54 protein-coding genes, 1 tRNA gene and 1 other RNA gene (1 of these 56 only partly in view) are annotated in these 57,671 nt (G+C 34.9%); 26 read left to right on the forward strand and 30 right to left on the reverse strand.

Translation table 11 applies throughout. The annotated features are described in order from the left end of the window. Positions 1 to 225 precede the first annotated feature (225 nt). The 6 genes from JHC30_01320 to JHC30_01345 are packed head-to-tail and all read right to left on the reverse strand — an operon-like array spanning position 226 to position 6,642. Complete coding sequence (locus JHC30_01320) at positions 226 to 1,407, reverse strand: amidohydrolase (protein ID MCI4462794.1); 1,182 nt, start codon at positions 1,405 to 1,407, stop codon at positions 226 to 228. Then, positions 1,385 to 2,809, reverse strand: coding sequence for a sigma-54-dependent Fis family transcriptional regulator (locus JHC30_01325; GenBank protein ID MCI4462795.1), 1,425 nt, complete (start codon positions 2,807 to 2,809; stop codon positions 1,385 to 1,387). Before JHC30_01325 ends, JHC30_01320 begins: the two co-directional genes overlap by 23 nt. Beyond that, complete coding sequence (locus tag JHC30_01330) at positions 2,806 to 4,188, reverse strand: ATP-binding protein (protein ID MCI4462796.1); 1,383 nt, start codon at positions 4,186 to 4,188, stop codon at positions 2,806 to 2,808. The genes JHC30_01325 and JHC30_01330 overlap by 4 nt, the downstream gene beginning before the upstream one ends. Further along, complete coding sequence (gene pfkA / locus JHC30_01335; GenBank protein ID MCI4462797.1) at positions 4,188 to 5,150, reverse strand: 6-phosphofructokinase; 963 nt, start codon at positions 5,148 to 5,150, stop codon at positions 4,188 to 4,190. The genes JHC30_01330 and pfkA overlap by 1 nt, the downstream gene beginning before the upstream one ends. Continuing rightward, positions 5,147 to 6,163: a 6-phosphofructokinase gene (locus JHC30_01340; GenBank protein ID MCI4462798.1), complete on the reverse strand. Its 1,017-nt coding sequence runs from the start codon at positions 6,161 to 6,163 to the stop codon at positions 5,147 to 5,149. Before JHC30_01340 ends, pfkA begins: the two co-directional genes overlap by 4 nt. Next, the gene (locus JHC30_01345) at positions 6,160 to 6,642 is read right to left on the reverse strand and encodes a CinA family protein (GenBank protein ID MCI4462799.1); all 483 of its coding nucleotides are present in this window, start codon (positions 6,640 to 6,642) and stop codon (positions 6,160 to 6,162) included. The genes JHC30_01340 and JHC30_01345 overlap by 4 nt, the downstream gene beginning before the upstream one ends. A 76-nt stretch (positions 6,643 to 6,718) precedes the next feature. On the opposite strand from JHC30_01345, the gene JHC30_01350 reads away from it, so the two are divergent. Further along, entirely contained in the window at positions 6,719 to 8,425 is a 1,707-nt protein-coding gene (locus JHC30_01350) for a proline--tRNA ligase (protein ID MCI4462800.1), read from the forward strand. 45 nt (positions 8,426 to 8,470) lie between these two features. Here the strand turns inward: JHC30_01350 and acpP are convergent, their stop codons facing one another. The 15 genes from acpP to JHC30_01425 are packed head-to-tail and all read right to left on the reverse strand — an operon-like array spanning position 8,471 to position 20,633. After that, a complete protein-coding gene (gene acpP / locus JHC30_01355) occupies positions 8,471 to 8,713 on the reverse strand; it encodes an acyl carrier protein (protein ID MCI4462801.1) in 243 nt (80 codons plus the stop codon). Between the two features lie 10 nt (positions 8,714 to 8,723). Continuing rightward, the gene (gene fabZ, locus JHC30_01360; GenBank protein MCI4462802.1) at positions 8,724 to 9,170 is read right to left on the reverse strand and encodes a 3-hydroxyacyl-ACP dehydratase FabZ; all 447 of its coding nucleotides are present in this window, start codon (positions 9,168 to 9,170) and stop codon (positions 8,724 to 8,726) included. Then, positions 9,142 to 10,413 carry a S1 RNA-binding domain-containing protein gene (locus JHC30_01365; protein ID MCI4462803.1) on the reverse strand — a complete coding sequence of 424 codons (1,272 nt, stop codon included), beginning with the start codon at positions 10,411 to 10,413 and terminating at the stop codon, positions 9,142 to 9,144. The genes fabZ and JHC30_01365 overlap by 29 nt, the downstream gene beginning before the upstream one ends. An 18-nt stretch (positions 10,414 to 10,431) precedes the next feature. Next, positions 10,432 to 11,346, reverse strand: a complete 915-nt coding sequence (locus JHC30_01370; protein MCI4462804.1) for a bifunctional enoyl-CoA hydratase/phosphate acetyltransferase — start codon at positions 11,344 to 11,346, stop codon at positions 10,432 to 10,434. A 52-nt stretch (positions 11,347 to 11,398) separates the two neighbouring features. Next, a complete protein-coding gene (gene buk, locus JHC30_01375) occupies positions 11,399 to 12,463 on the reverse strand; it encodes a butyrate kinase (GenBank protein ID MCI4462805.1) in 1,065 nt (354 codons plus the stop codon). Next, a complete protein-coding gene (gene recN / locus JHC30_01380) occupies positions 12,444 to 14,165 on the reverse strand; it encodes a DNA repair protein RecN (protein MCI4462806.1) in 1,722 nt (573 codons plus the stop codon). The genes buk and recN overlap by 20 nt, the downstream gene beginning before the upstream one ends. Positions 14,166 to 14,167: 2 nt before the next feature. Further along, positions 14,168 to 14,989 (reverse strand): NAD(+)/NADH kinase, encoded by an 822-nt coding sequence (locus JHC30_01385; protein ID MCI4462807.1) that lies wholly within the window; start codon positions 14,987 to 14,989, stop codon positions 14,168 to 14,170. Then, positions 14,971 to 15,759: a TlyA family RNA methyltransferase gene (locus JHC30_01390; protein MCI4462808.1), complete on the reverse strand. Its 789-nt coding sequence runs from the start codon at positions 15,757 to 15,759 to the stop codon at positions 14,971 to 14,973. Before JHC30_01390 ends, JHC30_01385 begins: the two co-directional genes overlap by 19 nt. Further along, positions 15,743 to 17,560 (reverse strand): 1-deoxy-D-xylulose-5-phosphate synthase, encoded by a 1,818-nt coding sequence (locus tag JHC30_01395; protein ID MCI4462809.1) that lies wholly within the window; start codon positions 17,558 to 17,560, stop codon positions 15,743 to 15,745. The genes JHC30_01390 and JHC30_01395 overlap by 17 nt, the downstream gene beginning before the upstream one ends. Next, positions 17,561 to 18,457 (reverse strand): polyprenyl synthetase family protein, encoded by an 897-nt coding sequence (locus JHC30_01400; GenBank protein MCI4462810.1) that lies wholly within the window; start codon positions 18,455 to 18,457, stop codon positions 17,561 to 17,563. Further along, positions 18,457 to 18,732 (reverse strand): acylphosphatase, encoded by a 276-nt coding sequence (locus JHC30_01405; protein MCI4462811.1) that lies wholly within the window; start codon positions 18,730 to 18,732, stop codon positions 18,457 to 18,459. Before JHC30_01405 ends, JHC30_01400 begins: the two co-directional genes overlap by 1 nt. Further along, on the reverse strand, positions 18,713 to 19,123 hold the full coding sequence (gene nusB / locus JHC30_01410) for a transcription antitermination factor NusB (GenBank protein ID MCI4462812.1): 411 nt from the start codon (positions 19,121 to 19,123) through the stop codon (positions 18,713 to 18,715). Before nusB ends, JHC30_01405 begins: the two co-directional genes overlap by 20 nt. Next, on the reverse strand, positions 19,113 to 19,397 hold the full coding sequence (locus JHC30_01415; GenBank protein MCI4462813.1) for an Asp23/Gls24 family envelope stress response protein: 285 nt from the start codon (positions 19,395 to 19,397) through the stop codon (positions 19,113 to 19,115). The genes nusB and JHC30_01415 overlap by 11 nt, the downstream gene beginning before the upstream one ends. Next, complete coding sequence (gene efp / locus JHC30_01420; protein MCI4462814.1) at positions 19,394 to 19,957, reverse strand: elongation factor P; 564 nt, start codon at positions 19,955 to 19,957, stop codon at positions 19,394 to 19,396. Before efp ends, JHC30_01415 begins: the two co-directional genes overlap by 4 nt. Positions 19,958 to 20,015: 58 nt before the next feature. After that, positions 20,016 to 20,633: a glycerol-3-phosphate acyltransferase gene (locus JHC30_01425; protein ID MCI4462815.1), complete on the reverse strand. Its 618-nt coding sequence runs from the start codon at positions 20,631 to 20,633 to the stop codon at positions 20,016 to 20,018. Positions 20,634 to 20,766: 133 nt separating this feature from the next. Here JHC30_01425 and JHC30_01430 point away from each other — a divergent pair, with 133 nt between their 5' ends. Both JHC30_01430 and JHC30_01435 read left to right on the forward strand, forming a co-directional pair. Then, positions 20,767 to 21,384, forward strand: a complete 618-nt coding sequence (locus JHC30_01430) for a response regulator transcription factor (protein ID MCI4462816.1) — start codon at positions 20,767 to 20,769, stop codon at positions 21,382 to 21,384. After that, on the forward strand, positions 21,381 to 22,451 hold the full coding sequence (locus JHC30_01435) for a HAMP domain-containing histidine kinase (protein MCI4462817.1): 1,071 nt from the start codon (positions 21,381 to 21,383) through the stop codon (positions 22,449 to 22,451). The genes JHC30_01430 and JHC30_01435 overlap by 4 nt, the downstream gene beginning before the upstream one ends. Here the strand turns inward: JHC30_01435 and JHC30_01440 are convergent. From JHC30_01440 to JHC30_01450, 3 genes are read right to left on the reverse strand one after another with little or no spacing between them, the layout of a single operon-like run. Then, entirely contained in the window at positions 22,423 to 23,844 is a 1,422-nt protein-coding gene (locus JHC30_01440; GenBank protein ID MCI4462818.1) for a hypothetical protein, read from the reverse strand. The genes JHC30_01435 and JHC30_01440 overlap by 29 nt on opposite strands. Continuing rightward, positions 23,845 to 25,050, reverse strand: coding sequence for a DUF58 domain-containing protein (locus tag JHC30_01445; GenBank protein MCI4462819.1), 1,206 nt, complete (start codon positions 25,048 to 25,050; stop codon positions 23,845 to 23,847). It abuts the gene before it with no gap. Beyond that, on the reverse strand, positions 25,037 to 25,987 hold the full coding sequence (locus JHC30_01450) for a MoxR family ATPase (protein ID MCI4462820.1): 951 nt from the start codon (positions 25,985 to 25,987) through the stop codon (positions 25,037 to 25,039). Before JHC30_01450 ends, JHC30_01445 begins: the two co-directional genes overlap by 14 nt. Before the next feature lie 127 nt (positions 25,988 to 26,114). Here JHC30_01450 and JHC30_01455 point away from each other — a divergent pair, with 127 nt between their 5' ends. Beyond that, the gene (locus tag JHC30_01455; GenBank protein ID MCI4462821.1) at positions 26,115 to 27,275 is read left to right on the forward strand and encodes a cation:proton antiporter; all 1,161 of its coding nucleotides are present in this window, start codon (positions 26,115 to 26,117) and stop codon (positions 27,273 to 27,275) included. Here JHC30_01455 and JHC30_01460 read toward each other — a convergent pair. The 5 genes from JHC30_01460 to JHC30_01480 all read right to left on the reverse strand — a co-directional run bounded on the left by JHC30_01460 (position 27,258) and on the right by JHC30_01480 (position 34,817). Next, positions 27,258 to 28,406, reverse strand: a complete 1,149-nt coding sequence (locus JHC30_01460; GenBank protein ID MCI4462822.1) for an MFS transporter — start codon at positions 28,404 to 28,406, stop codon at positions 27,258 to 27,260. The two genes, JHC30_01455 and JHC30_01460, sit on opposite strands and share 18 nt — an antisense overlap. Further along, positions 28,403 to 30,319: a molybdopterin biosynthesis protein gene (locus JHC30_01465; protein ID MCI4462823.1), complete on the reverse strand. Its 1,917-nt coding sequence runs from the start codon at positions 30,317 to 30,319 to the stop codon at positions 28,403 to 28,405. Before JHC30_01465 ends, JHC30_01460 begins: the two co-directional genes overlap by 4 nt. A gap of 408 nt (positions 30,320 to 30,727) precedes the next feature. Beyond that, positions 30,728 to 31,288 (reverse strand): 16S rRNA (guanine(966)-N(2))-methyltransferase RsmD, encoded by a 561-nt coding sequence (gene rsmD, locus JHC30_01470; GenBank protein ID MCI4462824.1) that lies wholly within the window; start codon positions 31,286 to 31,288, stop codon positions 30,728 to 30,730. After that, on the reverse strand, positions 31,288 to 33,636 hold the full coding sequence (recG, locus tag JHC30_01475; GenBank protein ID MCI4462825.1) for an ATP-dependent DNA helicase RecG: 2,349 nt from the start codon (positions 33,634 to 33,636) through the stop codon (positions 31,288 to 31,290). Before recG ends, rsmD begins: the two co-directional genes overlap by 1 nt. An 11-nt stretch (positions 33,637 to 33,647) precedes the next feature. Beyond that, the gene (locus tag JHC30_01480; protein MCI4462826.1) at positions 33,648 to 34,817 is read right to left on the reverse strand and encodes a phosphopentomutase; all 1,170 of its coding nucleotides are present in this window, start codon (positions 34,815 to 34,817) and stop codon (positions 33,648 to 33,650) included. A gap of 107 nt (positions 34,818 to 34,924) precedes the next feature. On the opposite strand from JHC30_01480, the gene JHC30_01485 reads away from it, so the two are divergent. The 13 genes from JHC30_01485 to hutU all read left to right on the forward strand — a co-directional run bounded on the left by JHC30_01485 (position 34,925) and on the right by hutU (position 48,935). Next, positions 34,925 to 35,725, forward strand: a complete 801-nt coding sequence (locus JHC30_01485; protein MCI4462827.1) for a lipoate--protein ligase family protein — start codon at positions 34,925 to 34,927, stop codon at positions 35,723 to 35,725. 13 nt (positions 35,726 to 35,738) lie between these two features. Next, entirely contained in the window at positions 35,739 to 37,355 is a 1,617-nt protein-coding gene (locus JHC30_01490) for a peptidylprolyl isomerase (GenBank protein ID MCI4462828.1), read from the forward strand. A 2-nt stretch (positions 37,356 to 37,357) separates the two neighbouring features. After that, positions 37,358 to 38,209: a SurA N-terminal domain-containing protein gene (locus JHC30_01495; protein ID MCI4462829.1), complete on the forward strand. Its 852-nt coding sequence runs from the start codon at positions 37,358 to 37,360 to the stop codon at positions 38,207 to 38,209. Continuing rightward, the gene (locus JHC30_01500) at positions 38,206 to 38,997 is read left to right on the forward strand and encodes a hypothetical protein (protein MCI4462830.1); all 792 of its coding nucleotides are present in this window, start codon (positions 38,206 to 38,208) and stop codon (positions 38,995 to 38,997) included. Before JHC30_01495 ends, JHC30_01500 begins: the two co-directional genes overlap by 4 nt. Beyond that, complete coding sequence (locus tag JHC30_01505; GenBank protein MCI4462831.1) at positions 38,987 to 40,507, forward strand: hypothetical protein; 1,521 nt, start codon at positions 38,987 to 38,989, stop codon at positions 40,505 to 40,507. Before JHC30_01500 ends, JHC30_01505 begins: the two co-directional genes overlap by 11 nt. Beyond that, on the forward strand, positions 40,504 to 41,136 hold the full coding sequence (locus JHC30_01510; GenBank protein MCI4462832.1) for a deoxynucleoside kinase: 633 nt from the start codon (positions 40,504 to 40,506) through the stop codon (positions 41,134 to 41,136). The genes JHC30_01505 and JHC30_01510 overlap by 4 nt, the downstream gene beginning before the upstream one ends. Beyond that, a complete protein-coding gene (locus tag JHC30_01515) occupies positions 41,111 to 42,613 on the forward strand; it encodes an AAA family ATPase (protein ID MCI4462833.1) in 1,503 nt (500 codons plus the stop codon). The genes JHC30_01510 and JHC30_01515 overlap by 26 nt, the downstream gene beginning before the upstream one ends. Then, positions 42,613 to 43,203, forward strand: coding sequence for a dTMP kinase (tmk, locus tag JHC30_01520; GenBank protein MCI4462834.1), 591 nt, complete (start codon positions 42,613 to 42,615; stop codon positions 43,201 to 43,203). Before JHC30_01515 ends, tmk begins: the two co-directional genes overlap by 1 nt. After that, positions 43,200 to 44,132 (forward strand): PEGA domain-containing protein, encoded by a 933-nt coding sequence (locus JHC30_01525; GenBank protein ID MCI4462835.1) that lies wholly within the window; start codon positions 43,200 to 43,202, stop codon positions 44,130 to 44,132. The genes tmk and JHC30_01525 overlap by 4 nt, the downstream gene beginning before the upstream one ends. 21 nt (positions 44,133 to 44,153) lie before the next feature. Next, positions 44,154 to 44,419, forward strand: an RNA gene (gene ffs, locus JHC30_01530) — signal recognition particle sRNA large type. 27 nt (positions 44,420 to 44,446) lie between these two features. Further along, entirely contained in the window at positions 44,447 to 44,734 is a 288-nt protein-coding gene (locus JHC30_01535) for a MoaD/ThiS family protein (GenBank protein MCI4462836.1), read from the forward strand. Positions 44,735 to 44,746: 12 nt separating this feature from the next. Further along, the gene (locus JHC30_01540) at positions 44,747 to 47,275 is read left to right on the forward strand and encodes a calcium-translocating P-type ATPase, PMCA-type (GenBank protein MCI4462837.1); all 2,529 of its coding nucleotides are present in this window, start codon (positions 44,747 to 44,749) and stop codon (positions 47,273 to 47,275) included. Positions 47,276 to 47,285: 10 nt separating this feature from the next. Then, positions 47,286 to 48,935 (forward strand): urocanate hydratase, encoded by a 1,650-nt coding sequence (gene hutU, locus JHC30_01545; GenBank protein ID MCI4462838.1) that lies wholly within the window; start codon positions 47,286 to 47,288, stop codon positions 48,933 to 48,935. Between the two features lie 9 nt (positions 48,936 to 48,944). On the opposite strand, the gene JHC30_01550 is transcribed toward hutU, so the two are convergent. Beyond that, a tRNA-Arg gene (locus JHC30_01550) sits at positions 48,945 to 49,021 on the reverse strand. Between the two features lie 119 nt (positions 49,022 to 49,140). On the opposite strand from JHC30_01550, the gene JHC30_01555 reads away from it, so the two are divergent. The 9 genes from JHC30_01555 to murA form a co-directional block, all read left to right on the forward strand. Then, the gene (locus JHC30_01555) at positions 49,141 to 50,433 is read left to right on the forward strand and encodes a nucleotide sugar dehydrogenase (protein MCI4462839.1); all 1,293 of its coding nucleotides are present in this window, start codon (positions 49,141 to 49,143) and stop codon (positions 50,431 to 50,433) included. Then, positions 50,430 to 51,869: a WecB/TagA/CpsF family glycosyltransferase gene (locus tag JHC30_01560; protein MCI4462840.1), complete on the forward strand. Its 1,440-nt coding sequence runs from the start codon at positions 50,430 to 50,432 to the stop codon at positions 51,867 to 51,869. The genes JHC30_01555 and JHC30_01560 overlap by 4 nt, the downstream gene beginning before the upstream one ends. Further along, on the forward strand, positions 51,866 to 52,879 hold the full coding sequence (gene csaB / locus JHC30_01565; protein ID MCI4462841.1) for a polysaccharide pyruvyl transferase CsaB: 1,014 nt from the start codon (positions 51,866 to 51,868) through the stop codon (positions 52,877 to 52,879). Before JHC30_01560 ends, csaB begins: the two co-directional genes overlap by 4 nt. Positions 52,880 to 53,054: 175 nt before the next feature. Further along, on the forward strand, positions 53,055 to 53,501 hold the full coding sequence (locus JHC30_01570; GenBank protein ID MCI4462842.1) for a ComF family protein: 447 nt from the start codon (positions 53,055 to 53,057) through the stop codon (positions 53,499 to 53,501). 9 nt (positions 53,502 to 53,510) lie between these two features. Then, the gene (locus JHC30_01575) at positions 53,511 to 54,758 is read left to right on the forward strand and encodes a serine hydroxymethyltransferase (GenBank protein MCI4462843.1); all 1,248 of its coding nucleotides are present in this window, start codon (positions 53,511 to 53,513) and stop codon (positions 54,756 to 54,758) included. 10 nt (positions 54,759 to 54,768) lie between these two features. Beyond that, positions 54,769 to 55,395, forward strand: coding sequence for a uracil phosphoribosyltransferase (upp, locus tag JHC30_01580; GenBank protein ID MCI4462844.1), 627 nt, complete (start codon positions 54,769 to 54,771; stop codon positions 55,393 to 55,395). Continuing rightward, positions 55,392 to 56,366, forward strand: a complete 975-nt coding sequence (locus tag JHC30_01585) for an undecaprenyl/decaprenyl-phosphate alpha-N-acetylglucosaminyl 1-phosphate transferase (GenBank protein MCI4462845.1) — start codon at positions 55,392 to 55,394, stop codon at positions 56,364 to 56,366. The genes upp and JHC30_01585 overlap by 4 nt, the downstream gene beginning before the upstream one ends. Continuing rightward, entirely contained in the window at positions 56,366 to 57,493 is a 1,128-nt protein-coding gene (gene wecB, locus JHC30_01590) for a UDP-N-acetylglucosamine 2-epimerase (non-hydrolyzing) (GenBank protein ID MCI4462846.1), read from the forward strand. Before JHC30_01585 ends, wecB begins: the two co-directional genes overlap by 1 nt. After that, positions 57,480 to 57,671: the start of a UDP-N-acetylglucosamine 1-carboxyvinyltransferase gene (murA, locus tag JHC30_01595; GenBank protein MCI4462847.1), read on the forward strand. 1,068 nt of this gene lie beyond the right edge of the window; 192 of the gene's 1,260 nt are visible here — the first part of the coding sequence; it begins with the start codon at positions 57,480 to 57,482; its stop codon lies off the right edge, out of view. Before wecB ends, murA begins: the two co-directional genes overlap by 14 nt.

Consider the following 57,671-nt stretch of genomic DNA (forward strand, 5'->3'; position numbering starts at 1 on the left):
TTTACCCCTCATTTTTTTCGTTTATATGCAAATTCCTTTTAGTAGCTTTTCAAATGACGTTTTTTAAAGCCCTTTTATAATTTTTTAAGGGATCCCAAAACTATCACCCTGTGTATTTGAAACTTGAGTAAGTTATCCACAATTTATTAAGCAATATGTTCCTATTGCTTATAAAAGAAAAATTACTTTTCAATTTTCAATTGCGAACAACTCTTTGGAATAGTCTTAAATGGATGTCTCGCTCAATTTAAGGACGGTACCAACATGCATTTTTACGCCGGTCGGTAAAACATCCTCGTCAATATCAAATTTTGGAGAATGGTTAGGATAGATTATTCCTTTTTCTTCGTTCAGTGCGCCTAGCCAGTAAAAAGCACCTGGGCGCTCTTTTAGGAAATATGCCATATCTTCCCCGCCCATTGAAATCGGTGCCTCAAAAACATTATTTTCGCCTACTATTTCTTTTGCAAGGTTCCTTATAAATTGGGTTGCATTTTTATCGTTTACAAGAGGGGGATAGCCAAATGAATACTTTAAATCGGCTTTCCCTCTAAAGGATTCGGCAATTTGCTTAGAGATTTTTTCTATTCTTTCTTTAATAAATTCAGATAGTTCGTGCTTCAATGTTCTTACTGTTCCCTCAAGCTCCGCTGATTCAGGTATTACGTTAAAGACATCTCCTGATGTTATTTTCCCAAAGGATAAAACTGCATTCTCGAGTGGGTCTATTTCTCTTGAAACTATTGCCTGAAGAGCAATAACTATGTGCGAGGAAATTAAAATAGGGTCTATTGCTTTATGTGGATATGCACCATGTCCACCAGAGCCAAACACCTTAAGGATAAAACTATCTGCTTCTGCCATCATAATTCCATCTTTAATATAAATCGTATTTGCTTTATAAAATCCTGCAACATGAAGCCCAAAGGTGTAATTTACATGTGGATTTTCTAAGACACCTTCATTAATCATTCCAATCGCACCACCTGGATCTCTTTCCTCAGATGGCTGGAAAACAAACCTTACATTGTATTGCAACTTATCTTTCAACTGGGAAAGAACTTTTGCTGCAACTAATAAGATTGCGGTGTGGGCGTCATGTCCACATGCATGCATTTTCCCGTCAATTTTCGACTTGTAAGGCACATTATTTTGCTCCTGGATGGGAAGCGCATCCATATCAGCTCGCAATAGAACTGTGCCTTTAGGATTGTCTACTAGTAAGTCTGCAACAACTCCTGTTTTATTTATCCCTTTCCTTACATCAAGCCCAAGTTTTGAAAGGTAATTATACACAAGCTCAGAAGTCCTGTATTCTTCGAATGCAGTTTCTGGATACATATGGATTTCCCTTCTTAATGCAATTACTTCATCTTTTAACTCGTCAACTCTCTTCAGATTTTCCATTTTCATCCTCTTCCTTTATTAGATTATAATACCTAAGTTTGTTAAATAGAGACTTTCTTGAGATACCTAGTATTTGTGCAGCTTTTGTTTTATTGCCTTCCGCTTTTTCAAGTGCCTTTATTATTGCTTCTTTCTCAATTTTTTCAATGAGCTTCGGTAAATTAAGATTTTCTTCCTCTAATTGTCCTTCAACTTTTACTTCACCTTGTCGTTCTTGCTTTGTTTTATCTCTTAAAGTTTGAGGTAAGTCTTCGATCAAAATAAGCGGAGCAGAAGTTACAATTACACCTCTTGCAACCGCATTTTCAAGTTCTCTAACATTGCCCGGCCAATCGTAATCAAGGAAGAGTTCTAACACCTCTTTAGAAACTCCGCGCACATCCTTTTTGTATTTTTCTGCATATTTTGCAACAAAGTAATCTACAAGAAGAGGAATATCTTCTTTTCTTTCTCTTAAAGGCGGCAGCCATATAGTCACAACATTTAGTCTATAAAATAGGTCTTCTCTAAATTCACCAGTTTCAACAAGTTTTTCAAGGTTTCTGTTCGTTGCAGCAAGAACTCTTGCGTTACTAACAATTGTCTCGTTACCTCCAACTCTGCTAAAAGTCTTTTCTTGGAGGATTCTCAGAAGTTTAGCTTGTAAGTTTAAACTCATATCGCCAATTTCATCAAGGAAAATTGTTCCATCCTGAGCCTGCTCGAATTTCCCTATTCTTCTTGCATATGCATCCGTAAATGCGCCTTTTTCATGTCCAAATAATTCCGATTCCAGTAAAGTTTCAGGAATAGCAGCGCAATTTACAACTATAAAAGGTTTGTTTTTTCTGTTGCTGTGATGGTGTATAGCTTTTGCAACAAGTTCTTTTCCTGTTCCACTTTCTCCCCTTATTAAGACAGTCGCATCAGATTCTGCAACCTTTCCGATCTGTTTAAAAACTTCTTGCATCTTTGGAGAATTCCCGACTATTTCATCTGATATATACCTATTTTCATCTTTTTCAAATTTTGGGGCATTATCTGTTAGTTCTTTAAGTTCAATTGCTTTCTTAACTTTTACCTTCAATTCCTCAAGATCAAATGGTTTTGTTAGATAGTCATATGCGCCTTTTTTCATTGCTTTTATCGCAAGATCTGAACTGCCGTAGGCTGTTAGAAAAATTACTGGTAAATTACTTCTTATTTCTCTTATTTTAAGGAAAGCTTCCATTCCATCTAAAACTGGCATTCTAACATCCATAAGAGCACAATCAAAGTCAGATTTTTTAACTTCTTTTACTGCCTCATCTCCGTTAGTTACTTCAATGATCTCGTAGCCTTCATCTTTTAAAGTCTCGCTTAGAAGCATTCTTATATTTTCTTCATCATCTGCAACAAGGATTCGGTATTTTTTAACTTTCATTTGGTTTCCCTCTTTGGCAAAAGAATCACGAATTTGGTGCCCTTTCCTTTTTCGCTCTCTACAAAAATTTGCCCACCGTGTTCTTCGACCACCCTGTGGACAATTGCAAGTCCTAACCCAGTTCCGTGTTCTTTCGTTGTATAGAAAGGAACAAATATGTTCCTTAAAGTTTCGTTATCCATTCCAGCACCGTTGTCCTGAACGATTATCTTTATGTTGTTACCTTCCTCGGAACATTCAATTCTTATGATACCCTCTTCTTTATCAATAGCTTGGACAGCGTTAATTACGAGGTTCAAAAAAAGTTCTTCGAGTTTTCTTTCGTCTGCTACAATTGTCAAATCCGGGCAAATTAGTTCAAATTTAATGTTCTTTTTTGTATCGTATTGCTTTGCTAAGTCAATTATATGGTTAAAGAAAGGTTTGAGATTGAATTTTACAGGAGAAAGTGGCGATGGCTTCCCATACTTTAACAAATCATCAACAATCCTTCCAAGTCTCTCCGCTTCAGTAAGTATAGGCTGAACATATCTTTCCTCGTCCTTTCCTTGAAGTTTTTGGGAAAGTATATTTGCAAAGCCTTTTATTGATGTTAAGGGATTTCTAACTTCATGAACAATGCCGGCTGTAAATAAACCAAGAGATTTTAACGCCTCGGTCCTTTGCATTTCTTCAAGATTACGCTTTAGATTTTCAGCCATCGTGTTTATGGAAATAGCAATATCGCCAATCTCTCCACCATAATTAGGGAATCGGAAATCAAGACTCTTTTCAAGATTCTTAAGACCTTTTCGAATCTGTAAAATTCTGTAACTAAAGAATGATGTAATGGCAAGAACTATTAGCATTGTTATTAGTGCAAGGTAAAATATTATTCTATTTATGGAATATATGACTTTACTTACATTTTCGTTTACTGCAGATCTTGGAATGGCAGCAAAAACATATCCTCCACCGTATTTTTGTGGAATGCTTACCATTACAATAATCTTTTTAACGAGATTACCCTTAGAAGATACAACATTTAGCGAATCTTTAAAAATAGGAATATAATAGCCTATTTCAACATCAGGGAACCCGGTAGTAATTGTTGAAAAATAACCGTCAAAGGCTGGTTTCAAGAATAGATTTATATAAAGGCTCCTCTCTTTTTCAGTTATAAAGTCGTATCTTCTTGAAAATGCTTCTGCAGTATACATTTTTTCAAATCTTTCCTCAATTTGTTTGCTTATAAGTGTTAATCTTTTTGCTTCGCTTGATATTTCATTTTGTTCGAGGTATTGAGAAATGCTGGAAGAAATAGTAAAGAAAGTAAAAATAATGAATACAATTAAAACCACAATAAGTTGAAATCTAATGGATGTAAAAAACCTTTTCACTAAACCGTCACTTCCTCAATTATCTTGTAAAGTTCGTAATTTATTTCTTTGTATTTTTTGACTGCATCTTCGAGAGGTATATGCGTAATATGATTATCCTTAATACCAACAACATATCCTGAATTGCCATTCATAAGAAGATCTACTGCTTCCGCACCGAACATAGTCGCAATAATTCTATCAAACCTTGTAGGTGCACCGCCTCTCTGTATATAACCAAGAACAGAGTACTTCACATCAAGTTCAGGAAGCTTCTCCTTAATTTTTGCTTGCAACTCCTGTGCGTGAATTGCACCTTCGGCGGTTAATATCATATGGTGTTTCTTTTTCTTCTCAAGTCCTTTTTTAATATTTTCTACGATTTTATCGATATCAAATTTTCTTTCGGGCACCAGTACTATGTCTGCACCACTTGCAAGACCAGCCTCAAGAGCTATAAAGCCTCTATCTCTACCCATAACTTCTACAATGAAAGTCCTCGAGTGTGAAGTTGCAGTGTCTCTTATTTTATCGATTGCTTCAATTGCCGTATTTACGGCAGTATCGAAACCTATAGTATAGTCTGTTCCCCAAAGGTCATTATCAATAGTTGAAGCAACTCCAACTACAGGAAATCCTTTTCTAAAGAGGGCAAGGCTGCCTGTTTGAGAACCATTACCACCTATTACAATAAGCCCATCTATGCGAGACTCCTTTAAATTTTTAATTGCAACTTCCTGGTTGTTTTCGTCTTTAAACTCTTCGGAGCGAGAAGATAGTAAAAAAGTTCCCCCTTCTTCAAGAAGTCCACTAACATCTCTTGGTAAAAGTTGTTTGAAGTTCTTTTGTATTAATCCTCTATATCCTTCAAAAACACCAATTACTTCTAAGCCTCTTGAGAAACCAACTCTTACTATGCTCCTGATTGCTGCATTCATTCCGGGGGCGTCACCCCCGGAGGTAAGAACCGCAATTCTTTTCATTTTTCAAATACTTTCATAAACTTAATCCATTCTTCATCTACAAGTTTTTGATAACCTACAGCATCTTCAAGAGGAACAGCAACTACTTTATTGCCAGAAATAGCAGCCATCTTTCCGAAATCGCCTTCGTGGACCATTTCTACTGCTTTAACACCTACCCTCGTTGCAAGAATCCTATCAAATACTGTTGGAGGACCGCCTCTCTGGATATGTCCAATTATTGCACTTCTTGTAGAGATGCCAAGTTTTTTGGATATTAGGTCAGCAACATATTCGTGGACTCCTCTTTTCTGTAAAAGTGCATGTCCAAATTCATCGACTTCAGTCGTTGTATCTGTTGGTATCTCTATTCCTTCCGACACTACAACAAGAGCATACCCTTTTTCTTCATATTTTTTCTTTAGATGCTCGCACATTTTATCGTAATCAGGTTTTTCTTCTGGTATGAGTATCCAGTCAGCAGCACCTGCAATGCCCGTGTAAAGCGCAACCCAACCAGCCTCTCTACCCATAACTTCAAGCACAATAATACGTTTATGGGACTTTGCTGTGTCTCTCAATCTATTTAGTGCATCGACAGCAACTTCAACAGATGTGAAGAAACCGAATGTGTAATCAGTTTGGGAAAGATCATTATCCATTGTTTTTGGAACACCTACAACCTTTACACCGAGTTTGTGAAGTTTTAAAGCAACAGAGAGGGTATCATCTCCACCAATCGCAATTAAAGCATCTATGTTGTTTTTCTTCAAAGTCTCAATAACTTTTTCAGGACCATTTTCTTCCTTAAATGGATTGGTTCTTGAGGTGTAAAGAATCGTCCCGCCATAATTAATTATTTCTTCAACGTCCTTTACTGAAAGCGGTCTTTTCTTATCTTCTATAAGACCTTTCCAGCCTTCTTCGAAACCTATTACTTCGTCGCCAAAGTCTGCCGCTCTATAGACAACTCCTCTTATTGCTGGATTTAAACCAGGGCAGTCACCACCGCCCGTAAGAACACCAATTTTCATAATAGTTTACCTCCTTCCAAAATTTGTATTAATTTATTGATTAAGAAATGAACAACCTTCTCTCTTATTATATCACGGGTTCCTTCAAATTTGTTTTCGAAAATAAAGCATCTGTTTTCGATCGCAATGCCTACATAATTAAGACCTACAGGCTTTCCCTCAATAGGATCAGGTCCTGCAATGCCTGTAGTTGAAATACCAATATATGAAGAGAAAAGATTTTTTATATTACGAGCCATTAATTCCGCAACCACTGGATCAACAGTTCCGTGCGAATCAATAATATCTTTATCTATTCTCAAAATATTTATCTTTGCAAAAGGAGAATATGCAACAATACCACCCAAAAATACTTTTGAGCTTCCTGAAACATCGGTTATAGTTTTTGCAACTAAGCCTCCAGTTATTGACTCAGCAGTTGATAAAGTTAAATTTCTTTCTTTCAAAATTCCTACAAGTTTCTCCGAAATTTCTTTCATACTGTGTAAATTTTACACTATTTTAAAGAATATGCAAGATATATATAATATGAAAATTAAATGAAAGGAGTTGAAAATGAAAATAAAAGAATTTTTTATACCTACGCTGAGAGAAGATCCTCAGGATGCTGAGATCGATAGCCATAGACTAATGATAAAGGCTGGGCTTATAAGAAAAGTTGCAGCAGGTGTTTATTCTTATCTTCCGCTGGGGTACAGAGCGCTAAAAAATGTCGAAAAGATAATAAGAGAAGAAATGGATAGAGCTGGTGCGTTAGAATTATTATTTCCTGCTATTATGCCAAAGGAATTATGGGACGAAACTGGTAGGTGGGATATCTATGGCGATGAGATGTTCAAGTTGCAAGACAGAAAGGGGCGATTCTTTTGTCTTGGTCCAACTCACGAAGAAGCAGTAGTTGATCTTGCAAGGAAAGAACTTAAATCTTATAAGGATTTGCCAAAAATCTTTTATCAAATTCAAACTAAGTATCGCGATGAGATAAGACCGCGATTTGGACTAATGCGAGCAAGAGAATTTTTAATGAAGGACGCCTATTCTTTTGATAGCTCTGAAGAAAACCTTGAAATAAGCTATAAAAAGATGTACGACGCCTATATAAACATATTTAAGAGATGCAATCTTGATGTTATTCCTATAGAGGCAGATTCGGGAGCAATCGGGGGAAAGGTATCGCATGAGTTTGTTGTGATCTCTGAACTTGGAGGAGAAAGTGAATTCGTAATGTGCCCAAAATGTGGATATGCAGCAAATACTGAAGCAGCAAAATCAAAGGATTTTGAAGAGAAATCTACTGAAGAGGAAAAGCCTCTCCAAAAAGTTGCAACATTTGAAAATAAAACTATAGATGAAGTTTCAAATTTCCTTAATGTTCCTAAAGAGAGACTTGTTAAATCTCTTGTATATAAGATCGATGGTAAGTTTATTTTAGCAGTAGTAAGAGGTGATGATGAACTTAATGAAGTTAAGTTAAAGAATTTCTTCAATGCAAAGAAAATAGAAATGGCAACTGATGAAGAAGTATTCTCCTTATTTAAGGCACATACAGGTGCAATAGGACCAGTAAATTCACCAGCGGAGGTTTTTGTTGATAAGAAAATTACGTTTATGAAAAATTTTGTTTGTGGTGCAAATGAAGACGGTTTCCATTTAATAAATGTAAATCTCGGGAGGGATTTCACTCCAAAGTATATTGAAGATATAAGAGTTGTTAAAGAAGGGGATCCTTGTCCTAAGTGTGGAACGCCTCTTCAAAAATTTAATGGAATCGAATTAGGACACACATTCAAACTCGGAACAAAATATTCTGAAAAAATGAATGCTACTTTTCTTGATGCAGACGGTAAAGAAAAGTTATTCATTATGGGTTGTTATGGTATTGGTGTTGGACGAACTCTTCAGGCAATTATAGAAAAATTTCACGACGAAAAAGGAATTATCTGGCCAATGAATATTGCACCATTTAAAGTTGAAGTTATACCGATAAACACAAGCGATGAGGAAATCGTATCGAGTGCTCAAAAAATGCATGATGAGCTTGAAAATTCAGGAATAGAAACACTTTTAGATGATAGGACAGATCTAAGCGCAGGTGAAAAATTCAACGACGCTGATCTAATAGGTATCCCGCTTCAGGTAATTGTAGGAAGATCACTTAAGAAAGAAGGAAAGTTTGAAGTAAAGATTAGAAGTACAAACGAAAGATTCACTTTAAATTTTGATGAGACTGTAAAATTTATCAAAGAAAAGATAAGAGAATAGAAACAGGGGGCAAAAAGCCCCCTTTATAGTTTTTTAGTGTAGATTTTACTTTAAATGTTCTTTTATGTACTCTATTGTACTTCCTACAGTTGTTATCTTCTCAATATCTTCGTCTGGAATCTTCATTCCAAACTCATCCTCGAGAGCCATTGCTATATCAACAAGTGCAAGGGAATCTGCTCCCAAATCTTCCACATAGCGTGCTTCATCTGTAATTTTGTCCTCGGAAACTGCAAGTTTTTCCGCAACAACTTTCTTTACTTTTTCTCTTATCTCTTTTTCTTCCATAAATTACCTCCTATCCTTCGATTATTTTTATAGCAATTGTGCCTTTCGCAACGAGGCTATCATTAACAAAAGCTTCAACATAACTTTTTGCAATACCAAACTTAACATTTATCATTTTTGAAACGATTTTAACTGTTTCTCCTGGGTTTACTTTTTTAATAAACCTGAAGTCGTCAACGTTAACTAAAAATCCAAAAGAATTTTTGAATTTATCTATTGTAAGAAGAATAAAAGCTGAAACCTGTGCACACGTTTCAATAAGTATGACTCCTGGTAATACCGGGAAATTTGGGAAATGACCCTTAAAAAATTCCTCGTTTCCATTAAAGGTTTTAAGTCCTATAGCACTTTCTCCCGGCACTACCTCGCTTATTTCGTCAACAAAAAGAAAAGGCTCCCTGTGAGGAAGATATTCCTTTATTTCCTCTTTACTGATCTTTATTTTCTCCCTGTTCATTTTCTAATAAAGCCCTTCTACTTAATTTCATTTTTCGATTTTCTTTGTCAATTGACATCACTTTTGCTTGAAGTTTATCCCCAACCTTTACGAAATTTTCAATTTTATCGATCCTTTTCGTGTCGAGTTGTGATATATGGATCAAACCAGTAATTCCCTCATCAAGTTCAAGCACAACCCCGAAGGGGTGAATCCTTAGAACAGTCCCTTCTACAACACTACCAATCGGGTATTTCTCTTCAACAACTTCCCAGGGATGAGGTTTTGTTTGTCTTAAACTCAAGGAAACCTTTTCATTATCAAGATTAACTGATAATACTTTAACTTTTATTCTCTCGCCGACTTTTACAACTTCGTGCGGATCTTTTCTTCTACCCCATGTAAGTTCATTAATTCTTACGAGGCCCTCAACGCCATTCCCTATATCGACAAAAACTCCAAAATCTTGAATCGCCTTAACTACACCTTCATAGATTTCGCCTTTCTTCAAATTTACAAGAGTTTGCTTTTTAAGTTGTTCCTTTTCCTCCTGCAAGACTTTCAACCTTGAAGCTATAACTCTCTTAATCTTAGGATCAACTTCGAGGAGATGGACGTCGATTTCTTTGCCTACAAAGGATTCAAGAGTTTCACCCTTCTTTAATCCAACCTGAGATTGTGGTAAGAATGCTGGAACTCCATCAATATCAAGGAGAAGCCCACCTTTAATAACTTTTTCAACCTTTGCTTTAACTTTCTCCTCATTTTCCATTTTTTTCTTCAAATCTTCGTATTTCTTAACATTATCTGCCATCTTTTTTGAAAGAATTAGATTTGGTCCGTCTCTTAAAACCATGACGTCAATTTTATCGCCAACCTTTACAACTTCTCCCGCAGAACTTACTTGCTTATTGGTGAGTCCTTTTAATGGTATAAACACATCTTCCTTTGTTCCTGCACTAACATATGCACCATTTGGTTCCACTTTAACCACAGTAACAGTTATAATGTCGCCTTTTTTGTAGGATTTCAGAAAGAAATTTCCGTTTTGGTTGTTTTTGCTTTCATCTTTTGAGGCATTAGTTTTATTAGTTGTTTCACTAACAACACTTCCTTTTTCCTCTAAGACTTTGCTTTGCTCTGCCTTAACTTTTTCAACATTCTCTAATTTTTCGCTTTGAGGCAATTTTTCTGCAGATGCTTTTTCCAAAATAGATTCAACATCATTAGGATTTACATCTTCATAGAATTTTTTCTCTTCCATAGTTCACCTCTCTAATCATTATTTTTCTGCTATAAGTGCAGCTAATGCAATTGAATATAATTTAGATTTTTCACTATCTCCACGTGAAGTTAATACAGCAGGTGCCATTGCTCCCGTTACAACTGCTGCTATTTCAGCATTTCCAAGTTTGGTGAGTGCCTTAAAGAAGGCATTCCCTGTTTCTAAGTTAGGCATAATTAGAATATCAGCATCACCTGCTACTTCTGACTTCACTTTCTTTATTTCTGCCGCTTCCTTCGACACAGCAAGGTCTGTTGCAAGAGGACCATCAACAATGCAGTCCTTAATTTGTCCACGTTTATTCATAACAGCAAGAAGTGCTCCATCAACAGTTGCCTGCATTTTTGGAGAAACAGTTTCAACTGCTGCAATAACTGCAACTTTTGGTTTTTCTATTCCAAGTTTCTTTGCAATTTGCACATCATAGTTTATCATTGCCTCTTTCATAGCAAGATCGGGCTGTGGAATAACCGCAACATCAGAAATTATAAGAAGTTTGTGATAATTTGGTGACTCAAGCACTGCTGCATGTGAAAGGATTCTGCCTTCCGGCAATAACCCTTCTTGTTTGTCGAGGATACCTCTCATGTAAGTAGCGCTTTGGCAGAGTCCTTTCATAATAAAGTCTGCTTTCTTTTCTCTTACAAGTCTTACAGCCTGTCTAACTGCCTCTTTTTCGTCCTTTACATCAACTACTTCAAACATTGACATATCGATGTTATTTGTCTCGCACACTCTCTTTACTTCGTCTTTGTCTGCAAAAATTATTGCGTTTACTATGCCTTCTTTTATTGCATTAGAAACTGCTTGAAGAGTGTGCAAATCCTGACCGTACGCAACTGAAACAGTCCTTTTTTCTTTTAAAGAACGAACAGCTTCAAGCAATTCATCAAGCTTTTTTATCATTTCCATAGTGCCTCCTCATTTTATAAATTTAACTCAATTTATTTAATTATATCACAAACTATGAATAAATTTTTGTAGACTCTTCACCTTTTAGAACTCTAAGGGCAGCATACGCAAGTGCCTCCATTTCAAACTCGCCCGGATAGGGAATTATCCTTGCAATAAAACCTACTCTTTTTTGTATTTCTTCAATAACTTCTTTATTATAGGCAATTCCTCCTGTTATAATAATTGCTTCAACATTCCCTTTTAGAACAGTAGCCATCGCTCCAATTTCTTTTGCTATTTGATAGCACATTGCCTCAAAAACCTCTTTAGCAAAAGTATCGCCATTTTTTGCTCTTTCGATAACTTCCCTAATATTGTTAGTTCCCAAATACGAATAAACTCCGCCTTCTTTTGTATACAATCTTAAAAGGTCATTCCTTGTATACTTGTTTGAATAAGACATATTCACTACATCAATCGAGGGAAGTCCTCCAGCTCTTTCTGGAGAAAACGGACCCCCTTCATTTGCATTATTCACATCTACAATTCTGCCTTTTTTAACGGCGGCAATTGTAATCCCGCCACCAAGATGAGCAACTATTACATTTAAATCCTCGACCTTTTTCCCAACGCTTTCTGCATACCTATACATGCTTGCCCTAACATTAAGTGCATGAAGAAGTGATTTTCTTTGTATTTCTTTAAGACCAGAGATTCTTGCAATATCCTCAAATTCATCAACACATACCGGGTCCGCAATAAAAGCGGGTTTGCCTATTAAAGTTGCAATATCATGAGCTATAAGACCGCCAAGTGTTGAAGGATGTTCTTGCTCTTTTGAATAAAGTTTTAGGTCATTAATTAAAGCCTCGTTTACAATGTATGTTCCTGCCTCAATTGGTTTTACTATACCACCTCGTCCAATTACAGCATCCACCTCATCTAAACCAATGCCGTTTCTCTTTAGGAAATTTAACACTGCTTCTTTTCTGTAATCAAGTTGTTCAAGAACCGACTTAAACTTAGAAAGTTCTTGTTTATCATGTCTTATTGTTTCTTCTAAAATTTTGTTCTTATCTTCGAATAATGCAACTTTTGTAGAAGTTGAACCTGGATTAATTACTAGAATTTTCATTTTTCCACCTCCCAATAAGTTCTTTTGCTTGTTTAATTGTTGTTTCAGTAATATTTGTACCTGAAATCATTCTTGCAATTTCGTTTACTTTCTCAAATTCATTTAGTTTCCTAACATTAAGGATTGTTTCATTGTCTTTTACTACTTTCTCAACTGTAAAATGTTCAGAAGGAAGCGAAGCAATTTGTGGTAAGTGCGTTATACATATTACCTGTCTGTATTTGGAGATTTCAAGTAACTTTTCAGCAACTTTCTCCCCAGTTTTACCACCGATCCCTGCATCAACTTCATCAAATGCCAATACGGGTATATCATCAACTTTCGCTATCACATACTTTATTGCAAGCATTACTCTCGAAAGTTCTCCGCCTGATGCAATGCTTGCAAGGGGCTTAAATTCATGTGGCGGGTTCGGGCTTATAAGGAATTCACATGTATCTATGCCGTCGCTAAAAAGTTTATATGTTTTATCTCCTATTTTTAAACCATCCGGATCTTCTACTTGTTTTAGACTTACAAAAAATTTTGCATTTTCCATAGCTAAGTCCCTAAGTTCGTTTTCTATTTGTTTCTCGAATTCTCTTGCAGTATTTTCTCTTAATTTCGAGAGTTCGATAACCTCCTCTTTTAGTCTTGTTTCAAGAATGTTCTTTTCCTTATATAATTCGTCTATTTCAAAAGATATTTCGTTAAAACTCTTGATTGAATTTTTTAATTCTGAAAGGTATTCTATTAAGTCCTTAACACTTTTCTTATATTTAAGTTTCAGTTTGCTAATTTCATCGAGCCTGCTTTCAAGGTAATTGAGCCTCTCGGGATCAACAACGAGGCTTGAATAGAAATTCCCAATGTCACGAGAAATTTCTTTAATGTCAATAAGGTTCGTCTCGAGACGATCTTTAAAACTTTTTATGGCTTCTGAATATTCGCTTGCTTTTTGCAAAATATTTATCGAATATGCTATGCCCTTTATAACAGAAAACTCACCTGAACTAAGGACTTGCTGAACATCCTCCAATGTTGTAATGAGTTCTCTTGCATTACTGAGTAATCTGTATTCTGACTCTAACTCTTCTTCTTCGCCTTCTTTAAGATTTGCTTTTTCAAGTTCCGCAATCTCATAATTAATGAAATCTCTTTCTTCACGAAACTTCTGATCTTTTTCCTCTAAATCTTTGATCCTCTTTTGTAAGCTTCTATATTCACTTATGTCCTTCAGAACTGCCTCTTTTAATTTTAAGATCTTTTCTCCACCGAATTTATCAAGATAATCTAAGTGAGTTGACTTATCAAGAAGACTCTGTATTTCATGCTGTCCGTGCATATCGATCAGGTTTCTTCCAATTTCGGATAATTGCTTCAAAGAAATAAGATGTCCGTTTACAATAACCTTGCTTTTAGTTTTTGAAATAGTTCTTGATATTACCACAACATCTTCCCCTTCATAAAGAGAAAAACTTTCAAGTAGAGATTTAATTTTTGGGTTTTCACCTATATAAAAACTTGCTTCAACTGTTGCCGACTCCTCACCAGTTCTTATAATATCCGAACTTGCATTCCCCCCACAAGCAAGCGCAATTGCATTCATAATAATTGTTTTACCTGCTCCAGTCTCTCCGGTAATAATAATCAGATTATCATTAAACGATAGTTCAATGCTTTTTGCGATTGCTAAATTTTTAATAATCAAGCCTAATAGCATATTTAACTTCCCCACCCAAATTTTTTATTCAGTACATCGAAAAAGTTTTTGCCTTTAAGATGAACTATTTTCAAGTTCTTGTCATGTTTTCTAAACTCCAACCTGTCGAATTTCTTAAGTTCATTCACTTTAAGTCCATCTCTCAAAAATGCAAAGGATCCATCCGTTTCAATTTCCAATTCAAGAACATCAGTTTCAGACAAAATTAAAGGCCGTGCCGAGAGTTTATGAGGAGCAATAAAACTAAGCTCATAAACCTGTGCCTGCGGAACAATTATGGGTCCACCCAATGACAAAGAGTATGCGGTAGAACCAGTTGATGTAGAAACAACTACGCCATCGCTTCTAAATTTACCCGCCTTATAACCATTAACTGCGATATCGACTTGAAGTATTTTATCTTCAATCCTCTTTGCAATTACGAAATCATTAACGGCATAATAATGTTGATCTTCATCACTATTAATTTCACAACTTAAAGACATTCTTTCTTCAATGAAGAATTCTCCTTTAAGTAACTTTTCGACTGCAATGAAGACATCCATTCCTTCAACATCGGTTAAGAATCCAAAATTTCCAAGATTAATTCCAAGTACTGACGCATCAAGTTTCATCGCTATGCGCGATGCGCCTAAAAATGTCCCATCTCCACCAAGACTAATCACTATCATTGATTCGTCGGGTTTTAGTTTTTCAAAATCTCCGTTTTTAAAAACTTCAATCTCCTTTTTTTTAAGAAAAGACTCTAATTCTCGTGCAACTTCAACTAAGTAAGGATCATCTTTGTAAAAAATACCTATTTTTTTCACTTCGACTTTTCCCATGCCTCCTCTACAATTGTATCAATAATTTCGTCTTTCACAAATACTCCTTCTTTTCTAATATGGAAAAAGAACTCGATATTCCCCTTACCTCCTTTTATTGGAGAGTATGTTATATTAACAACGCTCAAACCAATACCTTTTATTTTGCTCAAAAGATTACAAAGTATTTCCTTGTGAAATACTTTGTCTCTTACAATTCCTTTTTTAAGATATTTTGGCTCACCTTCAAACTGCGGCTTTATAAGTGAAATTATGTCGCCATCATCTTTAAGAATATTTAAAACTGAAGGTAGAATCTTAAGGACGGATATAAAAGATACATCAATTGTTACAATATCTACGATTTCTTTGACAATTTCGTTTGATAAAAATCTTGCGTTAAATTCTTCAATAACTACGACTCTCTCGTCCTTAAGAAGCGACGAATCTAATAAGTTTTTTCCAACATCAATAGCATAAACTTTCTTTGCTCCATGCTTTAAAAGACAATCAGTAAACCCGCCCGTAGAAGCCCCAATATCTGCGCATACTTTTTCTTTTGCATCTATATTAAATTGATTAAGCGCAAATTCTAATTTAAGCCCGCCTCTACTTACATATTTCTTTTCTTCAACAACCTCAATAATATCGTTCTCAGAAACTTGTTCGCTTGGCTTTATTGCCTTGCGGCCATTAACAAGAACCTTGCCTTCGAGAATAAAGGTTTTTGCTAAAGTTCTGCTATCTAAAAGTCTTCTATTTACTATTTCCTCATCAAGCCTTCTTTTCAATCATTTCAACCCCAAGTTTTATAATATTTTCTTCGGAAATGCCATATTTTTTAAGCAAATAATCCCTCTTTCCCTGTTCTGGGAAAAAGTCATCGATTGCAATATTTGTAACATAAACACCAAAGTCAGAAAGGAATGCTTTAATACTTTCGCCAAAACCTCCTCTTTTTATGCCATCTTCAACTGTAATAACTCTTTTACTTTTTAATGCTTCGCTCAGTATTAAATCTTTATCAAAAGGTTTTGCAAAAATCGCATTAATAAGCCCGACGCTATATCCTTTTTTCTTAAGTTGTTCAAATGCTTTTAAGGCTTCAAAAAATACAGGACCAAGAGTAATTATAGTTAAGTCCTTACCAGATTCGATAAGTTCACCTTTACCTATTTCAAGGACGAATCTCTTGCTAAACCCATCGTTTGCATAATCTTTTGGATATCTTATAGCAAAAGGCAGGTTTTCAGATATGGCAAGCTCCATAAGCCCTTCTAATTCAAATGAATCTTTTGGAGCTGCTATCACAAAATTTGGAATCGGTGATAAATAAGCAATGTCAAAAATACCTTGATGGGTAGGCCCGTCATCTGAGACTATGCCTGCTCTATCTATTGCAAATACTACACCCAAAGACATTATGGAAACATCATGAATTAGTTGATCAAGCGCTCTTTGAAGAAAAGTAGAGTAAATTGCAACTACAGGCTTAAAACCTTCTTTCGCAAGGGCTGCTGCAGTAGTAACAGCGCACTGTTCGGCAATGCCTACATCTAAAAATCTATCTCTAAATTGCTCTTTCATGTAACTCGTTTTTGTTCCATCAGGCATTGCTGCAGTTATTGCAACGACCTTTTCATTTCGCTTTGCTATTTCTACAAGTTTCCTTCCAAAAATATCAGAAAAACTCTTTTTACCTTCAGAATTCACTGTGCCATTCTCTGGATCAAAAGGCTCTGCGCTGTGGAATTTATCTGGTTTTTCTTCTGATGGCTTAAAACCATAGCCTTTCTTGGTTACAACATGAACAACAACTGGACCGTTAATATTTTTTACCCTGTTAAAAGTATCAATAAGTTCGTATAAATCATGACCGTCAACGGGTCCAATATATGTAAAACCAAATTCTTCAAAAAGAACATTTGGCAAAATTAGCTCTTTAATGGCAAGTTTGAATTTTCGAGCAAAGTTTTTACCCAGGAACTTTTTTAAAATTTGATAAGACTTTGACGTCCTTAGCTTTGCAAGATACTTTGATATAGCACCTACATTCTTTGAGATTGACATTCCATTATCATTTAAAACTACTATTACCTTTTCTCCTAAATTCCCTAAATTATTCAAACCTTCATACGCCTCTCCACCGGTAAGCGCACCGTCTCCGATAAGAGCAACCACTTCATAATTTTCCTTTTTTAATTTTCTTGAAACAACAAATCCAAGAGCAAGTGCAAGTGAAGTTGAAGCATGTCCTGCAATAAACGCATCATATGGACTCTCAATGGGATTTGCGTACCCGCTCAATCCTTCGTAAGTTCTTAAAGTTGAGAAATTTTCTCTCCTTCCGGTAATGATTTTATGTGCATATGCTTGATGAGAAACATCAAAAATTAACTTATCTTTGCTAAAATCAAACACATAATGAAGTGCGAGCGTTAGCTCAACTACACCTAAATTTGATGCAAGATGACCACCAGTTTTAGAAACTACTTCGATTATAAGATCCCTTATTTCTTTTGATAGTTCCTGCAATTCATTTATTCGGAGACTCTTAATGTCCCTCGGCGAATTTATCTTTTCAACGAGCATTTACTTTACCCTTTCTAATGTGTAAAGAGCAATTTCCTCTAAGATTTTATATTTTTCTTCATAAGGCATTAAATAGTCAATCGCTTTATCGATATATTCTTTTGCAAGCAATTTTGCCTTTTCTAATCCATAAAGAGACACAAAGGTTGCTTTTTTGTTTTTCTTATCTTGTCCTACATCTTTTCCCAATTCTTCAAGAGTCGATGTAACATCAAGAATATCGTCCTGTATTTGGTAACTAATTCCAAAGGACTCACCAAAATGAGTTAGGTTAACTATTTCATCTTCAGAAACTTGGGCGAGTATTGCACCCGTTCTAACTGCAAGCATAAATAGAGAGGCGGTTTTCCTCTTTTCGATATAAAGTATCAGATTTTCATCAATGTTATCCATATCCATTGTTACCATATCCATAACTTGTCCACCAACTAGACCTTTTGCGCCGCTTAAGTCCGCAAAATCGTGAACTACCCTCAGAAGGGATTCTGCGTTAAAATCGTTTAGCAGTTTTCTACTTGAAATAATTTCAAATGCAAGGGATATAAGCGCATCACCTGCAAGAAGAGCCATATCACTTCCATAGATTTTATGGCAGGTGGATTTTCCTCTCCTATAGTCACTGTTATCCATTATTGGAAGATCGTCATGTATCAGTGAATAGGTATGAATCATTTCAATGGCAGAGGCAAAAGGTAAAACTTTTTTAAATTCTGAATCATTTGATTCATAAGTTGCTAAAAGCATAATTGGTCTTAGTCTCTTTCCACCTGCAGTTAAACTGTAGTTAATCGCTGCATACAAAGGTGAATCTTCTCTTATCTTTTCGAGCGCAAAACTTAGGTAGTCGTCTACTACTTGTTTTCTTTCTTTTAGGTACTCTAAAATTTGCTCGTTCATTAGTACACCTCGAAGTCGGTAAATTCTCCCTTATATTCACTGAAAGTGTAAGTCACTTTTTCTACTCTTGCAGAATGTGGTCCCTTTTTTAACGCTTCAAGCAATTTCATAATATTTTCTTTGTCGCCTTCTGCAACTACATGAACAGAACCATCCCACATATTTTCAACAAAGCCAGTTAAACCAAGCCTTCTTGCATTTGTTAGAACAAAGTATCTAAAGCCAACACCTTGGACTATTCCGAAAACAGAAGCCTCAAGTCGTAACTTCTCCATTTTTTTCTCTAAGATAATTACGCAATATTCCGTTTATGAAGTCACCTGAATTAAGGTCCCCGTATCTTTTTGCAAGTTCAACTGCATCATAAACGATTGCACCAGCATCATTTTCAGCAAGATTATCGATTTCGTAAATAGCAATTCTAAGGATCTCTTTGTCTACGGCGTTAAGCCTTTCAAGCACCCAGTTCTTGAGAAGTGATTGTATTTTATTGTCTATTTGTTCGAGATTTTCGAGCGTGCCCTGAACTAATTTAAGTGCATACTCCAATGAAACTGGAGGTTCATATTTAAAAGGTAAAAATGCATCCGCTACAGAATTTTTTCCAAGATCAACCGCAAATAAAACACTCAGTGCGATTTCTCTGCCTTTACTTTTAGGATTCATATACTACATCACCAAATACAACTACCACATCCCTTACTTTGAATGGAGTTATGTTCTCAACCTCAATTTTTACAGCTTCAGCAATATTTTCTCCTAATTTCTTGAGGTCAAATCCAAATTTTGCAACAACATTAACCTCAACATCTATAACAGAATCTGTAAAAGAACATTTTATAGGACTTTTTCCGAAAGTGTCTTTTACACCTTCAACGTTAAGAATGGCATTTTCAATGACTGAAGCAAGGGCTTCACTTGTTAAAATAATCCTACTCATTTATTCACCCTCTCGAGATATTCACCAGTTCTTGTATCAACCCTGATAATATCTCCTTCATTTATAAAAAGCGGGACTTGTAACTTGTATCCAGTTTCAAGAACTGCAGGCTTCATTGCAGATGTTGCGGTATCGCCCTTTACTCCAGGTTCAGTTTCTATAACCTTTAACTCAACAAAGTTTGGAAGTTCAACAGAGACAGGCTTGTTTTTGTAGAAAACGATTTGTATCTCGAGATTTTCTTTTAGGTAATTTGCATTATCTCCAACATCTTCCTCAGATAGATAGAATTGCTCGTATGTTTCGAGGTCCATAAAAACAAAGTTCGTCCCTTCCTTATAAAGATACTGCATTGGCTTTCTTTCAAGAAAAGCTTTCTTAAACTTTTCTTCGGGTCTAAATGTTCTTTCTATTATATTACCTGATTCAAGACTTTTCATCTTTACTCTTACAAATGGAGAACCTTTACCAGGCTTGATGTGCTGGTATGAAATTACAACAAAAAGTTCTCCGTCCATTTCGAAAGTTATACCGCTTCTTAACTCATTTGCCGAAATCATCTTCTACCTCCATTAATAAAAATTTCTACTAAATATAATAGCAAAAAAACTTTTTTAATCAACTTTTTAAAGTCCGTACATTACGCAAAACGTACAACGCCTTTCGCCAGTGTCTGTATACTATTATAGCAAGAGATAAGAAAAAATACTCCTTTAAAAGTATATTTCTTGAGCCCAAAATGATAATTATTGCAATGATAAAACTCAATGCCTCACTTTGCTCAATGGTTCGGAATTTTAAAAATTTGACATTTAACTTACTAAAAACCGTAAATGACACTACAAAAACCATAAATAGACTCAATGCTAAGTTATTATCAATTGCAAATATTCCTCCAAGTAATGATGTTATTCCCGTGCCCCCTCTAAAGTCAAAAAATACAGGGAAATCATGACCTAAAATTTCAATAGCACCTCCCAAAGCAACAACAGGCTCTGAAAATGAAAGCAAATTCCCAAAGTAAATAGGCAAAGCTCCTTTTATAAGATCAATTAAGAAAACAAGTAAAGCAAGAGGCTTACTTGCATGTTCAAACACATTTGTAGTTCCTGCGTTTCCGTCGCCAAAATTCCTTATATCTTTTTTATATAGAATAAGCGTAAGTATATAAGCTGAATTAAAAGCCCCTAAAGAGTATGAAAAAGCAAAATAAACAATAACTTTAAGTATTCTCATCGATTATATTTTACACCCAAAGAAAAAAAATTCATATTTCTTTCATAAATTGTTCATATAATTTAATTGGTGATTTAAAGTGAAAAAGATTTTAGTGGTAGAAGACGACGAAAATATTAGAAAACTCATAAAAATGTACCTTGAGAAGTCCGAATTCCAGGTTGTTGAGGCAAAAGATGGACATGAGGCGCTTTCTAAATTTACAAACGAAAAACCTCAATTAATAATTCTTGATCTAATGATACCCTTAAAAAGCGGGGAAGAGGTTGCAAAAGAAGTCAGAAAAGTTTCAAATGTCCCGATACTTATGTTAACGGCTAAAGCAGATGAAGAAAACAGAGTTCAAGGCCTTGAAATTGGTGCAGACGACTATGTGACAAAACCTTTTAGTCCAAGAGAGTTAGTCTTAAGAGTAAAAAATATACTAAGAAGAAGTTATCCAGATGAGCATGAGATAAGAATAAAAGATCTTGAAATAATACCAAAGGAGATGAGGGTGTTAAAAAACGGCGTAGAAATAGAACTTACTACTCGCGAATTTAAGGTGCTTTATACACTTGCAAAGAAATCTCCACTTGTTTTAAGCAGGGAAGAAATAATGAATGAAATTTACGATGAGTATGATGAGGTTGTTTATGATAGAACAATCGACGCATACATAAAGAATATTAGGAAGAAACTTGATGACGACCCGAAAAATCCCAAGTACATTGAATCGGTATATGGTGCAGGATACAGGATGCTAAAATGAAATTTAAGGAAAAACTAGTATTAAGTCACATAATTGTTAGTTTAGTTTCAGTAATTGTTTCCATAATTCTAATTGACTCTTTAGTTAGATATTTCTTTGTAAGAATAATGATCGGAAGAGGTTTATCAATTGTTATACCGGCATCTGCAACAAGATTCCTAAATTCTGTAAGAATAATTATTCTTATGTCGGGTGGTATTTCAGTTATCTTGAGCATAATTATCGCTTTACTTGTTTCGAAATATATCATAAAACCAGTGATAGAGATGAAAGACTTCGCAAGGAAGATATCACAGGGAAATTTTGAAGCAAGAATCAATAAGGAAAGCAATGATGAAATTGGGGAGCTTGCAGATTCACTTAACTATATGGCGTTTAGATTGAATGAAATGGAAAATTTGCGTACAAAGCTTATGCAAAATGTGTCGCACGATTTAAGAACTCCTCTTGCCTCAATTAAAGGGTATCTTGAAGTTATCAAGGACGACAACTTTTCTCCACAAGAAAAAAACGATGCAATAAAGGTTATTGAAAGTGAGATTGAAAGACTTGAAAAAATGGTAAAGGATTTAACGAAACTATCTTCTGCGGACAGCAAAACATTACCTCTCGAACTCGAAAAAGTAAATTTAACAAGCATAATTAAAGAAGTTTTCAGTAGTTTTTCTATAAAAATAAAAGGGAAAGGATTAGATGGAATTTTGGATATTAACGATAAACCAATTTATATATTAGGTGATAACCAAAAGTTAAAAGAAGTTTTTTCTAATCTTATAGAAAATGCTATTAAGTACACAAACAATGGGTTTATAAAAATTTCTTTGTCTGAGGAGAAGGACAAGGTTAGAGTTGAGGTGGAGGATAGTGGTATAGGTATTAAAGAAAAAGATCTACCTCACATTTTTGAAAGATTTTATAAGGGTGAAAATGTAAACGGACAACCAGGAATGGGCTTAGGCTTATCAATCGTTAAAGAGTATGTTTACGCGCATAACGGAGAAATATATGTTGAAAGCACTGAAGGAAAAGGAACAAAATTTACTGTATTGTTTCCAAAGATAAAGTAGTATTTTTTAGTTCTTTAATTTCACTTAGTAATTTATCTGCATTTTTCCTTAGGAAATCTATCGTATTTTCGTCAATTTCATCTTTAGAATATTCTGCTAAATAGAAAGCGCTTGTTAGCAATTCGAATATGTTACTCTTTAGATATGGTTTAACAGTTCCTAAAAACTCTTTTGGAGTCATTTCATCTGCCATTTTTATGTTGGCTTTTTCGAAGTTTAGAATTGACAAGAAATAAAGGTATATAATAAATTCTTTAGGATTCTCAATCCTATTTAAATATTCCTCTCCATACTTTTCATAATTGGATACGAGTTGTTCGGATTTTTTGAAAATAGGATGGTTTGTGTATACAGCAATCTCACCCTGCAAACTTAAAGTGTAATAAAAGATAAATGCTATAAATAATGTTGAAAGAGATATTATCATAGCCGCAAAAAACCTTTGTCTGAAGAAAATGTATGCAATTACATTTGATGTAACTAAAACCGCAAAAGACAAAGACATTATAATTTTTGTTTTTGTTGATAAGGCTTTTGGGTCTTTTGGAAAATAATGTTCAGGCTCAATATAGTATCTGTAAATTTTAAACGAAGTCAAAATAAACACAAAGAGTGAGAAAAGACTAAGGGCGACCCAAAAATTAAATTTACCTGGGTTTGTTGATTGAGAGCTATTAAGTGAAGTGAACGAAACAAGAACGATTAGAATAGAAGATATAATTAAAGTAGCAGAATATAATAGAACTCTATTAAATCTTTTCTTTTTATAAGGTGCAGTTTTGTTTTGGATCTTAACAACGGAAACGAACAATAAAACTAATAACACTAAGACTGCTATAGAAAAAATTAAAGAAAAAAGACTTGAAAATCCTGTAAAACGAGTATCCGTAGTTGCATTTTCTTTAAATGCGTTTTGAATTTGGTTAAAGATATTATTTTGAGGGTTAGGATTTGGATATTGCGTGTTACTCGATTTCATAGAGAAAATAGAGGAAATAATTGAAACAAATATTTGCGTAAGGTGTTTTTCAAAAATACCGGGAATCTCAATCGGTACGAGCCCAAGTAAAATGATAAAAGAAAGATACAGGTAATACTTTACTTTAAAAACGCCATTTTCTTTAAGCCTATCTATTACATAAAAGTAGAGTGTTACAAATGGAATAAGATTAAAAAGGTGAGTTACTCTCGTAAGAAAAGCACCAAAAACAAACGTTAAGATGGTAATTACAAGTTTAGAAAACTCCATTTTAAACATAAGATAGAAAAGGATAATCGAAACGACCAAAATAAACAGGTAAATTAAATAGCCAAATTTAAGTGTTGTTGCTACTTTATTTGTTAGGAAGTAACCACCGATAATAATTTGCAAAGTAAATAGTAGATATTCCATTTATTGCTCCAGGATTGTTAAATAATCGTTTCCAAATATTGGGTAAAAATATATGTTCTCTTTTTTCAAAACTTCTTCTATCCTTTCGATATCCTTTACAAAAGTTGGTTCAATGAAGTAATAGTTCGGCGGCTTTTCTTCAGGTTTCACAAATGTTTCATCGACCAGGAATATCAAGTTCACCTTTGTAAATTTTTTCTTAATCTTTACGATTTTCAAAAGTTCGTCAAAATCTATCTCTTTATCGATATAGAATAACTCGGTTCCAAAGTCAGCATGTTCGTAAATTTTGTCTATGAATTCATTCGTAATAAATGTTTCATCAACAGTAGTGGAAAGTAATTTAAAACTCTCAAACATGTGGTATTCGCTTGATTTTGGTTCATTCATAATTAAAGGTTTCGAGTTAATTATTACTGAATGGGGAAGATGATATTTATTAGCGTAGTATATAATCGATGCTGCAATGCTTGTTGCGTAATCCTGGAAACGCAAGGACTTCTTATAAAAGTTAAGCGATACTAAAATCTTCTTTGATGCGCTAAAATCAAATTCTTTTACTGTAAGTTTTCCTCTGTGAGCAGTTTGCTTCCAATGTATCATAGAAACAGGGTCCTGGTAGGTATAGTCTCTAACACCCGCTACGTATGAATAATCAAAGTTAATTCTGTATTTTGCCTTTAGACCTTCAAAAGGATCTGTAAGCATAATCTTTACTTTTTCAAGTGAAATAATATTCGGAAAGACAAAAACAGTTTCTGAATCATCAAATATTTCTGTCCTATTAAAGAAACCAAGTGGATCACTAATCCTAAATTCAATAGAGCCTACACTATATGTTCCTCTTCTGTTACCTTTGCATTCGATAAATCCCTTGTTACTTATATTTCTTCCCCATAAAACCTCCTTTTTCTCGTAAGATTTCGGAACAATATAATATGGAAAAATAATTTCATATGTTAGCCTTATGGGGATAGGAGAAACTGCATTTACCTCATAAAAAAGCTTAAAAGAAGTATTAAGAGTTAAGGTGTAAGAGGATATATCAGTTTTTTTTGAAACTTGTACTTTTGGTATAGAAACTGAATAAAACAATATATAAATAAGAGTGAGTGCAAAAAGAGGATAAAAAATCCTCCCAAATATTAAAGCAAGTATAAAAATTATAACTAATAGAACTTTGCTACTTTTTTTAAGATACTTCATCTTTAAAGTCTGTGTCTTTGGGTACTTTCACATTCTTAATTATATCGTCAATGACTTCATCTACTTTAACTCCTCTTAATTTCGAATCTGCTTTTATGATAAGCCTGTGGTTCGCTATATCAGGGAATGCGGATTTAACATCGTCCGGTATTACAAAGTTTCGGTTATCCAACTTTGCGTATGCCTGTGAGACCCTCATAAGGTATATAGTTGCCCTTGGACTTAAACCAAGATATACATCTCTATGACTTCTTGATGCATTAGATAATTCGACGATATATTCGATTATTTTGGGATGAACAAAAATCCTTTTTGTATCTTCTTGAAGATCGATTAAGTCAGCTTTAGTTGCAACCGTTGCTATCTCATCTAAAGGATCAGAAATTTTCTCAACCTGAAGAATCTTCTTTTCGGATTCTTTATCGGGATATCCAATTGAAAATTTCATGAGAAACCTGTCCAACTGTGCCTCAGGAAGAGGAAAAGTGCCTTCATACTCAATTGGGTTTTCCGTTGCAAAAACTATAAAAGGTTTTTCAATCATATATTTTGTTCCATCAATTGTTACACTATATTCAGACATTGCCTCGAGTAATGCTGACTGAGCCTTAGGCGTTGCCCTATTTATTTCGTCTGCAAGCAAAATATTGGTAAACACTGGTCCGAATCTGACACTAAAAGACTTCTTTTCGAGGTCGTAAATGGTCATTCCCGTTATGTCAGATGGTAAAATATCTGGAGTGAATTGAATCCTCTTGAAATCCATATCGAAAGACTTTGCTACTGCTTTTGCAAGTGTAGTCTTTCCTGTTCCAGGGACATCTTCGAGAAGTATGTGGCCTGAAGCAAGAATCCCTGCTATTACTTTGTTAATAACATCACTTTTTCCAAGGATAACTCTGTTTAAGTTGCTTCTTAATGAGTCTATCTTGTCCATTTTTTCGTACCTCACATTTTTTGCATAATTTTAGTTATTATACCACAGTAAATATTTTATGTAAAATTTAATAAAATTTTTGCAATGAACTTATTGACAAATTCAAAGAAATAATATTTAATAGGTTATGGGAGAACTAATAATTTTTATTTCACTTTCAATAATTGGCGGAATTATTGCTTCCTACTTCGTTTCAAAATCTGACTTTCCTACTATAACCGGACTTATAGTTTTGGGGATTGGAATCTCTTTGATTCCATTTGTAAGAAATTTGGTAACAAAGTACAATTTGTTTTTTCAAATAATACTTGAAATTTCTGTTTCTTTGCTTCTTTTTGAAACTGGCTTGGAAATAATTTATTTACACAGAAACAAGAAAATCATACTTGCTTCACTTCTTCAATCTACTTTAACTTTTTCGATAATTTTCCTTGTAATGCAGACCATTTTTAATATTGGCTTTCTTGAAAGCATCGTTATATCGACCATTTGGATGGTAACTGGATCTGACATTGCAATTTCGCTTCTTAAAAATATGCCCATTGAATCTTCTTTAAAAATACAAATCGGAACTATGATTGTTATCGATGATCTAATAGGCGAAATTTTCTTCTTTATTTCTTTTCCACTTCTCAGGTTTAATTACGTTTTGCAGCAAAATTTCTATCTTGTCTTAAGAGGCACTCTTGAAGAAGTACTTCTGTCTATAATTTTGGGAATTTTTCTTGGGTATGTTATACACAAATTTTTCAAATTTGCTTATAATAAACTCCCTCAGGTAATTAGTTCTTTTGCATTTATTTTGCTTGTGGTAGGACTTTCAGAATATTTAAATTTACATTCAATAGTTGTTGCACTCATCAGTGGAATTGTTTTCACGCTTAGCTCAAAATTTGAGGTAGTAAAAAAAGTAAGGCTATCTTTACGAGAGTTTGACCAACTTTTTTATACCTTATTTATTATCTTTTCAGTCGCTTATGTTGGCTTACCAAAGATAGAGCATTATCTATTTGCAGGGCTTGTAATCTTATTAATTCGCTTCATTGGAAAAAGTGCAGGCACATTTTTTGTTCAATCCACAAAATTAATAGATCTGGAAAGTTTTTCAGACTTGCTTATTTCTATGCTTCCTCAATCGATATTTAGTGCCTACTTTGCATATCTTACAAGAGACTATCTATCTATTTTTGGTGGCTTAGTTTTCGCAGTTGCTATTGCAAGTATAATTCTTTTTGAAGTTGTCGGGTATTACTTAATAAAGAAAATTGCCCTAAACAAAGAGCACTAATACTCCTGCAATAAGTGCAAGTACCCCCCCGAAGTAAAACGGAGCGCTTGGTGCAATGTATTGATAGAGTACTCCCGCAATTAATGAGGCTGGGAAAGCCATTATGCCTACTGCAAAATTATAAATACCAAAAGCCGTCCCTCTTACTTCGTCATCTGTTACAAGGTCAGAAACAAATGCCTTTTGTATTCCCTCTGACATTGCATAATAGACTGCGTATAAAATGAATACAAACCACAAAAAATTCGCATTTTTAGTTAATGCAAAAAGTAGATAACTTATTCCGTATACACCCATTCCTATTATTAAAGTAGTTTTTCTTCCGATCTTATCAGAAAGGGCACCTAATGGTGTAGATAACAAAGCGTAAACCAAACTGTGTAATGCCCACATAAGGAGTATTGTCGTTGCTATAACTCCAAGATTGTTTGCATACATTGTAATGAAAGCATCCGAACTATTTCCAAGAGTAAATATAAGAATAGTAAAAAGGAACATATAGAAGCGTTTTCCAAGTTTTGCATTTGATATGAAACTACTACTCTTTTTTATTTCAGTGTTCAACTTTTTTTCCTGGACAAAGAAAAGAATTATAACAGCAATTACCGCAGGAATTAACGCAATTTTGAATATTTCTCTATAATTTGTTTTCCCAAATTTTTCTAAAACCCAGAAACCCAAAAGCGGTCCCGCTGCAGCGCCAAATGTATCAAGTGCCCTATGAAAACCAAAATAAAAGCCCCTGTTTGTATCATCAGTATAAGATGCAATAAGTGCATCTCTTGGCGCAGTTCTTATTCCCTTTCCTATTCGCTCTAAAGCCCTAACTATAAGAACTCCCACTGGGCTATTCACAAAAAGAAGCAAAGCCTTTGCAAGAGTTGATTCTGCATAACCAAATATGGTTAACCACTTCCTATTTCGTAACTTATCGGAAATATATCCGGAAAATACCTTAAGAAGGGAAGCAATTGTCTCTGCAAGCCCCTCTATAACTCCAATGAAAGCCCCACCTGCTCCTATGGACTCAAGGAACAATGGAAGCACTTTTGTAATCATTTCTGTAGAAATGTCAGTAAAGAAACTTGCAAGTCCCAGGATAATTACATTAGGATTTAATTTCTTTCTCATGGTAAATCCTCCTTCGCCAAACCTATCAACTTGTAACCTGGAAAATCATTCAAAATATCTTCAAGGTTTTCATTTTTAACTTCATTTAAAATCATCTGTATCATTTCACTTTTGAAATAATCCCTTCTTATAATAAGTTCATATTCCTCTTCTCCTAATGTTATAAAATCAAGGTCAAACAATCTTGCTACATATTCAATTCCAATACCACAATCTGCTATGCCTTCGTTAATAGCATTTGCAACACCTAAGTGAGTTGTTTCTTCAAGGTCATATCCGTTTATCTTGCGCCTATCGATGCCATTAATATCAATAAGATAGTCAAAAAACACTCTTGTTCCAGAGCCTTTTTGCCTGTTAACAAACTTTACATCTTCTCTTTCAAGATCCTTTAATGAATTGATATTTTTTGGATTTCCTTTCTTTAATATGATACCTTGATTCCTGTTAACTAAATGAAAGCGAACATAAGTGCCATCTTTCAAATATTTTTTTAAAAATGGTGTGTTGTATGTTCGAGTTTCCCCATCAAAAAGGTGAATTGAGGTGATGATTGTTTCTCCTCTATCAAAAGATAAAAGTCCTCCTAAACTTCCAACATTTATAATTCCAAATTTAAACTCAGGATTTCGCTTGCGAATGCTATTTAAAAGAAATTCGAGGAGAGGATCATTACTTCCAATAAACAACAATTGTTCTAAAACATAATCAGGGCTCCTCAACAAATCAACTTTTATTTGTGTATTAGCCTCAATGCCCTCTTCTTCCTCTTTAATTCTAAAAATACCGTCCGCATTTGCAACAGAGGTTAGGTTTGCAGCTCCTCTCTTTAAAGGTACACAAACAATCTCATCTCCAATTTTTGTAACCTTCACACGAATAAACTCTTCTACGCCAAGTGAAGATGGAATATCCCTCTTTAAAGTTGCGTTAATTTCCTTTGGCTGCTCAAGAGAAACACCAGTGAAAGATTCGATTGCAACTTTCAAGAAAATTTTTGCATCAATAAAAGAAGATACCGGGAAGCCTGGAAGCCCAATGAGAGGAACATTTCCGTTAAATCCAATAACTAAGGGCTTTCCTGGCTGGATTGTAAGACCATGGAAAAGAACTGGAGCAAAACTCTCAAACACCTTGGTTATAAGATCTTTACTCCCCTTCGCAGATCCACCAATTACAACAATAATGTGGTAATCTTTAGAAGCATCACTAATTACATTCCTTAGGATTTGAAAATCGTTTGGGAGCACCTTATCTGAAATTTTTACGTAAGCGCCGTACTCTTCCAATATTGAAGAAATCATATAAGAATTTGAATCGATAACATCACCAATATTTAAAGTTTCTCCTAATCTCTTTACTTCTTCGCCAGTTGGAATTACAAATACTTTTGGCTTTTCAAATACAAAAATCTTCTCATTGTAAGATGAGATTAAAACGCCAATATGAGCGGGTGTTATTCTTTCATAAACGGGAACAATTATCTCTCCTTTTGCGAAATCTTCTCCAATCACTCGGACATTCTCGTAAAGATGAAGCGGAGAAAAAACTTTTAAAGTATCACCATTGACCTCAACATCTTCTATCATTACAACACAATCAAAAGGAAATTTTATAGGATCACCCGTGTTTACGGGAATTGCGTCTTTTCCTATTTCGAAAATCTTAGGATTATTAATCGTTGCATATGTAGTCAATTTTGATTTTAGTGCAAAACCGTCAACAGCCGAAGCGTTAAAAAACGGATTTGAAATTTTTGCTACAACAGGTCTTGAAGTTATTCTACCGAGGCTATCATAAACAGAAATTTCTTCCTCTTTAAGGTTTCTATAAACTTCTCTCTTTTTAAGGTTGTCTATAAATATCTTTATTGCATTGCTAAGGCTTTCTTTTTTTAAAAATATTTCTCTCATTTGATATTTCCTTGCAAAAAATTAACAACCTATTATAATAAAATTTGATGATTAAACAAATATTAAAGTTCTTGCTTTCAAGCTTTTTAGTTGCAGTTATTGTAACTTCTATTACATTTTTGGTATTACTTATACTTGGTAAATTTCAATTAGTAAGATTGTTGAATATCTATTTTTTAGAAGGAAGCATATTTGTAATTATAAGCGCTATTCTATCTTTAGGAAACCTTGGAGAAAAGGTTTACATATCGTATATTTATTTTAGAGCGTTGAATTTATTAACAAACAGCGATACAGGTAAAAATGAAATGCCACTTAACTCTTCTCTTTTGCCATTCTTCACTGGACTATTTATCTATAGCATCATATTATTGATACACATTATTTTTAAACCTACATTTTAAGGCATTATTCTACTACATAATAAGAAACAATTATTTTGCCATACCTTTTTTCTTTAAATTTTTTAAGAACAAAATTGCCTTCAAAAGTATCGCCCAATTTTTCTTCTTCTGAGTGTTCCGCAATTATAACAACATTCTTTTTTAGAAGTAGCGAATTTTTTAATGCTTCAAGTGTCTCTGTTGCAAAGTGTGTCTTATATGGTGGATCGAGAAATACGAAATCAACATCTCTCTCAACTTTGGGAGAAGCGATAAACCTAAAAACATCCTGCATGTAAACCCTTGACCTATCTTGTAAATTAAAGCGTAGAATATTTTTCTTAATTATACTGCAAGCCTTTGGATTTTTTTCAACGAAATAAACAAAAAAAGCCCCTTCACTTAGCGCTTCGATTCCAACCGCTCCAGAACCTGCAAACAGATCAACAAAAACTTTACCCTGAATATCAAACCGTATAACATCAAAAATAGCTTCTCTAACTCTGTCACTTGTTGGTCTAAGTTCGATATCTTTCGACGGTGAAATTATTTCTTGTCCTTTAAACTCCCCCGCAACAATTCTCATCATGCAACCTCAATTAAAGGAATCTTTTCCTTATATTTTATCGCAAGCAATCTATTAAACTCTTTAAGTCTTTCGGGGTCGTAATCTATTTTCCCATTTATAAGGTTCATTGCTTCAGCCCTTGCTATTTCAAGTATCCTTGCATCGCTTTCGCCTAAAAGCGTGGTAAGTTTTAAATCAGGCAATCCTGATTGCTTTGTTCCGAGAAGCTCTCCTGGTCCTCTTAATTTCAAGTCAAATTCAGCAACCTCAAAGCCATTATTAGTTTTTTCAAGCACACTCAATCTTTCAATTGCCTCTTTAGAGGGATTACGAGTTATAAGTAAACAATAAGACTGTAAGTTGCTCCTTCCTACTCTTCCCCTTAACTGGTGAAGTGTAGCAAGACCAAACCGATCGGCGTCCTCAATAACAATAACAGTTGCATCTTTAACATCTACTCCTACTTCCACTACTGTAGTCGAAACCAAAACTTGAACTCTTCCAGTACGAAAACTCTCCATTACATTAGCTTTCTCTTTGAAAGACATTGCACCATGTAATTTCGCAATTTTATACCCTTTTAGATAGGTTTTAGAAAGTTTTTCGTACAGCTTTTCTACTGACTGGGCGTCGAAATTTTCAGAGTCTTCAATCAAAGGACAAACAACATACGCCTTATTTCCTTTGTCCAGTTCTTCTCTTACAAGTTTATATGCAAGGTCTTCTTCGTTATAAAAAACCTTTGTAATTACAGGTATGCGTCCTTTGGGCATTTCTCTAATCTCACTTACATCAAGATCTCCGTAAAGAGTAAGTGCAAGCGTCCTGGGGATTGGCGTTGCACTCATTACGAGTGTATGAGGAATAACTGCCTTGCCCTTTAGAGAACCTCTTTGAAGCACTCCGAAGCGGTGCTGTTCATCGACAACCACGAGCCCGAGTTTTTTAAAAACAACACTTTCCTCTATAAGGGCATGAGTTCCAAAGATCATATTAATTGCTCCGTTTTTTAGGTCTTCAAGGATTTTTCTTCTATCTGCTGCCTTAGTGCTTGAAGTAAGTAGTGCTAATTTAATCTGAGTTTTTGAAAATATGTTTGAGGCTGTGTTAAAAGTTTGTTCCGCAAGTATTTCTGTTGGACTCATCATTGCTGATTGAAAACCATTTTTATACGCTATAAACATAGAAAAAAGCGCAACAACCGTTTTACCAGAACCTACATCGCCGTGCAATAGACGATTCATCGGATGACCTGACTTGAGATCATTAATTATTTCAGAGATAACTTTCTTCTGGTCGTTCGTAAGTTCAAAAGGAATAAGACTCGTAAATTCTTTTAGATATTCATCTTTTACTTCAAAAACAAAACCTTCACTTTTTTCAATTGCAGCTTTCCTTTTGCTTAAAATATACTGTAACTCAAATAGTTCATTAAAGATAAGCCGATCCTTCGCATTTTTAAGTGCTTCAAAATTCTCTGGAAAGTGTATATTTGACAATGCATAATTTAAGGGCACTAAGTTTCTCCTTTTTAAAATTTCAGTGTCTATATAATCAAATATTCTCTTACCTGTGTTTTCTACGAAACTTGAGGCTTTGTTTCGAAAAACTTTCTGAGTCAAGCCTTCAGTGAGTGGATATAATGGAATTATGCGCAAAGTGTGTACCAATTCCTTCCTCTCTTGTGAAATTTCATATTCTGGTGATGGCATCTCCCATTTTCCGTACGCAAATTGTACTTTTCCAAATAAAAAAACCTCCATACCCTCTTTAAAAATGTTCTTAAGGTATGGCTGATTAAACCATGTGGCTGTTATATAACCTGTTCCATCTGTTCCTAAAATAGATACGATAGAAAGTTTTCCTTTTCTTTCTTGAACTGAAACAACTTTAATCTTAAGAAGTACCGTTTCTCCATTTTTTAACGAAAAGATCTTTTTAACATTTCGCAAATCAAGGTAAGCTCTTGGAAAGTGAAACAAAAAGTCATAAGCAGTAATAATACCAAGCTTTTTAAACTTCTTTGCGAGTTCTGGTCCAACGCCCTTAACAAATTGAACAGGCGTGAATAAATCTGATAATTTTACGCTTTCTTCGACGCTTAAATCCGAGAGCTTACTTTGGGAATCATTAGTAAAATTAGTATCGCTTTCTTCTATTGATCCTAAAATTTTCAAAGCTTTTTCAATTCTTCTTTTCCTTTCTTCTTCAGGTATTTCCGAGTAGTCTATGAAGATGGCGGTAAGCTCTTCTTTTCTTGAGTCAATAGTTTTAGCTATATAATCTATAACAAATTTACTAAAACCACCAATAACAGAGTCATTTTTATAACCTCTTTTCGCTTCAAGGAAAAGAAGCTTTTTCAACTTTTCAATGCTCATCTATAAACAAGGTTTAAAAAACTTGTTCCATTTATCCTTTCAACATTGAAAATCTCTGAGATTGTTGCGGAAATATCAGAAATACTTCCCCTTAATCCAAGGTTTACATTTGGCTTTACATGAGAACCATAAACGATAAGAGGAGTAAATTCCCTTGTATGATCTGTATGTGCTTTAAATGTTGGATCACAACCGTGGTCTGCAGTAATAATAAGCATATCGTATGGCTTCATCTTCTCAAGTATTATAGGCAATCTATCATCGACATCCTTAAGACCTTTACCATATGCTTTGTAATCTCTTCTATGTCCCCAGTTTGCATCGAATTCTACAAGGTTAGTGAAAATAAGGCCTTCGTAATCTTTAGATACTTCTTCAATAGTTTTTTCTAAACCGTCTAAATTGTTTTCCGTGTGAATGCTTTCTGTTAATCCCACTCCTGCAAAAAGATCATGAATTTTACCTATACCAACTACATTCAATCCCTTTTCTTTAAGAAGATCGAGAACTGTTTTTTGAGGAGGCTTTACTGCGTAATCTCTTCTTTCTGCTGTTCTTATAAAACCAGTTTCAGGTGATCCGATAAAAGGTCTTGCAATAACTCTTGCAACTTCGTGCTCTCCAATACAAACTTCATTTCTTGCAATTTCACACATTCTGTAGAGTTCTTCGAGCGGTATAACATCTTTATGTGCAGCAATTTGGAAGACAGAATCTGCAGAAGTATAAACTATAGGGTTCCCAGTTCTTTTATGCTCTTCATATAACTCTTTAATAATTTCGGTTCCTGAGGCAGGTTTATTTCCTAAAGCCTTTTTGCCAGTCAATTTTTCAAATTTTTCTATTACTTCCTTCGGAAAGCCGTTTGGGTAGGTTGGAAATGCTTTCTTTAGAATTACGCCAGCCATCTCCCAGTGACCACTTATTGAGTCTTTACCCTTTGAGTTTTCTTTAAGCCTTCCGTAAGATCCAATATAGTCTCCACTTTCATTAAAGACTACACCCCTTAATCCTAATTTTTCAAGATTGGGTAGTTTTATATCCGGATTGTATTGAAGAGTATGCAATAAAGTATTAGCACCCCAATCCCCATACTCAATTGCATCTTCTGCTTCACCTGCTCCTACGCTATCAAGCACCAAAATAATCACTCTTTTTATTTCCATCTTAACCTCCAATTTAATATTGTATATTTATTTTAATCTAAAAGCAGCATTTTTCAAATTTTGCTTCATCTTGCTTAAATTCATAAATTCTGATAAAATTTTAAGGCATGTATAGATTTATAGACACGAATGGTAACAATGGTGCCATGAATATGGCAATAGATGAGGCATTACTTGTTGCACAGGCAAAATACAACACTCCGCCTGTCTTGAGGGTGTATAAATTTGTCCCTCCTACACTTTCTATCGGGTTCTTCCAAAGTGCACAGAAAGAAGTTGATTTTGACAATCTCAAAAAAATGGGGTATGATTTTGTAAGACGCCCCACAGGTGGAAGGGCAGTCCTTCATGACAGGGAATTAACTTATAGTATAACAATTGCTTACCCGAATAAAATTCTTGAGATGAATCTTCTTGATTCCTTCCATTTTCTTTCAAGAGGCATAATAAAGGCAATTGAAATTCTTGGAGGCAATGCGTATTTTTCACAGAGTGAAGATAGAGAAGTTTCAAGTCCATCTTGTTTTGCATCTCCAACATTTTCGGATATTTTGATGAACGGCAAAAAGGTTGTTGGTTCTGCCCAGATGCGCAATAAGTTAGGACTTTTGCAACACGGTTCAATTCTATATTCTGTAGATATTGAGGCAATCTTTAAGTGCTTTAAGTTAGAAGAAGACACAAGAAAGAGACTCGTTGAAATTGGTAAAAGAAAAATTTCTTCACTGTCCGACGAATTAAAGAGAGAAGTAACTTTTAACGACATAAAAACTGCTTTAAAAAAGGGAATGGAAGAGGTATTACAGGATGAAATTATAGAAAGCGAGTTAACAAAAGAAGAGTTCGATATAGCATATGAATTATACGAAAATAAGTATAATACAAATGATTGGAATTTTAAAAAATGAGAGGTGAATATAAATGGGTAGACAGAGCAAAATTAGAAAATTAAGACGAGAAGGGAAACTTCCCAGAATTGAGAAAGAAAGGAATACCCCTGTTTGGGTTAAAGTCCTTGTTTCAATCCTTATAGCAGTACTCGTTTTAGTAAGTGCCTCTGCAGTATGGGGATATGCAGAGAGAAATGTTGCTGCGAAAGTTGGTAGAGAAACTATAACCATAGATCAAGTAAACAATCAGCTTGATTATTATAGAAATCTTTATAGCCAGTTTGGAATGACTTTAACTGCGCAACAGGAAGAACAATTGAAGCAAAACATACTTCAGAATTTAATTGAAGAATCTCTTCTTGTACAATACGCAAAAGATCACAATTTAAAGTACGACGAGGCACAGTATAAAAAGAATTTGCAAGATCAAATAGACCAAACAATAGAACAAGGCAAGAAAAACAACGGAGAAAAAACTTTCTTAGACCTTGTAAATGGTCAATATGGCTCGCTCGATGCATATAAGCAGTATCTTGAGAAAGTTTATGGCCCTTATGTTGAAAGACCACTACTTGCGCAGGCAGCGCTTGATGAAAAATATAAAGATATTAAAGTTACAGACGAAGAAGTTAAGCAATACTTTAACTCAGTTAAAGAAATTTCTGCAGAGCACCTACTTGTTCTTCTTCCCGGAAATCCAAGCAGTTCGGAAGTAAACAATGCAAAAAAATTAGCAGAAGAAATCTATAAAGAAATCAACGAAAAGAAGTCGCAAGATAAGAACTTCAATTTTGCTACATACGCACAGGCAAAAGTAAAAGAGGTAAACGAGAAGAACAAGGGTAAGGAAGTATTAAAATACGAAAATCTCGGATATTTCCCAAAGGGACAGATGGTAAAAGAATTCGAAGACGCAGTTTTTGATACAAAGGTTAATGTTGGAGATATTATAGGACCGGTAAAAACTCAATACGGTTTCCACATAATTCATATTTTAGGAAAGAAAACTGTTGCAGAAACTTATGATGAGCCAGAAAAAGTAAATGTAAGAATTGTTCAGTTTAATTTCGATCCAAAAGACGCTAAATCAAAGGAAAATGCATTCACATCGGCAAGAAGCATCTCTATCCAAACAAAGAACGGAATGAGTTTTATTGATGCTGTTAAAAGGTTTTCTCAAGATGAGACGACCAAGAAAAACAATGGCGAAACTGGATTTTTCTCAAGAGATGAAAAGCCAGAAATTTTTGATGAGGTTGTAAAATTGAATAAGGGTGGAATTACTGATCCTATTTTAGTTGGGAACTCCTATGTGGTTGCTCAATTAATTGATAAAAAACCTGCAAAGAAAGCAACTTTAGACGACAAGGACATTTATAACAAGGTTAAAGAAGAACTTATTAATAATAAAAAAGAAGAAATTAAGAAGCAATTCATTGAAGAACTGAAAAAGACATACCATGTTCGAACGACGAACCCTGGAAGAATTCTTGCAAACTTCTTTAGGAAATATATTGCAACACCATTCAACAACTTCAACAACTGGATCAGCAATATATCAAAGCCTGCAAATAATACCAATCAGCAAAACCAGAACAATACTTCTACACAGCCACTCGAACCTGTAAATCCATCGTCGGGAAGCTAACCATGGAAAAGAAGAAGGTTGTAAAAATTAGAAAAGCAAGAAAATTTAGCATAAGAAAACAAATATTTATTGGAATAGGAATTGTTCTTGCAGTAGTTCTTTTATTAGCTGCTGTTTTTGCATCCGTTTTCCTCCCATGGAAAGAAGTGTTCTTAACAGTAGGAGATAGCAAAATAACCTATGATGAGATAAATTATCAAGTTTATCTTGCTTCTAAGACACTTAATGCCCCTCTCCCAGATCTTCAATCAAACGATCCAAAAACCCTTGCCGCCTCGAGAAACGTCCTTCAACTTGCTTATGTAAATGCAATTTCAGATGCAATTCTCTCAAATAAAGCAAGACAAGATAATTTGCAAGTCACCGAAAGCGAGATTGAAGCATATATTTCTAATTTAAAAAACGATGTTTCTAGTGGTTTTAACGACAAAGATCTTGCACTTAAGGATTTTCTTAAAACTATCGGTGTCAAAGAATCGGCCTTGAGAGAAATTGCTCTTAATAAGATTATGGCAGACAAAGAAAAAGAAAAACTTACAAGTAATATTACAGTAACAGATGAGGAAGTAAAGAGTTTTTATAATGATTTCTGGAATGCCTATGTAAAAAATGAAAATGAGAAAGAAAAGTACTTTGCCGAAAACTATAATAAGATTAAGGAAGATTGCTTGAAAAACAAAAAAGAGCAATATGTTTCAAACACTTTAAGGCGTGAACTCATAAACGAGGAAATTAACAATATAGAAGTTGATAACCCCTACAAGAAATTGATGCGCTTCTGGTACGGAACATTCTTGGGAACTGATATTCCAGAGATATACAGAAACGTGAGTATACAAGAACTTTTGACATGAAGAGATCTTTAATAACTGTTTTTGCGATTGTTGTTTTGTTTTTGCTAATATTTAATGTTACTGAGGTGCAGGTTTTTGATGAAAATCTTAATGTTGCTATTTCTGGTGTAAAAGTAAACAACTTTTTAACAAACGAGGAGGGTATAGCAAAATTTTTGGACTTTTCATTTAGTCCTTTCTTAACGCTTGAGCGTATCGGATATGAGACGACAAAGTTAAAGACGCATTTTAGCCCTCTATACAGGCTACTCAAAGTTGGCTTAAGCGAAGCGGATGCTCAGTATATAAAGTCACAAGTAACTAACTGGGCGAATGGCATTTCGAACTACAGGTACGAATTAACGACAAAGAGACAGAACTATTCATATAAGTTCGTTCAAGTTATCGATGGTAAAAATAAATACACAAAAACAGAGACAGAAGAAAATGGAAAAGTTTCTAGTAACGAAATCTTTGTAATCTCTGACAAAGTTTATACGAGAATAAATGGAGGAGAAGTTCAGGCAGTAGAAAACCCTGAAGATTATATTGCAAATAACCTGATACTTATACCTTTAAGCGATGTTATAGACGAATTCCTTAATAGTGTCGATGGAAGTGTTAAATTTAGTACTCCAAACAATATCCAATTCTTGAGTAATAATTCTAATAATAAATTGACTTTGATTATTTCTTCTTCAGGTATCCCTTCGGAATTACTCCTCGAAACCGAAAGCAACCAAATATTAGAGGAAGCATCACTTAAAATTGACCTTGAAAATACGAAGGTGAGTTTAGATGAAAAATGATTCTGACTTAGATACACTAATTGAAACCTTCTTTGACGAGTATTATTACTACTTCTCATCGTTTGCAACATTGAGAGGAATACATCGTTATGACTACAAACTCTCAACATACGATAGAGCAAATCTTAAAAACTTAGAAAACTTAATTAACGAAGTTATCCAGGCATTAAAACTTACCGAAGAGAAAAACAAAAGAGAAAGATCCTTCGATATAAAAACTTTTAGAAAAATTGCCGAAAATACCCTTGATTTTATTAATTCTGGAATTTATGGAAGTGCTCAGTTTTTTGTATATGATGCTTTTATAGGGATTGTTTCTGTTGCACTTACACAATCAAAACCTATGAGCGTTAGAAGCAGAAATTTTACAGAAAGACTAAGCACATTAAACTCAATTAATGACTATGTAAGAACATATGTAAATGAAATAACTGAAATCGAAAGAAAAGCAGTAATGAAGGAAATTGATTATCTCGAAGCGTTTATTAATCAATTTGCATCTTATTTGCTTACAAAAAGCGATACCGACAAAAAAGAGAACTTAAAAATTGAGAAGACAAATGCTTTAGAATCGTTAAATGAATTAAGAAGGATAGTTAAGTCAATTAAAACAGGTACCGAAATAAAAACAAAAGGTTACATAGATTTTAACAACCTTGATAATAATTTTGTTGATTTAAAAAGACTTTTGGAAGATAATTTAAAAACGCTTTCTGAAAATCTTATAAGGAAAGCAAGAGAAATAAAAATTTCAAGTAGTTTTCAAGAAACACTAAGAGAAAATCTCTATAAAACGGAGCAATTTGATGAGTCAACTGCTTTAAGTCTTATATCATCAGTAGAGAATACTGTAAAAAAGTACTTGCCAGTTGTTGAGATAACTTTTGATAAACGGGTATTTTTGGATGAAAGCGATTTTCCTGATCTTCTTTCAAATATCATGGGTTATGCTATTTCAAGCGGAGAATTTGACAATAAAAAGAACATATTCTTGATAATCAAGAAAGAAGATAACCCATTCAAGTTAAAATACAAAACAATTTCCGATATATTCTTTGGAACGCCATTTATCAATTTCTATAGGCAGGGGTCAAAGAGTAAGAAAAAGTATTTTTTGAACAACATCCTTTATCTTGGTTACCCTGTTTATCTTAGAAGAACATATTTTGACGATATAAAATTTCAATTAGACAAGCCTTTTGAACTCATATACTATTATTGTGAATACAAAACAGCATTAAAGTCTTACATACAGAACGAAATTTACTTTAGAAACTGGGATTCCATTTTAGTTGAAAATTTTATAAATGAAGATAAAATATTAATTGATAAAGATAAGTTTAAGGAGGAATTTGTTTACGATTTTGGACGGAGCTTTCTTGCTATGCAGGGATTAAATGCAATTAATGACCTTAGAAAAGAAAAAAGACTAAAGACAAGTGAGTTTAATCTTAAATTATTACAGAATATGCATTATCCTTTCTGGATTATAAGGCAAATTTTAAGATGAGGCCAAAGTTTATTGTTGCAATAGCAGGTAATATCGGCTCAGGAAAATCTACATTATCTAAATATTTAAGCGAAAAATGGGGGTTTGATATTCTCGAAGAACCAGAAGCAAAAAATCCTTTTATTAAAAAATTTTACAAGGATCCTGAAAGATGGGCTTTTCATTCGCAATTATTCTTTCTCACTGAGAGGGCAAATCTTCAGTTAAAAATAGAGAGGACTTCCTCAAATATTATTCTTGATAGGACAATTTATGAAGATGCCGAAATTTTTGCGAAGATTCTTCTTAGCGATGCCGAATATAAGATTTACAGGAAAATTTACGAACATTACCTCGAGATAATAACCCCGCCAAATTTTATAATATATTTGAGAACATCAGTTGATACACTTATGGAAAGAATAAAAATTCGAGGAAGAGGTTATGAAAAAACAATAAAGAAAAGCTATCTAAAAAAACTTAATGATAAATATGAAGAATGGATTTCTAATTTTAGTATTTCTCCTGTATTAACTATCGATACAGATAAATATGAAATTTATAGCCTTTTTGGCGATATAGAGGAGATTAGGAAACACATTGAAGAGTTCTTCTGGAGGATGAATGAGAGACGAACAAACCGAGTTTGAGAAGAGAGCATTCTTAGAAATCCTTCCTCGAGAGATAAGAGAAAAACTTGAAACTATAGGAGATTTTGATAACTTAATTGAAGTAGTGCTTGATCTTGGAAGAAAACCCGAGGCAAGATTTACGAACAGAACTATATATCTAAGCGATAATCCAGTTACAAGAGAGGAAATAAACGAAACACTCAAGAAAATAGGAGTATTCGACAGAGATCACAGGGCGGGCATAGAGAAAACTTTGCACAGGATTTCTGGTGTATTTAATAGAAGAGGAGAGGTAATCGGCCTTACTTGTAGAGTTGGCCGTGCTATTTACGGAACTACTGAAGTTTTAAAAGACATAATAGTTAGTGACAGAAATTTGCTGCTTCTTGGGAAACCAGGTGTTGGAAAAACAACTCTCCTTAGAGAAGCCGCAAGAGTACTAAGCACAGAAATGGGAAAAAGAGTCATTGTAATTGACACTTCAAATGAAATTGGAGGAGATGGTGATATTCCTCATCCTGGCATAGGTAATGCAAGGCGAATGCAGGTGCCTTTTGGGGTTGCTCAAGAAGAAGTAATGATAGAAGCAGTTGAAAACCACTTCCCTGAAGTTATTATTATAGATGAAATTGGGCGTGCAGAAGAGGCAAGGGCATGCAGAACTATTGCAGAAAGAGGTGTTAGACTTATTGCAACTGCTCATGGAACAAGTATTGAGAATCTTCTTGTAAATCCGACTCTTCAGGACCTCATAGGCGGAATAACATCAGTAACCCTAAGCGATGAAGAGGCAGCGAGAAGGGGAACACAAAAGACAGTGCTTGAGAGAAAATCACCTCCAACATTTGACACACTAATAGAGATTCGAGAAAGAGGAGTTTTTGCAATTTACCACGATGTGGCTGAGACAGTAGATGCACTTTTGCGAGGATTCCCGGTGTTTCCAGAGATTAGAAAATCCGGGGAAAGTATTAAGGAAAATATCACACAAGAAAAATTGAGCATCAGAGAACAAGAAAATGTGACTTTAAAAAACGAAGACCGTGAATTTAGGGTCTTTGCTTTGGGGATAAACGCAAGTTATATAGAAAGGGCTTTGCATTCTGTAAGAGTTAAAGGAAGAATAGTAAAAAACATAGAGCAAGCAAATCTTGTATTATGCGATAAAAAGGCACTTGAAAAGAAAAAAGAAGTGCTTGAGTACGCCTCTAACCTTTCTATACCAATAAAAGTTTTAGAGAAAACATCGCTAAATGGTATAAAAGAGTTTATAAAAGAACTCAAAAACAAGGGAAAACCGAAGAAAGCAATAGACTTTGAAGAGGTTGAAAATATCATTGGAGAAGTTTTAGAAAAAGGGGTACCTAAAGAGATTGAAGGCGACGAGCAAGATTTACAGGAAAAAGCTGATCTAATTGAAAAATATGGACTTGTTACAGAACTTGTAGGTTTAAAGCCACATATGCGACTCATAATTTACCCGAGGAGAAGGTAATGTTAATTACATTTGAGGGCATTGACGGTTCTGGAAAATCAACTCAAGCAAAACTGCTTGCGGAGAATTTGACTAAACTTGGTTTCAATGTAGTACTAACCAAGGAACCCGGGGGAACAGAGTTCGGTTCCTACATAAGAAATATTCTTTTAACTGTTGAAATGGACCCAGTATCAGAATTCTTGCTTTTTGCTTCAGACAGAAAAACACATGTAAAAGAAATAATTAAACCAAGCCTTGAAAAGGGCTTTGTAGTAATATCCGATAGATACCATGACAGTTCCGTTGCTTATCAAGGCTATGGAAGGGGAGTATCGCTTGAATTTATAAAATATGTCCATGACTTTATTCTTGATGGATACATTCCACACCTAACAATTCTTGTAGATATAGATGAGAATACAAGTTTCTTGAGAATTAAAGATAAAGACCGCATCGAGAAACTTGGGACGGATTTTCTTAAGAAGGTAAGATTCGGATATCTTGAAATGGCTTACAATAACGAAAGATTTTTTACTGTTGATGGAAGTAAAAGCATAGGAGAGATAGAACAGATTGTTCTTAATAAGGTTATGGAGTTATTGAAATGAAGAAAATCATTATTGCGATTTTTTTGCTTGTTGTGTTTGTTCTAATATTTTTTGCGATTAAATCTACCTCAGAAAATTCGGGTACGATTTCAGTTAATTCTTTTCCTCAAAAGGCATCGGTATATTTAAACGGTGAGCTAAAAGGTGAAACACCATTAGTTATTAAATCCCTACCTTTTGGGAAATATCAAGTAACCGTCAAACTTCAGGGTTATAAAGATTACAACGAAGAAGTATCTTTAAATAGTTCGAACTCTAAAGTTTTCATAAATCCTATTCTTGAACATTCAGTTTTTTCGGTTAGTATAGATTCAGATCCACAAGGTGCAGATGTTTATATTGATGGAATACAGAAAGGCAAAACTCCTATAATTATTACCGACCTAGTTACAGGAACAACTCACTTAATAGAACTGAAACTTGTAAATTTCAAGGATTGGAAACAGACAGTATCATCTGAAACTAACAATATGTTAACTATAAATGCAAAACTTGAACCAATAACGACGGAAGTTATTATAAATTCGATTCCTTCCAATGCAACAGTCTACTTAAATGATGCTGAAGTTGGAAAAACTCCGCTTGATTTAAAGGATATTGCGGAAGGCACATATAATTTAAGAGTAACCGTACCGCAATATGAACCTTACCAAGAGCAAATAGAAGTAAAAAAGGGTAATACAATAAAGAGAGATATTGTTTTAACAAAAGCAAAGTATTACATTTCGATATCAAGTAATCCTTCTAATGCAAAGGTATTTATAGACGGTATGGAAGTAGGATTTACTCCTTATGAAAGTACATCTATAACGGAGGGAAGACATAAAATTCATTTAGAATTAGATGGTTATCTTCCTTACGAAACTGAAGTAACCATATCTCAAAACCAACCAACAATTATTTCAATTAATCTTTTAAAATTACCGTAAAACTCCTATAATATACTTAGGCTGTGCTAAAGCGGGGAGATAGCGGTGCCCTGTAACCCTGAACCCGCTACACAGGGGCTGACAATCTGTTGGAAGGCATACAGTTGTAAACCAGGGCTTGCTGAAAGGGCAATGAAGGCAGGACCTCAAGCAGTTTCAACCCTTGAACCCCGTGAGCTCCGGAAGGAAGCAGCGGTAAGAGGGTCTGAAACCTGGCTTGAGTAACTCTTGCCGGAGCCTTGTAAGCAAGTACAGTTTGTAACTGTATGTCAACCGCAGACGCACAGCCTTTATCAAAATAGGAGGCGTAAATAATGGCAAGAGTAACTATTTTCTTGCATGGTGATTTAAGAGAAAAGTTAGGCATTGAAAGAATGCATTTAAAAGCAGACAATGTAAAAGAATTAATTGAACAACTAAAAGAAAAATTTCCAAACCTCGAAAGCGATATTAAATTCGGAAGAATTATTATCCTTGTAAATGGAAGGAATATCGAAACACTTCTTGGCACTGACACACAATTCGAGGATTTTGATTTGGTAAGTTTAACTCTTAAGGATGGCGGAATGATTGATTTCTTCCCTCCAGACGGTGGTGGGTAATAGGAGGCATAAATGGAAAATTTAGAAAAGATTCCAAAAGAACTTATCGAGCATGGACTTACAACTGAAGAAGCAGAAGAAAGATTAAAGAAGTTCGGAAGAAATGAGCTTCCCGAAGGCAAAAAAGAGTCGATATTCCAAAAATTTATTAGTCAGTTTAAGAACTTTCTCATCATTATTCTTATTTTTGCAAGCATAGTCTCCGCTGCATTTGGTGAATATATTGATACTTCGGTCATTCTTGCAATTGTTATCCTTAACGCTATTCTCGGTGTAGTTCAGGAACAAAGAGCCGAGAATGCACTCGAAAAAGTAAAAAAACTTGCAAGCCCGGTTAGTACAGTCTTAAGAGACGGCCGTATCGTTAAAATTCCTTCCTCTATGATTGTGCCTTCCGATATTTTGCTTTTGGAGGCAGGAGACAAAATTCAAGCTGATGGAATTGTTGTTAAAGAAGTTAGTTTGTTTGTAGACGAGTCCATGCTAACAGGTGAATCAATTGCAGTTAAGAAAAATGCCTGTTACTCAAATCCAACCGAGGATTGCAAAGTTTATATGGGTACTGTTGTTGTAAAAGGAAAAGCAAAGGTACTTGTAACGGCAACTGGAATAAACACACAGTTAGGGAAAATAGCGGAAAAAATAAAAGAAACTAAAAAAGAGAAAACACCTCTCGAGGTGCAACTTGATAACATAGGTAAACTTTTAGGTATTATTTTCCTTGCTGTTTCTGTGATAATATTCGGCATTGGTTTACTTAGAGGTGGTAAAATCCTTGACATGCTTCTTACAAGTGTATCTCTTGCTGTTGCTGCAATCCCCGAAGGACTGCCTGCTGTTGTTACTATAGTTCTTGCAATTGGCGTTTGGGAAATGGCAAAAAGAAATGCAGTAGTAAGAAACCTCCCAGCAGTCGAAACTTTAGGTGCAGTAACTTACATTTGCACCGATAAGACAGGGACGCTTACTCAAAACAAAATGCGTATTGTTGGAATTTTTGAGGATGGACACATAAAACACGAACTAAATCTAAGCGAAAGATTAAAAAGAGTAATGATACTTTGTAACGACGCCGATAAAGATAGAGGAGATCCTACAGAAATAGCTTTAATTGATTTTCTTGAAGACGAGGAAATTAAAGAGACAAGAAATAAGTTTGAAAGGGTTTCAGAAATTCCTTTTACCTCTGAGAGCAAGAGGATGACTACAGTTCATAGATTTTTTGATAAATACCTTGTTGTCTCAAAGGGTGCAGCTGAAATTATACTTGGGTTGTCAAAGTTTGAAAAAAGTGGTTCAAAAGATTTAGAATTAACAGAGGAAAGGAAAAACGAACTTCTTAATATTGTAGAGCAATATGCCTCACAAGGCTTAAGAATTCTTGCATTTGCAGAAAAAACCATAGACTCACTTTCAGAAAGTTCAGAAATGGACCTTACTTTCCTTGGTTTTGTATTGCTTAAAGACCCACTTAGAAAAGAGGTTAGAGACGCAATCGATAAGTGTCGAAGCGCAGGAATTAAACCAGTAATGATAACAGGTGACCACCCTATAACCGCTTATGCGATTGCAAGAGAGCTTGATTTTCCTGAAGGCGAGGTTCTAACAAGTAAAGATCTTGAAAAAATTAGCGACGAGGAACTTGCAAATATTGTGGGCGATGTGACTGTGTTTGCAAGGATTAATCCTCTCGATAAACTACGAATTGTTAATGCTCTTCAAAAAAGGAATGAGGTTGTTGCAATGACTGGGGACGGAGTTAACGACGCACCTGCCTTGAAAAAAGCAGACATTGGAGTTTCAATGGGGCTTATGGGAACAGAAGTAGCAAAAGAAGCATCCGATATGGTCCTCCTTGACGATAACTTTGCAACATTAGTAAGTGCAGTATTCCAGGGGCGAACTATCTTTGAAAATATAAGAAAATTTATTGTTTACTTACTTTCATGTAATATTGCAGAAGTCCTCGTTATGTTCGTAGCGCTTATTTTAGGTTATCCTCCACCACTTCTTCCCCTTCACCTTCTCTGGTTAAATCTTGTTACAGACAGTTTCCCTGCACTTGCTTTAGGAATGGAAAAAGGCGAAGAACACCTAATGAAAAGGCCCCCGAGAGGAAAAAAAGAACCCATACTTACTAAATACCATTATGGAATTATTCTTACTCAAAGTATTGCGATAACTATTGCAACTTTATTAGGATTTATAATCAGCCTTAAAAGAACTTCAAACTTAAATGAAGCAAGGACTATTGCCTATATGGTGCTTGTGCTTGCAGAACTTCTCAGGGCGTATTCAGGAAGATCTTTTGAGGGCTATCTTTTTAGAATTGGTATTTTTACAAACAAATTTATGAATTTTTCGTTTATTTTCGGAATAGTTCTTCTCATTGCAACAATATATATACCTCAGTTAAGATTTATATTCAAGAATACTGTTCCAACAATTACGGAAAGTATGGATATACTTCTTTTAGCGTTTTTACCATTTGTAATTTCTGAGTTTTCAAAAGTAATTAGAGTTGATGAATATGGGCATTAAGGAGGTAGGTATGGAAAGAGTGGTAAGAGCCCCAAGAGGGACAAAGTTAAGTTGTAAGAGCTGGCAAACAGAAGCACCAATGAGGATGCTTATGAACAACCTCGATCCTGAGGTTGCAAAAGATCCTGCAAACTTGATTGTTTATGGTGGAACAGGCAAAGCAGCTAGAAATTGGGAGTGTTTCGATGCAATTGTTTCAACTCTTAAAGAGTTAGAAAACGATGAAACATTGCTTGTTCAGTCTGGCAAACCTGTAGCAGTATTTAAAACAAATGAATGGGCTCCAAGAGTCCTTATCTCAAATTCCATGCTTGTACCTAAGTGGGCAACCTGGGAATATTTTAGAGAACTTGAGGAAAGAGGACTCACAATGTATGGACAGATGACTGCTGGAAGCTGGATTTATATAGGCACACAGGGAATTCTGCAAGGCACATACGAGACATTTTTTGCAGTTGCAAAAAAATACTTTAACGGTTCATTAAGAGGAAAAATTGTAGTAACTGCAGGATTGGGAGAAATGGGAGGCGCACAGCCTCTTGCAGTGACCCTCAACGACGGAATCGTTATAGCGGTTGAAGTAGACAAAAGAATGATCGACAGACGTCTTAATACAGGCTATCTTGACACATGGACTGATAGTTATGAAGAAGCTGTAAGGATTGCTTTAGAATACAAGGAAAAGAATAAACCTATTTCAATAGGACTGCTTGGAAACATTGTAGATGTTCTACCAAGAATGCTTAAGGAAGGTTTTATACCAGATGTATTAACTGACCAGACAGCTGCCCATGACCCATTAAATGGCTATATCCCGAAAGGTTTAAGTGTCGAGGAAGCGAAAATCTTAAGAAAAGAAAAACCCGAGGAATATTTGTCAAAAGTTTATGACTCGATGGTTGAACATGTGAATGCTATGGTTGAAATGCAAAAGCATGGAGCAAAGGTGTTTGAATATGGGAATAATCTAAGAAGAAATGCCTTTGATCACGGAGCAAAAGATGCCTTTGAAATAGTAGGATACGTTCCAGAATATATAAGACCACTATTCTCTGAGGGAAAGGGTCCATTTAGATGGGTTGCTTTGTCTGGTGACCCTGAAGACATATATCTTACAGACGATGTTATATTGAAACTTTTCCCATACGATGAACACCTAAAAAAGTGGATTGACTTAGCACATAAAAAAGTCCATTTCCAGGGTCTACCTGCAAGGATCTGCTGGCTTGGACAGGGCGAAAGGGAAGCATTCGGACTTGAGATTAATAAATTGGTAAAAGAGGGAAAAATAAAAGCACCGATAGTAATAGGAAGAGACCACCACGATACCGGATCAGTTGCATCTCCATACAGAGAGACAGAAAAAATGAAGGATGGCTCAGATGCAATTGCTGATTGGCCAATTTTAAATGCCTTATTAAATACTGCATCAGGTGCAACATGGGTTTCCGTTCATCATGGTGGAGGAGTAGGTATTGGGTACTCAATTCATGCAGGATTCGTAATTGTAGCTGACGGAACTAACTTAGCACACGAAAAACTTTCAAGGGTACTTCACAACGATCCTGCAAGCGGTGTAGTAAGGCACGCAGATGCAGGCTATGAAATTGCTATAGAAACAGCTAAAAAGCACAATATAAAAATGCCAATGCTTAAGTAAATAGTAAAATGGCGCGCCCAGCAGGAGTCGAACCCGCAACCGACGGTTCCGTAGACCGTTGCTCTATCCAGTTGAGCTATGGGCGCGTCTTTTTTATTATATATCTTGAATCAATTTTTGCAATATCAGTTATAAACTTTGAAAAAAAAGGTTTTTAATATAAAATACCGTTTGGAAGTTTAAATATAGTTTAGGAGGTTATAAGATGGAAAAAATCGCTGTTATTGGGCTTGGCTTCGTTGGACTGCCGCTTTCTCTTACATATGCTCTTCACGGCACAAAAGTCTACGGAATTGATATAAACAAAAATTATATCGAGTCTCTCAAAAAAGGGAAGACGCATGTTTATGAAGAATACAATGGAAAACATATCGAAGAAATTCTCAAAGAGAATTTAGAGAAAGGGTTGTTTGAACCTACGGACTCTTACGAGGAAGGGCTGAGAGAAGTAAAAGATATTATCGTAACAGTTGGAATTCCTATAGAAAAAGACTTAGTCGATATAAGTGTTTTTGAAAGCGCAATGGAATCAATTGGCAGGAACCTGAAGAAAGATTCACTCATATTGATAAGGTCAACTGTCCCCCCTTTAGCAACCAAAAACATTGCAAAACCAATACTTGAGAGAGTAAGTGGATTAAAAGAAGGAGAAGACTTTTATATTGCCTACTCCTCTGAAAGAATTGCTGAAGGGAAAGCATTTGAGGAATTTCAAACAATGCCTGTTGCAGTTGCTGGATTGAGTAAAGAAGGAACCGAAAGAGCAAAAAAATTACTCGAGGTAATAAACCCTAATGTTATAGAAGCAAGTTCACCTGAAGTAGTTGAAATTTCAAAGCTTATAGAAAACGCTTCAAGAGATGTTAATATTGCTATTGTAAATGAACTTGCAACGCTTACAAATGCCTTGGGAGTCGATACAATGGAGGTAATAAAAGTTGCTAATACTCACAAAAGGGTAAAACTCCTAACCCCCGGGATTGGAGTTGGTGGTCATTGCATACCTTTTGCCTCTAAATACATTTTTTATGTATCAGATAAAATTGGCCTCGATATGCCACTACTCCACGCAGCCCGTTTCGTCAACGACAGAAGACCAAAAGACATTTCTCTTATAATTGAGAGTGCGCTAAAGAAGGTTAACAAAAATATAGAACAATCTAAAATTGGCTTTATAGGTATAGCCATGAAGGATAATTCTTCTGATATATCTGAGAGTCCTGCAGTAATGCTGAAAGAAATGTTAAAAAGTAGGGGTGCACAGGTAACATTTTTTGATCCAAAAGTGAAGGGTAATTTTAACGACTCTGAAGATAACTTAAATGCTCTTTTAAACGATAAAGATGTTATTGTTATTCCAATACTCCACGATGAAATAGATTACGACATCGAGAAGTGGAAAAACTATCTTAAGAAAGATGCAGTTATTTTTGACGCAAAGGGTATTATAAATAAAGACCGTGCGACGGCTTTAGGCTTCCATTACTATACGATATGAGAATTGAAGTATTCGATATACCTGTAGACAACTTAACAAGAACTGAAGCAATTCAATACATAACTAAATTAATGGAAGAAAGTAAACCCCATTTTGGCGTTGCCATCAATCCTGAAAAAGCACTCAAAGCATACAATGATGAAGAACTTCTAAATATTATAAGAAAATCAGATCTAAATTTTGTTGATGGTATAGGAATAATTTTTGCTGCAAAAATATTTAAAGGGATTAAAATAAAAGAAAGGGTAACGGGCATTGATCTCTTCTCGGACTTACTAAAAGTTTCTGAAACAAATGGCTATAAGGTCTATTTTCTTGGAACAAAAGAAGAAAGTCTTAAAAAAGCAATTGAAAATATAAAAAAAGATTTTCCAAATCTTCAAATTGCTGGTTTCCACAATGGCTACTTCGATACAGATGAGGAAGTTGTAGGTGAAATTGCAAAATCAGGTGCTGATATTCTCTTTGTAGGGATGGGTTCTCCAAAACAAGAAAAATTTATCTTCAGAAATCTTGAGAAACTGAATGTAAAATTTGCAATGGGAGTTGGTGGCACATTTAATGTATACGCACAGGAGTTTAAAAGAGCACCTTATATTGTTCAGAAACTTGGCTTAGAGTGGCTTTATAGATTTATTCTTGACCCTAAAAGGCTACCAAGAATACTGAGCCTTCCTAAATTTTTAAATGAGGCGTATAAGAGAAGGAGTAACAATAAAGAGGTAGTTGAATTTTTAGGAATAAAAGTTTCAAATAGGCCTTTAAAAGAAAATCTTTCAATTGTTGAAGATTTTATAAAGCAAGGCAACTTTCACCTAATTGTAACGATAAATGGTGAGATGCTATCGAGAGCAATTAGTGACAAAGAGTTTTTGAACATCTTAAGAAACGCTGATCTTGTTATTCCTGATGGAATAGGCGTTGTACTCGGTGCAAGAAGATTTGGACAGCGCATCACTCAAAGAATTCCTGGAATCGAATTTGCATGGGAGCTCTTAAGAGAAGCAGAATCCAAAAATTATAGGGTGTTCTTATTGGGCGCAAAGGAAGAAGTTCTTGAAGTGGCAACCAAAAAGATCAAAGAGAGTTTTCCGAATTTAAACATTGTTGGAACTCATAGCGGTTATTTTAATACAGATAACGAAGTAAGAGAGCAAATTAACAAGGCAAACCCTGATATACTCTTTGTTGGAATGGGAGGCATAAAACAAGAAAAATGGATTGTAAAAAACAGAGACTTAAATATTCCTGTAAATATTGGGATTGGTGGATCATTCGATGTCTGGAGCGGAAGAGTAAAAAGGGCGCCTCTTTGGGTAAGAAAAATGGGTATTGAATGGCTATATAGAACTGTTACGCAACCTGAAAGAATATGGAGACTTAAAAACCTTGTCGTTCTTTCCTTTAAGTTGCTTATAGGGAGGATCGAGGATTGAAAGCAGTTGTTTCTGGTTACTTTGGGTTCGGTAACTTAGGGGATGAAGCAATAAGACAGGTTATTGAAGTTGAATTACCTAAAATTGGAATAGAACCGGTTTTTCTTGCGAAAAATAAGGTAAAGAGAAACGAAATTAAGAGAACCAATCCAATAGAAATTTTTAAAGCACTACAAAACTCTGATGTTGCTATTTCTGGTGGTGGTGGTTTATTGCAAGATAAGACAAGTTCAAGAAGCCTTTATTATTACCTTTCTCTTATTTATTTACCAAAACTTTTTGGAAAGAAAAGTGTTGTTTTTGCCCAGGGAATAGGTCCTCTTAAAAATGAAAGAAACCGAAAACTTACAACAGAAATACTAAATAAGATTGACTTAATAACCGTAAGGGATCTGGAATCAAAAAAAATTCTTGAGGAAATAGGAGTTAAAAAAGAAATACATGTAACTCAAGATCTTGCTTTCCTATACCAACCTAAAAATTTAAAGAAAATTGAGTTTAATGAACCCTACAATGTACTTCAGGTTAAAGGAGGAGAGCCTGTTGATATTGAAGAACTTTCTGATATAGCGCGTTTCATGCATTATAAGACAGAAAATGAGACCTTAATCGTTCCTTTTTACAAAGATGTGGACTTAAATATCGCAAAAGAAATAGAAGCAAGGACAAAGTTTAAAGTATTTATTCCTGAAAATATTGATGATGTGCTTTCTATTTTAAACGGTGCAGAGGTAGTTATTGGAATGAGATATCACTCGGTAGTTTTTTCTACAATGCTTGAGAAACCTGTATTACCAGTTTACTATGACGATAAAGTAAGAAATATATCAAAATTGTTTGAATTAGATGGGATAGAAATTTCTGAACTGAGACTTTCTGAATTTTCAAAGATCTTTTTAAAGTTTATTAGAGAAAAGGATTCATTTGCAAACAAAATTCACGAGAAATTAATAAAGGCAAAAAACGATGCAAAAAGAAACTTTGATTTACTTATACAGCTCGTACATTAAAGAGTTTTTTCTTGAACTTGTTGCACCTGCACATTGTGTAAGCTGCGGTAGAAAGCTTTATAATAGCAATTTTGTATGTGAAGATTGCAAGAACAAAATTAAGTTTCTTGAATACCCTCTCATTTTACATCAAGAAATGGTATACTATTATGGAATGACAAATTACTATGGAGTAATGGAAGAACTTATCAAGAAGTTTAAATTTGAAGGATATAAAGTATTGTCAAGGTTCTTCTCAAATTTAGTATTTAATTTCGTTAACGACAACAAATTAGATTTCGACTTTATAGGTTATATCCCGATGTCGAAGGGAGAATTTGAAAGCAGAGGTTACAACCAGACTTATCTTATAGCAAAAGAACTATCAAGACTTTCAGGAAAACCAGTCATAAATAAGGTACATAAAGTTAAAGAAACAAAGAAGCAAACAGACCTTAAAAGAGACGAAAGACTGGAAAACCTAAAAAATGCTTTTTCTGTAGAGGGTATATATAACGGTAACGTTCTAATAGTTGATGATGTATACACTACAGGAAGTACTGTACACGAGATTACAAAGGCTTTTAAAAACAAATGCAAAGGAAACATTTATTTTGTCGCTTTAGCAAAAACAATTAATTAAGGAGGCAAAATGAGAATTAAGGATGTTGACATTGAATTGGCACAGGCAATGCAAAATGAACTTGAAAGGCAGAGGACAAAACTCGAACTTATAGCATCGGAGAATTATGTTTTGGAACCTGTTCTCGAAGCACAAGGTTCGGTTCTAACAAACAAATATGCAGAAGGGTATCCCAAGAGAAGATACTACGGAGGATGTGAGTATATAGATGTTGTTGAAAGCCTTGCGATAGAAAGAGCAAAGACTCTTTTTAATGCAGAAGGTGCAAATGTCCAACCACACTCAGGAACTCAGGCAAACTTCGCTGTGTACTTTGCTACCATGAATCCTGGAGACACGCTTCTCGGAATGGATTTGTCAGCAGGGGGGCATTTAAGTCACGGAAGTCCCGTAAGCGTTACGGGTAAATACTTCAATGCTGTACACTATGGAGTTGAAAAGGAGACAGAGCTTATTGATTACAATCAGGTTGAAGACCTTGCAAAACAATACAAGCCAAAAGTTATAGTTGCAGGCGCAAGTGCATACCCTCGATTCATTGACTTCGAAAAATTTCAAACTATTGCAAAAAGCGTTGGTGCTTATCTAATGGTTGATATGGCTCACATAGCAGGACTTGTTGCAGCAAATGTCCACCCAACTCCCGTGCCATTTGCAGATTTTGTAACTACGACAACGCATAAAACACTTAGAGGTCCAAGAGGAGGGATGATCCTATTTAAGAAAGAACACGAAAAAATTCTTAATAAGGCTGTGTTTCCAGGTATTCAAGGAGGACCACTCGAACATATCATCGCAGCCAAAGCTGTTGCGCTTAAGTTGGCAATGACGGACGAGTTTAAGGAATACCAAAAACAGGTTATAGCGAACGCCAAAGCATTAGCAAATGCATTAATAAAGCATGGCTTTAGACTAATAACGAACGGCACTGATAATCACCTTATTTCAATAGATTTAAGATCCAAAAACATTACAGGTAAAGAGGCTGAGAGGCTTTTAGACTCCGTTTACATAACCACAAACAAAGAATCAATACCTTTTGACCCACTTCCTCCAACAGAAACAAGCGGATTAAGAGTTGGTACTCCAGCATTAACAACTCGAGGGATGAAAGAGGCAGAAATGGAATATATTGCAGAGTTAATAGATAAAGCAATTGAGTTTAGAAATGACGAGAAGAAATTAGAAACAATTAGAAATGAGGTATTGGAATTAACAAAAAAGTTCCCAATATATCCTAACATTTCTTACATTTAAAGGAGGCATAATGAAGAATGTAAATTTGATTCAACACCCCCTTATACAGCATAAGTTAACATACCTAAGAAAGAAGGAAACAAATCCAAAGGAATTTAGAGAGTTAGTTAAGGAGTTGTCTGCATTAATGGTATATGAGATTTTTAGAGACACAAAACTCAAGGAAATAGAAATAGAAACTCCAATTGATAAAACAAAAAGTTACATTATTGATGAGGATATTGCAATAGTTCCAATTCTTAGAGCAGGCATTGTTATGGCAGAAGGTATTCTCGATCTAATACCTCAAGCAAGAGTGGGCTATATTGGAATATATAGAGACCCAAAAACGCTTGAACCTGTAGAATACTACAGCAAACTTCCTACTAACATAGAAAACTCATCTGTTTTTGTGGTTGACCCGATGCTTGCAACAGGTGGATCAGCATCAAAAGCTATTTCTGTTGTAAAAGAAGCAAAAGCCAAAAAGATTTTCTTTGTTTGCCTTATTTCCGCACCAGAAGGAATTGAAAAAATCGAACACGACCATCCAGATGTAAAAATCTACACCATTGCAATAGATCAAAAGTTAAATTCGCATGGATATATTATTCCAGGATTAGGAGATGCGGGAGATAGGCTTTTTGGTACGAAATGAAAGAGTTAATAGAGTTTATTAACAGAAATTTCTTTAATATTTCTTACTTTTTTCTTCTTGGTTTCTTCATTTCATCTTTCTCTACGCCTCTTGCAATATTTCTTGGACGCAAATTCGGAATTATAGATCTGCCAAAGAAAGAAAATAGGCAAAAGATACATAAAGAGCCAATTCCTCGCTCGGGTGGTATATCTATTTATATTTCCATTATCTTCCTATTTTTGATATTACAGAAATTCAACTTGCAGTTTGTAGGAATTATTTTAGGTGCAACTGTTTTGTTTTTCGGTCTATTGTTCGATGATAAATTTGGCCTTACGGTGAGGCAGAAATTCACAGTGCAATTTATTTCTGCATTTATTGCAATATTTACAGGGACGCAGTTTACCCAAATAACGGTCCCTTTTACAGACACCGTAATAAAATTAGGATTTACAGGAAGTATTTTAACGGCGTTTTGGATAGTTGGTCTTATAAACGCAATAAACATAATAGATGGCCTTGATGGACTTGCCTCCGGCGTTTCTGCTATTGCGTCTTTTTTTCTTGCTATAACTGCAATGTACAAAGGACATCTAAATCTTGCCTTGCTACTTATCGGACTTTGTGGAAGTTTAGTTGCATTTCTCATTTATAATTTCCACCCAGCAAGAGTTTTCCTGGGAGATTCTGGCGCTGGCCTTCTTGGATACATGCTTGGAATCATTTCAGTAGTTGGTGCGTATAAAACGACCACTCTTTTAACGATTGCTCTTCCAATTTTTGTTCTTGGCATTCCAATTATGGAGGTTTTTACATCAATATTTAGAAGAATTATACACGGAGGCTCTCCTTTCAGATACGACACAGAGCATATCCATTACCGCCTTCTTAAGAAGGGCTTATCGCAAAGACAAATTGCATTGGTGTATTATCTTCTTACATTTATCCTATCTATCACAGGTATAATACTTGCGTTTGGGGTGAAATAATGAAAAAGAAAGTATTTCTTGTTTTCGGGACAAGACCAGAAGCAATAAAGATGTATCCGGTATACAAGGCGTTAAAAGATTTTTCTGATTTAGAGACAAAAGTTATTATCACGAGCCAGCACCAAGAAATGCTAAAGCAGGTTATAGATCTTTTTCATATAACCATTGACTACGACCTCAGAGTAATGGAAGAAAAACAAACACTAACCAAAATAACAAACAAAGTTCTTACAGGACTTAAGGATATATTTGATGTGGACCGCCCAGATATTCTTCTTGTTCATGGCGATACAACAACGACATTTGCATCAGCACTTTCCGCCTTTTACGAAAAAATCCACATAGGACATGTGGAAGCAGGTCTCAGGACTTACAACAAATACTCTCCTTTCCCAGAAGAAATGAATCGAAAACTAACCGACGCTCTCACTGACCTCTATTTTGCACCAACCGAAAAGGCAAAAGAAAACCTACTTAAAGAGGGTGTTAATGAAAGTCAAATTTATGTTACAGGAAATACAGTAGTAGATGCTCTTCTTGAAATTATTAAAAGTGATATTCAAGTAAATTTGCCTATTCGATATGATGAAAAATACATTGTAGTAACAGCACACAGAAGGGAAAATTGGGGCAAACCTATGGAAGAGATTTGTTCTGCAGTTAATGAACTTGCGGAAAATTTTGGTAATGAATACAAAATTGTTTTTTCTGTTCATAAAAATCCAGTTGTAAGGGAAACTGTAAATAGAATACTCAAAGATAACAAAAATATCCTTCTTATTGAGCCAATGGATTACTTATCATTTATTAAACTTTTGTCAAAAGCTACGTTAATATTAACTGACTCAGGCGGAATCCAAGAGGAAGCACCAACTCTCAAAAAACCTGTCCTTCTAATGCGTGACACCACTGAAAGACCAGAAGCAGTTGAAAGCGGAGTAGTGCGACTTGTAGGAACTGATAGGCGCAAGATAGTTGAAGAAGCAACTAAATTGTTACTCAATAAGGAAGAATATGAAAAAATGATCTCTAATAAAAATCCATTTGGCGATGGATACGCTGGCACAAGAATTGCAAAGATAGTTTATGATTATCTAATGTTCGGAGGAAAAGATGGAATATCTTGAAGTTAACGGTGGAAGAGTTCTTAAAGGTGAAGTTGAAATTTCTGGAGCAAAAAATGCGGCGTTTCCTGTACTATCGGCGTGTCTTCTTGTTGAGGGTAAATGCCATATAGGGAATATCCCAAATATCCTCGATGTTAAAAAATTCCTCTTTCAATTAAAAAAAATCGGAGTGAAGGTA

The organism is Caldisericum sp. (assembly GCA_022759145.1).
GTDB lineage: Bacteria > Caldisericota > Caldisericia > Caldisericales > Caldisericaceae > Caldisericum.

What these genes read in the sequence shown, in the direction of transcription:
- JHC30_01455 (MCI4462821.1), top strand. Translation starts at nt 26,115, where the DNA reads ATGGGAGAACTAATAATTTTTATTTCACTTTCAATAATTGGCGGAATT.
- JHC30_01385 (MCI4462807.1), bottom strand. Translation starts at nt 14,989, where the DNA reads ATGGGAAAAGTCGAAGTGAAAAAAATAGGTATTTTTTACAAAGATGAT.
- JHC30_01425 (MCI4462815.1), bottom strand. Translation starts at nt 20,633, where the DNA reads ATGAGAATACTTAAAGTTATTGTTTATTTTGCTTTTTCATACTCTTTA.
- JHC30_01365 (MCI4462803.1), bottom strand. Translation starts at nt 10,413, where the DNA reads ATGGAAGAGAAAAAATTCTATGAAGATGTAAATCCTAATGATGTTGAA.
- JHC30_01465 (MCI4462823.1), bottom strand. Translation starts at nt 30,319, where the DNA reads ATGAGAGAAATATTTTTAAAAAAAGAAAGCCTTAGCAATGCAATAAAG.
- JHC30_01485 (MCI4462827.1), top strand. Translation starts at nt 34,925, where the DNA reads ATGTATAGATTTATAGACACGAATGGTAACAATGGTGCCATGAATATG.
- JHC30_01440 (MCI4462818.1), bottom strand. Translation starts at nt 23,844, where the DNA reads ATGGAATATCTACTATTTACTTTGCAAATTATTATCGGTGGTTACTTC.
- JHC30_01585 (MCI4462845.1), top strand. Translation starts at nt 55,392, where the DNA reads ATGAAAGAGTTAATAGAGTTTATTAACAGAAATTTCTTTAATATTTCT.
- fabZ (MCI4462802.1), bottom strand. Translation starts at nt 9,170, where the DNA reads ATGAACAGGGAGAAAATAAAGATCAGTAAAGAGGAAATAAAGGAATAT.
- JHC30_01415 (MCI4462813.1), bottom strand. Translation starts at nt 19,397, where the DNA reads ATGAGTAGGATTATTTTAACAAGTGAAGCCCTTGCTTCAGTCATTGAA.
- JHC30_01575 (MCI4462843.1), top strand. Translation starts at nt 53,511, where the DNA reads ATGAGAATTAAGGATGTTGACATTGAATTGGCACAGGCAATGCAAAAT.
- JHC30_01555 (MCI4462839.1), top strand. Translation starts at nt 49,141, where the DNA reads ATGGAAAAAATCGCTGTTATTGGGCTTGGCTTCGTTGGACTGCCGCTT.
- JHC30_01515 (MCI4462833.1), top strand. Translation starts at nt 41,111, where the DNA reads ATGAGAGACGAACAAACCGAGTTTGAGAAGAGAGCATTCTTAGAAATC.
- JHC30_01340 (MCI4462798.1), bottom strand. Translation starts at nt 6,163, where the DNA reads ATGAAAATTGGTGTTCTTACGGGCGGTGGTGACTGCCCTGGTTTAAAT.
- tmk (MCI4462834.1), top strand. Translation starts at nt 42,613, where the DNA reads ATGTTAATTACATTTGAGGGCATTGACGGTTCTGGAAAATCAACTCAA.
- JHC30_01395 (MCI4462809.1), bottom strand. Translation starts at nt 17,560, where the DNA reads ATGCTCGTTGAAAAGATAAATTCGCCGAGGGACATTAAGAGTCTCCGA.
- JHC30_01370 (MCI4462804.1), bottom strand. Translation starts at nt 11,346, where the DNA reads ATGGAAATGATAAAAAAGCTTGATGAATTGCTTGAAGCTGTTCGTTCT.
- nusB (MCI4462812.1), bottom strand. Translation starts at nt 19,123, where the DNA reads ATGAATCCTAAAAGTAAAGGCAGAGAAATCGCACTGAGTGTTTTATTT.
- JHC30_01400 (MCI4462810.1), bottom strand. Translation starts at nt 18,457, where the DNA reads ATGAACGAGCAAATTTTAGAGTACCTAAAAGAAAGAAAACAAGTAGTA.
- JHC30_01320 (MCI4462794.1), bottom strand. Translation starts at nt 1,407, where the DNA reads ATGGAAAATCTGAAGAGAGTTGACGAGTTAAAAGATGAAGTAATTGCA.
- hutU (MCI4462838.1), top strand. Translation starts at nt 47,286, where the DNA reads ATGGAAAGAGTGGTAAGAGCCCCAAGAGGGACAAAGTTAAGTTGTAAG.
- JHC30_01560 (MCI4462840.1), top strand. Translation starts at nt 50,430, where the DNA reads ATGAGAATTGAAGTATTCGATATACCTGTAGACAACTTAACAAGAACT.
- JHC30_01445 (MCI4462819.1), bottom strand. Translation starts at nt 25,050, where the DNA reads ATGAAGTATCTTAAAAAAAGTAGCAAAGTTCTATTAGTTATAATTTTT.
- JHC30_01535 (MCI4462836.1), top strand. Translation starts at nt 44,447, where the DNA reads ATGGCAAGAGTAACTATTTTCTTGCATGGTGATTTAAGAGAAAAGTTA.
- JHC30_01505 (MCI4462831.1), top strand. Translation starts at nt 38,987, where the DNA reads ATGAAAAATGATTCTGACTTAGATACACTAATTGAAACCTTCTTTGAC.
- efp (MCI4462814.1), bottom strand. Translation starts at nt 19,957, where the DNA reads ATGATTTCGGCAAATGAGTTAAGAAGCGGTATAACTTTCGAAATGGAC.
- upp (MCI4462844.1), top strand. Translation starts at nt 54,769, where the DNA reads ATGAAGAATGTAAATTTGATTCAACACCCCCTTATACAGCATAAGTTA.
- JHC30_01500 (MCI4462830.1), top strand. Translation starts at nt 38,206, where the DNA reads ATGAAGAGATCTTTAATAACTGTTTTTGCGATTGTTGTTTTGTTTTTG.
- JHC30_01430 (MCI4462816.1), top strand. Translation starts at nt 20,767, where the DNA reads ATGTACCTTGAGAAGTCCGAATTCCAGGTTGTTGAGGCAAAAGATGGA.
- JHC30_01495 (MCI4462829.1), top strand. Translation starts at nt 37,358, where the DNA reads ATGGAAAAGAAGAAGGTTGTAAAAATTAGAAAAGCAAGAAAATTTAGC.
- acpP (MCI4462801.1), bottom strand. Translation starts at nt 8,713, where the DNA reads ATGGAAGAAAAAGAGATAAGAGAAAAAGTAAAGAAAGTTGTTGCGGAA.
- JHC30_01405 (MCI4462811.1), bottom strand. Translation starts at nt 18,732, where the DNA reads ATGGAGAAGTTACGACTTGAGGCTTCTGTTTTCGGAATAGTCCAAGGT.
- JHC30_01525 (MCI4462835.1), top strand. Translation starts at nt 43,200, where the DNA reads ATGAAGAAAATCATTATTGCGATTTTTTTGCTTGTTGTGTTTGTTCTA.
- JHC30_01345 (MCI4462799.1), bottom strand. Translation starts at nt 6,642, where the DNA reads ATGAAAGAAATTTCGGAGAAACTTGTAGGAATTTTGAAAGAAAGAAAT.
- rsmD (MCI4462824.1), bottom strand. Translation starts at nt 31,288, where the DNA reads ATGAGAATTGTTGCGGGGGAGTTTAAAGGACAAGAAATAATTTCACCG.
- JHC30_01540 (MCI4462837.1), top strand. Translation starts at nt 44,747, where the DNA reads ATGGAAAATTTAGAAAAGATTCCAAAAGAACTTATCGAGCATGGACTT.
- JHC30_01450 (MCI4462820.1), bottom strand. Translation starts at nt 25,987, where the DNA reads ATGGACAAGATAGACTCATTAAGAAGCAACTTAAACAGAGTTATCCTT.
- JHC30_01480 (MCI4462826.1), bottom strand. Translation starts at nt 34,817, where the DNA reads ATGGAAATAAAAAGAGTGATTATTTTGGTGCTTGATAGCGTAGGAGCA.
- JHC30_01460 (MCI4462822.1), bottom strand. Translation starts at nt 28,406, where the DNA reads ATGAGAAAGAAATTAAATCCTAATGTAATTATCCTGGGACTTGCAAGT.
- JHC30_01490 (MCI4462828.1), top strand. Translation starts at nt 35,739, where the DNA reads ATGGGTAGACAGAGCAAAATTAGAAAATTAAGACGAGAAGGGAAACTT.
- wecB (MCI4462846.1), top strand. Translation starts at nt 56,366, where the DNA reads ATGAAAAAGAAAGTATTTCTTGTTTTCGGGACAAGACCAGAAGCAATA.
- JHC30_01435 (MCI4462817.1), top strand. Translation starts at nt 21,381, where the DNA reads ATGAAATTTAAGGAAAAACTAGTATTAAGTCACATAATTGTTAGTTTA.
- JHC30_01510 (MCI4462832.1), top strand. Translation starts at nt 40,504, where the DNA reads ATGAGGCCAAAGTTTATTGTTGCAATAGCAGGTAATATCGGCTCAGGA.
- JHC30_01325 (MCI4462795.1), bottom strand. Translation starts at nt 2,809, where the DNA reads ATGAAAGTTAAAAAATACCGAATCCTTGTTGCAGATGATGAAGAAAAT.
- JHC30_01570 (MCI4462842.1), top strand. Translation starts at nt 53,055, where the DNA reads ATGGAAGAACTTATCAAGAAGTTTAAATTTGAAGGATATAAAGTATTG.
- JHC30_01350 (MCI4462800.1), top strand. Translation starts at nt 6,719, where the DNA reads ATGAAAATAAAAGAATTTTTTATACCTACGCTGAGAGAAGATCCTCAG.
- recN (MCI4462806.1), bottom strand. Translation starts at nt 14,165, where the DNA reads ATGCTATTAGGCTTGATTATTAAAAATTTAGCAATCGCAAAAAGCATT.
- buk (MCI4462805.1), bottom strand. Translation starts at nt 12,463, where the DNA reads ATGAAAATTCTAGTAATTAATCCAGGTTCAACTTCTACAAAAGTTGCA.
- pfkA (MCI4462797.1), bottom strand. Translation starts at nt 5,150, where the DNA reads ATGAAAAGAATTGCGGTTCTTACCTCCGGGGGTGACGCCCCCGGAATG.